Genomic DNA, 55,322 nt, shown 5'->3' with positions numbered 1-55,322 from the left:
CGGTCGGGATCGAACGCGAGGGCCACGTCCATGACGGCGGCGATCGGCGGGGGGACGGCGGGCAGGACGCTGCCCACGGGCGGCGCCGGCTGGGTCATGGCGGCGAGCAGGAGCAGCGGGAATGTCTCGGCCTCGTGCACGTACCGCCCCGAGAGGAGCTGGAACATCGTGCTCCCGACGGCCCAGAGATCGGTGCGCGCGTCGACCTTGTCCCACTGTCCCCGTGCCTGCTCGGGCGGCATGAACTGCGGCGTCCCCATCAGGGTGCCGGCGCGCGTTGTCGCGTTGTTCGCCGGGGACGAGAGCTCGCGCAGCCGTGCGATGCCGAAATCGAGCACCTTCAGCTGTCCCTGGCGCGTGAGGAACAGGTTCTCCGGCTTGAGGTCGCGGTGCACGATCCCGCGCTCGTGCGCGACGGCGAGCACGTCGAGCAGGTCGTCGGCGATGCCGAGCACCTCGTTCACGCCGAGCATGCCGGTCGGCTCGCGCGCGCGGCGCGCCTCGACCGTCTCGCCCTCGAGCAGCTCCATGACCAGGAACACCGAGCCGTCGTCGGTCACGTCGTCGTCGAGCACCCGGACGATGCCCGGGTGGTCCACGCGGTTGGCGACGTAGCCCTCGCGCAGGAACCGCGAGCGCGCTTCCTGGTCCTCGGACAGCTCGCGGCGGAGGATCTTCACCGCGCCGCGCATCCCGTTGCGGTGCGTGCCGGCGTAGACCATGGCCATGCCGCCGAAGCCGAGCAGGTGCTCCAGGCGCCACTTGCCGCGCAGGACCTGGCCTACCAGCGCCTCCGGCCGGAAGCCCTCGGGTTCGACTCGGGTCATCGGCGAAGACCACCCCCGGTCGTGGCCACGGGGATCATCGCGGCGCCGGCCAGGCCGGCGACGCCCGCGCGGCGAGAGCGGCAGGGATGGCTGACGGGCGCGCGGGGCATGACGGGCGCATGTTACCCCGGTCTGGCGCGGCGGGGCGCGAAACCGTCAAGGTACGCCCGCGCCCGCGCGGTTCGGCGGCGCAGCGGAGCGGCGCGGGGCGCCCCTTGACGTCGCCCGCGAACGGGGACACTTCGCCGGCCTCACGGGGGCTCGTGCGAGCATGCGCAAGGCGGTGATCCACGCGGCGTTGATCCTCCTCGCCGCCGTTTCTTCGATTCATTGCGGCGGTGCGACCACCGACGGCGGCGCCCGCCACCCCGCGGGCCACGCGCGGGCGTCGCACCGGCCCGCGGGCGATGCTCACGGGCACCGGCCCGCGCCGGGCCGGCCGGCCATGCAGGCGCCGGACGAGGAGCTCCGCGCGGTCGCCGCGATCCACGGCGCGGCGGGGCCGTGGAGGCCGGCGTCGCGACCACGTATCGCCGCAGGTCGACCGGGCAGGCCGTGACCCTGCGCCCGTCGGCGGCCTTCCGCGCGCGCTTCCGCGACGTGCCGAGAGAGGCGCTGGAGGCGACCGGGACAGAGGTCCTCTCCTTGCCCGACGCGCCGGCCCGCCTCGGGCATCGCGCGTGACGCCGGGGAGCTCTGACGCTAGGCTGAGATCGCCGATAACGGAGCAGGAGGAAGCACCGTGCAAGCCGCCAAGATCCCCATCGTCATCCCCGCAGACCGTCGGGTAGAGCTGCAGGTGCCCGCAGACCTTCCAGAAGGTCCAGCGGAGGTGATCGTCCTCATCACCTCCCCGCAGAAGGCTGCGCCACTCGACAAGCGGGCAGCGCTTGGCATGGATCGGGGTACGGTCCAGATCGCCGATGACTTCGACGCGCCGCTGCCGGAGGACCTACAGCGAGCGTTCGATGGCGAGACATGAGGTTGCTGCTCGACACACACTGCTGGCTCTGGCTCGTCGCCGACCCCGAGAGGATCAGGCGCGACGTCGTGGAGATGCTCGTCGCAGAAGGTACTGACGTCTACATCTCGGCAGCGACAGCATGGGAAATTGTCATCAAGCACGCGCTCGGAAAGCTCTCCCTTCCCATCCCGCCCGCCGAATACATTCCTTCTCGCATGGCCGCCCTCGGTCACCTTTCTCTGCCCATCGAGCAACGGCACACCCTCCAGGTCGCCGGACTTCCCCCGCATCACAAGGATCCATTTGACCGGATCCTGGTCGCGCAGGCCCAGGTCGAGGACATCCAGCTCGTCACCGCCGATCGGCTCATGACGCCCTACGATGTCCGTGTGATCTGGGCAGATGCATGATCGTGCCCTGGTCGTCCCAGCTGATGGCGCCGTTGCCCGGCGCCTGGTCGTTCGCGATGTTGCTGAACCCGTGCTGGAGGTTGGCCGAGCCATGCTCCGGGGTTGACCCCGCAGGCTTCGACGATGGCCGTTGCAGCATGGAATGATGGCCGACCCATCATTCCATGCCGACGAAGCCACCCTCGACCTTGACCCCGCCAGGGGGAGTTCATGGTTCCCCGAACGACGGAGGCTTTCGGCTGGATGTGCACGGGCGCAGCGCCCCGGCGGCGGGGCCGCTGCGCCCCGCGAGGGCCGTGTGCTGCGCCGTCGCGGCGCCTCGTGGTATCTTGCGGCTCATGGAACGAGCCATCCAGGGCTCGCCGCCCGGCCTCGACGCTCGGCCAGCCGCTGGTGAGCACGTGGCCGTTCGCTATCAACAGGTGCATTCGTGTCGAAGGTTGATCTCAAGAGGGAACTAAAATATCTCTACCAGGCATCCGCGAAGGAGGTGGTTCAGGTCGAAGTGCCAACATTTCAGTTCCTCATGATCGACGGCGAGGGCGACCCCAACACATCACAGGGGTATGCCGAGGCAGTGGAAGCGCTGTTCTCCGTCTCCTACACGACGAAGTTCATGGTGAAGAAGGGGGCGCAAGGAATTGACTATGCGGTGATGCCTCTCGAAGGCCTCTGGTGGTCGGACGACATGTCCGTCTTCACCTCCGACGATAGGTCAAGGTGGAAATGGACGATGATGATCATGCAGCCTCATTTTGTGGAGGAGGCGGTGATTCAGGGGGCCATGGTGGAGGTGAGGCGAAAGAAGGCGCTCCCCGCGATGGACGCGCTCAGGCTGGAGAGCTTCACCGAAGGATCATGTGCTCAGATACTTCACATTGGCCCCTTCACTGAAGAAGGGCCGACCATCCAGCGAGTTCATGATTTTATTGGTACGCGCTCGGCGCTTGCAGGAAAGCACCACGAGGTATATCTGAGCGACATACGTCGCGCCGAACCGGCCAAGTGGAAGACCATCATCCGCCAGCCTATGGAGTGATAGCTGACCGATCGTTCAAGCCGACGCCGCTTCGCGGCACGGCTGAACGACGACGTTGGGCCGCCGTGCCCTGGCGTGGCGCGAGGTGGCTGCCCCCGTCCGCCATGGCGCCGCCACCCCTGATCTGGAGCTCTGCTCGCATTTTCCCGGCGTTTCGTGTCGGCATGGGGGGTGCTGAAGGCCGAGCGCCATGCCGACGCTCGAGCACAACGCCCTCGTCGAGATGTTCCGCGAGCACCCGGAGCTCGCGCCCCGCTTGCTCGCGACGCTCTTCCACGTCGAGGTGCCGCCGCACGCCTCGGTTGCGGTTGTCGAGTCGTCGCTCGACCAGCTCATCCCGGTGGAGTTCCGCGCCGATCTGGTGCTGGAGCTTCGAGACGAGAGCGACGCGCTCGTGCTGGCGATCGTCATCGAGGTGCAGCGCGACGTGGACCCGGACAAGAAGTACTCGTGGCCGGCGTACGTCGCGGTCGTGCGCGCCAGGAAGCGCTGCGGCACGATCGTCCTGGTGGTCGCGCCGGACGCCGGCGTGGCTGCCTGGGCGGCGGAGAACATCGACCTCGGCCTGGGCCGCGGCAACGTCGAGCCGCTGGTGCTCGGTCCGGCGGTCGTCCCCGAGATCACCGACCCGGCCGACGCGGAGAACGAGACGGAGCTCGCCGTGCTGTCGGCGGTGGCGCACGGCAACGGGCCGAGCGGGCTGACCGTGGTCCAGGCGGCGCTCGCCGGCCTCGGCCGGCTCGACCAGGCGCACGCGATGGTCTATTTTCAGCTCATCTGGAACGGGTTGCGGGAGCCGATGAGGCAGGCGCTGGAGGTACTGGTCATGGAACGGCAGATCGAAGGCGAGGCGACGTTTCCTCCGTTCGTGCAGAAGCTCGTCGATCGCGGCAAGCTCGAGGGCATCCGTGAGGGCGAGCTCAAGGGTATGCGTGAGGGCGAGCTCAAGGGCAAGAGGGACACGCTGCTGCGGCTGCTTGCGCGTGCAGGGATCGTGCTCACCGAGAACGAGAGCGCGCGCATCCAGGCATGCACGGATATCGCGACCCTCGACCGCTGGATCGATAACGTCCTCGGGGCGAAGACTGCCACCGAAGTGCTCTCCTGACGATGGCCGGACGCGGCTCAACAAGGCGATGGATCCGACGGGCCTTGCCGGCTGATTCATCGCGGGGCGTTGCGCGGGCGCGGGCGAGCTCGAATCCCGCTATTCAGACGACCTGGATCCGTGGAGTCTGCGAAACGAACGGCATCGACATCCACTACCTCCGAACTGGAGGCGCCAAGTATCCCGTCGTTCTGCTCCATGGATTGATGGGGAGCGGCGCGTGCTGGACTCCCCTGGCGCGGGCGCTCGAAGGTGAATTCGACGTCGTCATGCCCGACGCCAGAGGGCACGGCGGTTCGAGCGCGCCGCACCACGGATACCGGTACGACGATCACGCGAGCGACGTCGTGGGCCTCATCCGCGGCCTGGAGCTCTCTCGTCCGGTTCTGCTTGGCCACTCGATGGGCGGCATGACCGCCGCGGTGGTGGCGAGTCGAGGGGCGGGGGTCATCCGCGGCCTCATCCTTGTCGACCCGACGTTCTTGAGCCCCGAGCGCCAGCGCGAGGTGCGCGACAGCGACGTCGCCGATCAACACCGCCAGGCCCTCGGCTTGCAGAAGTCTGACCTCGTCGCGCAGGCCCGAGCTCGACACCCGCGTCGCTCGCCCGAGATCGTCGAGCTGCAAGCCGAGGCGAGACTGAAGACCCGCATGGGCGCGTTCGACGTCCTCACGCCGCCCAACCCCGAGTACTGCGACGTGGTGAGCGCGATCGACGTCCCGAGCCTGCTCGTCATGGGGGACAGCAGCCCCGTCGTCACGCTCGAGATGGCAACGGAGCTGCGGAGGCTCAACCCACGCGTACGAATCGAGCAGGTACAGGACGCCGGCCACGGCCTTCCATTTCAACAACCCGAGCGCCTGGGAGAGGTGGTCCTGTCGTTCTTGCGTCAGCTGGCTTAGCTGCTGCGGTCACTCGTCCGCTGTGCCGAATCGGGTGTTGCAGCACGCGCAGCACGCGCCCGCTGCTGGCGCAGCAAGGGGGCGACGTCGCGCTGTCCGTGGATGAGGTCGCCTACCTTGAGGGTCAGGTCATACCCCGAGGGCAAGGTCGTCCTGGGGGCAGCCTCTGCGCGGGCCGGGGGCGGCCCGTCGTGGTACAGCCCGTCTCCGACGTGAACGGCGCGAGCGATCGCCCGTCTGCGTCAGACGACGCACCTGGACCGCCGGCCTCCGCGCTCGATCGCGGGCGGCTCGGCTCGAAGGAGTGACGAATGAAGATCGGAATCATCGGTGCCGGCTTGATCGGCGGGTCGCTGGCGAAGCTGTTGGGGAAGCTCGGTCACCAGGTGGTGATCGCGAACTCGCGCGGGCCGGAAACGCTCCGCGAGCTCGCCGCCGAGACCGGGGCCACCCCCGTCACGGCCGCGGAGGCCGCGCGCGGCGGCGAGATCGTGGTCGTCACGATCCCCCAGCGCGCGGTCGTGGACCTGCCGAAGGATCTCTTCGCCGGCGTGCCCGCCGACGTGGTCGTGATCGACACAAACAACTACTACCCGGTCCGCGACGGCAGCATCCCGGCCATCGAGGCGGGGCAGGTCGAGAGCGCGTGGGTCGCCGAGCAGATCGGGCGGCCGGTGGTCAAGGCGTTCAACAACATCTACTTCGAGAGCCTGCTCGCGAAGGGCAATCCGAAGGGCACGCCGGGGCGCGTCGCCCTCCCGATTGCGGGGGATCCGCCGGAAGCGCGGGCGAAGGTCATGCGCCTCGTCGACGAGCTCGGCTTCGATCCGGTCGACGCGGGCGGCCTCGAGGACTCGTGGCGCCAGCAGCCGGGCACCCCCTGCTACATCCACGACCTCGACGCGCCTCGGCTGAAGGAGGCGCTCGCCGCGGCCGAGCGGAGCCGCGTCCCCGAGTACCGCAAGGCCTCGGACGACTGGCTGCGATCGCTCATCGCGTCGCAGAGCCCGAGCTGAGCCTCCGGGGAGAATTGAATTTCAACCCCGAGGGTGTCGAGAGCCGCCGGGGAGACCTTGCTGATCGCGGCGCTCGACGCATGGCGTGGTGCTCGCGGCTGCCCTTCGCCGATCACGATCCGGGCGGACGGAGCTGCTTGCTCCGCGGCGTTCACCACGCCGTGGTCGTCGCGCTCAGGTAGTGGCCGAGAGCGGTGTTCAGGTAGATGCGGTCGTCGGCCAGGGCCACGGCCCGAGGCGCCGCGTTGACCCCGAGCAGGCGGCTCTCCCAGGTGTCGCCGTCGTCGCGCGACATGGCGATGCCTTGTCCGAAGGCGAAGACGTTGCCCTTCGAGTCGACAAGCACATTCCAGGCGTCGGCGGTGACCTCGGTGAAGGAGACGCCCCTGTCGATCGAGCGGAAGATGCCCTTGGAGGAGCCGAGGAACAGGTGGCCGTTCGGGGCGGCCGCGAGCTTGACGTAGGTCTCGTCGTTGTCGAGGGGCACGCCGTCGAGGGGCTCGAACGTCCTGCCGCCGTCGAGCGAGCGAACCAGAGACCGTGAGCCATGAGCGTAGAGATCGCCGTTGTCGGTGAAGACGACCCCCGTGATGTCTCGTGATTCATCCGATACCCGTTCCCAGGACGCGCCGCCGTCGCTCGAGAACCCTTGCTTGATGCTGTAGAGGCGGCCGTCTGGATGGAGGGCGATCGCGCCCACGTCGAGGGTCGCGTCAGTCACGCTCCACGAGCTGCCGCGGTCCGACGAGCGATACAGCTCGGCGCCCGAGGTGGCGAGCATCGTTCCATCTCCCATCTGGATCAGGGTGCTGATGAACGGCAGCGGCTCGCCGTCGAGCTCGACGGGAGCCCACGAGGCGCCGGCGTCCGTCGACCGGTACCTTGCCTCCTGATTGTCGAAGAACAGCGTGCCATCCGGCGTCGCTGCCACCCATTGAAGGTTCGTGAGGTTCACCTCGGCGAGGCGCCGCCACGTAGGACACGCCGGGCAGCTTCCGCCGCAGTCGGCGCCCTGCTCACCCGGGCCCTGGGCTCCGTCGGTGCACGACGCCGGGAGGGGCTCGCCACGGCGCTCGTGCTTGCCCCAGAACGTGGTCGGCCGGCTCACGAACACCGGGTCGTTGTTGTCGAGGACCACGAGGCGATCGTCCGGGAGCATCACCATCGACCGGAAGCCGAACAGGTCGCCGTCGCCCCGCTCGGTCCAGGTGAGCCCGCCGTCCTCGGACATGTCCACGCCGGTCCCGCCCGCGAAGAGCAGATCCGTGGAGTTGGCCGCGAGCACCGACGCCGTGACGTCGCCCGCTTCGGGCTGCTGCCAGGAGTCGCCGCGATCGACGGACGATACGGGGGGACGCGCCCCTTGCCCGACGAGCACGACTCCATCGGAGAGCTCGACAAGCCAGGCGCTCGTATCGCCCTCCGTAGAGGCCACCTCGAACCAGGTGGCGCCGCGATCCAGCGACCGCATCACCAGCTTGTGGGACAGCAGGAACCAGATCCCGTCGGAGTTGACCTCCAGGCGGACCAGCTCGCCACCTCCGAAGCCGCCGGCGACGAGCTCCCAGCTCACCCCGGCGTCCGTCGACCGGTAGAGATCGTCGCCGAGCCCGGCGTAGAGCGAGTCATCCATCACCTTCAAGAACCTGGGGCTGAACTCGGGGTGGATGACTTGCCATGTCAGCCCATCGTCGTCGGAGCGCACGAGGCCGTCGCCCGCGCCATAGATCTCGCCGCTGCTCCCGTTCGCCAGCGGCTTCACCGTGACGTTTTCACCGTCCGCCAGCACCCGCTGCCACGCGCCGTCCAGCCGCTCGAGCCGGCTGAGCCAGTCAACCTCATTGCTCCCCAGCAGGGTCCCCTGCCGGGTGAGGAACAGATGGACCGCGCCGGAGGGCGCGACGCGCTGCCAGAACACGCAGGGCTCGCACGGGCCGCCGCAGTCCACGTCGTCTTCACGCTGGTTGCGCTCGCCGTCCGAGCAGGTCCCGGGGTCGTCGAACGGGTGACCGGCGCCGGCCCCACCCTCCCCGGAGCCGCTCCCCGTGCTGCCGCCCCCACCGGCGTGCGCGCCGCTCGTGCTCGTCGTCGCGTCGGCGGAGCTCCCGTCCGAGCAGCTCGTCAAGAGCGCCCAGGCCAGCATCGAGATGGCCGCCGACAAAAGGCCGAGATTCCCGCTGCGCCACTGCCGTTCGATCGTCATCCACCACTCCGCCGAACAACCTGCGTCCGCCAGGCCGCCGTGGCCTCGCCAGCAAATTGAACAAGTGGGTCAGGAAGCCAGAGGGCGATACGGGCGTCAAGCCTTGGGGCGACCGCCTGACCACCTCATCTGGCCATCTGGCCATCTGGCCATCTGGCCATCTGGCCATCTGGCCATCTGGCCGCTGAGCCCATGCTGAGAGCTGGCCGGGCCTTGCTCCGGCGTTGACCTCGCAGGCCTCGGCGGATGGCCGTTCCAGGATGGAACGATGGCCAGTCCATCATTCCATGGTGGCGAAGCCATCATCGACGTTGAAGAAGCCAGGAGAACTCCATGGCTTCGGGCGGGGGCGGTGCGCTGGAGGCTTTCGGCTGGATGCGCAGGGGCGCGGCGCGCCTGCGGCGGGGCGCTGCGCCCCGCGAGGGCCTACTCGTCAGGGGCGCCCGAGGTACACTGCAACCGATCTTCCTCCACGAGCGGGTTCTGGCGGCGAGCGGTGGCGCCGCGATTTGCGCCTTCCGGCTCACGCGGATTCGAGCTGCGTGACGAAACCACGCAGCGCGGACGCGAGCGCGAGGGGCGCCTCGAGGGGCGACAGGTGCCCTGTGCCGGGCAGGACGCGCAGGCCTGCGCCGGGGATGCGCGGCACCACCTCGCGCCGCAGGACGTCGAGGCGCTCGACCTTGTCGAGCTCACCGGCGATCAGCAGCGCCGGCGCGTCGATCGACGCAACGTCTGCGGAGATGTCCTCCTGCGACGCGACGTGCGGCCAGGCGGCCTTGGCGGCGGGCGCGCCGCGCAAGCTGTCCTCGATCACCTGCTGGCGCAGCGCGGAGCTCAGCGGACGCGCGGTCAGCACATGATCGAGCACAAAGCCGATCGACTCCGGCGAGTCATAGGCGTGGGCCAGGGTCGCGCGTTGCTCGTCGCTGAGCGGCATCGGCGTGGGCGGCGCAGGGGCGACGAGGACGAGCCCCCGCAGTCCGGCAGGCCGACGGGACGCCAGCAGCTGCGCGACCTTGCCGCCCATCGAGTGGCCCACCAGCACGTGGCGCTCGAGGCCGAGCGCCTGGATTACGGCCTCCGCGTCATCGGCCAGATCGCCGATGCGATAGCCCTCTTCCGGTGCGTCGGAGTCGCCCCAGCCGCGGTGGTCGATCGCGACCGTGCGGCACCTCGGGGAGAGGGCCTCGGCCACCGCCGCCCACGTGCGCGATGAGCCGCCCCAGTAATGGAGGAAGACGAGGGCGATGTCCCCCGCGCCTCGCTCCCGGACATGGATCTGGATCCGGTTCGCCGTGATCTTCATGAGCGCTCCGTGCAGCTCAGCTGTCGAAGGGGGCCCTCCAGGAGGGCGCTGGCGTCGAAGGGCTGAAAACCCGGCACGTAGGGGCGGCCGTGGTTATGGGCAAGGCGCGTGTCAGGGGCGTGGATTCCGGCGATCTGCGGGGTCATGGCGGGGGCTCCTGTCTGCCGGCGAAGGCCAAGCTCCAGGAGGGTGCGCGCTCGCTGGCCGGGCGCCCCGCCGAACTGCCGTCATTTCCTGCCACGCGCGCGGGCGTTCCCGGAGAAGCGCTCCCGGTACTCGATCGGTCCCACGCCGAGCCGGCCTCGGCGGCCTGCCAGTCCGCCTTCCATCTCGTGGAGGGCGCGCGCTACGGCGAAGCGACGGCGTGCCCGCGCCATCGCAGGAGCGCCGCAGCGTGCGCCTTGCGGAGCATGAACAGGTCGCTCTCGTGGCGAAGACGCTCGAGTTCGATGCGCTCCGCCGGCGTGAGGAGCCCCTGGGTGTTCCGGTCGAGCAGCTCGTCGTAGCGCACGAGCTCTGCTTCGGACCTGTGGCTCTTCGCGATTTGCCAGAGCGCCTGGTCGTCCATCTTGTCGAGGCAGGCGAGGTCGACCTGGAACTCCGGGGGCGCGTCGTCCCAGGCGGGAGGGCTGCCGAGGCTCAGCGCCCGCAGCATCACGGCTTCGAGCGGCTGTCGGGTCGCGAGCGCAGTCCCCCTCAGCCGCTGGTAGAGCGCCTCGGGGAGAGCGAGGGTGACGGTGGCGGTCGACATCGCGCCGGGGTGGACGCGGGAGGCAAGCCTGCTTCGCCGTCGAGCCTAGCACGAGGAGCACCCCGGCTCCTCCCCGCCGACCGCGATGACGAGGCGGCCTGGGCTCGGCCGGACGGCGCGGCAGTGCGTGGTCCGCCGTCGGTGCCGCTCGTTCTCGACCGCGAGGGCCGTGTGCTGCGCCGTCCCGGTGCCTCGTGGTATCTTGCGGCTCATGGAACGAGCCATCCAGGGCCCGCCGCCCGGCTTCGACGATCTCACCGTGCACGAGCAGATCGAGTACGTCCAGGCGCTCTGGGAGCGGATCGCGGCGAGGGAGGACGAGGTGCCGGTACCCGAGTGGCACAAGGCCGAGCTCGATCGCCGGCTCGCCGAGTACGAGGCCGCACCGGATGCTGGCCGGTCCTGGGAACAGGTCGAGGCCGACCTCCGTGCGCGCCTCGCAATGCGTCGATGAGTCGGCTCCTCGTTCGCCCGTCTGCCGAGCTGGACATCCGGGAGGCGGCGGACTGGTACGAGGGTGAGGAGGACGGGCTGGGCGGACAGTTCGTCGACGAGCTACGGCACATCGTCCACCGGATCAGCGACCTTCCGTCGCAGTTCCCCGATGTCGGGCGGGGTGTCCGGCGCGCTGCTCAAGCGATTCCCCTACACGGTCTACTTCCTGCTCCGTGTTGAAGGAAGCGAGCGGGCCGCGGTCCTCCTTGCCGTACTCCATCAGCGGCGCAGCCCGTCTGTCTGGAAGAAACGCGTTCGAGACGAAGGTAGAACGGGCTGACCTGGCCCTGGTGCCTGCGGGCGCGTCAGGAGGCGGAGCTGGTGGAGGCGCGGAGCGGCTCGGCGGGGAGCTCGCGCTCCCTGGCGGCGGGGACGTGCTTGGGGGCGGTCTTGAGGTGGGTGACGTACAGGGTGAGGCCCGTGAAGGTGATGCCGCCGAGCATGTTGCCGACGACGGTCGGGATCTCGTTCCACACGATGTAGTCCATGACCGAGAAGTTGCCGCCCAGGAGCATGGCCGACGGGAACAGGAACATGTTCACCACGGAGTGCTCGAACGTCATCGCGAAGAACAGCATGATGGGCATCCACATCGCCGTCACCTTGCCGCCGACGGTGTTGGAGATCATCGCGCCGACCACGCCGGTCGAGACCATCCAGTTGCAGAGCACGCCGCGCACGAAGAGCGTCAGCATGCCGGCGGCGCCATACTCCTTGTAGCCGAGCGTGCGCGCCTCGCCGATGCCGGAGATGGCCTTGCCGACGGCGCTCGGCTCCGTGGAGAAGCCGAAGGTGAAGACGACCGCCATCATCACGGCGACGGTGACGGCGCCGGCGAAGTTGCCCATGAAGACCAGGCCCCAGTTGCGCAGGACGCCGCCCAGGGTGACGCCCTTGCGGCGATCGATCAGCGCCAGCGGCGCCAGCACGAACACCCCCGTGAGCAGATCGAAGCCCAGCAGGTACAGCATGCAGAAGCCGACCGGGAACAGCATCGCGCCGATGATCGGGTATCCCGTCTGCTGGGTGACCATCACCGCGAAGACGGCGGCGAGCGCGAGCAGCGCGCCGGCCATGTAGGCTCGGATCAACGTGTCCCGGGTCGACATGAAGACCTTGGACTCGCCCGCGTCGACCATCTTGGTGACAAATTCTGCCGGCGCCAAATAGGACATAAGCTTGGCTTTCCTCCGTGAAGACGTGACTTGCGAGAGGACTCGAGCCTGGCGCGCCCGCCCCTGGCTGGCCGTGCCGCGCTGGCCGGCGCGGCCTGGGCGGCAGCGCGAACGGATCGCCCCGGCGTGTGCCGGAGCGATCGAGCTCCCTCGACGTACCGCGGAGTGTAGACGCGGCTTCATTTCGTCAATGTTTCCGTGGACGATCGAACTGCGATTTATCGAGAGGCGAGGCTTGGGGCCGGTGCAGGGATCCCCTTTCACGCCGCCCCAGGTGGACCCGCCGAGGCGGGTCTGCCCTGTCTTGTCCTGCGAGTCGGAATCCTGGATGAAGAGTCCCAACGGTGGGACTTGACGTCTCCGAAACGTCTGGACTCCAGAGCTCCTCGTGCACCCGGGAGGCGAGCCTCGGGCCGAAGGTGCGCGCCACGCGGGCGGCGTCGGTGAGGAGCGCGCCCCGGCGCGCGCGGGCGGCGTGGGTGCGGCAGCGGAACCCGACCAGGTCGCGGTAGCCGGCATGCGGTAGCCGGCTTGCGGTAGCCGGCGTCGCTTCGTTCTCGCAGGTCGACGTCGGTCGGTATCAGGGGGATCGGCGCGCACGGATCGCAGCGATCTCACCGAGATCGAGCAGATCTTTGGCACGACCGGCCGCGCGCTTGGCGCGTTCCAGGGCGTCCAGCCCCAGGATTCGAACCGCGGAGCCGTAGAGCTGGATATCCTCCGACCCCTTCACAACGTCGTCGAAGCTACCCACTCCGGGCACATCGCCCAGCAGGTCTATGGCGCCAATCGACATGCTCACCGCTGAGCGCTTCAACGACGCGCCGAAAGTCGGTGACCATGGGCTGCCTTCGCTTCCTCGATGAACTCCAGTGCTTTCCGCATGCGCTCGACTCTCTCGGTGGGAGTCAAGCGCAGGTTCTCGTCGATGAGCGACGTATCAACGCCGGAGGGGACTCTTTCAAGGTTCCGCTGATCCCAGCTCTTACGTGCAGCTCCGCGGAGAGGTGGCGCAGCTCCAGGGCTATCGCTTCGTCCTCGCGGGTCGGGGTCGGGTCGCCGCTGGGGTGGTTATGGGCCAGGACGAAGCTGTGGGCGGCCATGTCCAGCGCCGTGCGCAGGACGGTGGAGCGGCCGACGTAGAGGGCGTCGTCGGAACCGCGGGCGAGCAGGCGCGGAGCCGGACTATTGGCGCCCGCGCCAGTAGAAGGGCCGCCGCTTCTGATGTGCAATCGCGAGAATACGAAGGTGATCGTCGCGTACCCGGTACAGCACGCTGTAGGGAAATCGCCGCACGAGCCACCAGCGAACATCGTTCTCCACAGCACTCCCCGTGAGCGGTGACGCAGCCAGGCATCGACTGCGCCTTGGACCTCGGCGACGAAGGCGTCGCCAAGGCCAGGACGTGCCCGAGCGTAGTAGGCGGCGGCCTCGTTCAGCTCGACCTCAGCCAGGTCGTGAAAGATGACCGGGAGCGTCACCGGAGCCGCGCGCGGGCGTCACGAAAGACGTCCTCGGCCGGTCGCCCCCGGGACGGATCTGCGTCAAGCTCTGCGTCCCGGCGCGTCGCTTCCTCGGTCCAGAGGCGCCTGTGCTCCTCCTCGGAGAGCTCATCCAGGCTTTCCAGAAGCGTCTCTGCGAGGCGTGCGCGCTCCGCGACGGGCAGCTTCAGGGCTTCGGTTTCCAGCTCGGGAAGGTTCACGGAGGGATTGTACCGCGCGGCTCGGAGGCTGCCCAGGCGCGCTTCCCCATCGGCGAGGAGATGCCGCGACGACGGCGACGAGCTGTCCTGCTCAACGACCATGCTCTCGTGCAAGGTAGGAGAGGCCGGCCGTTGCCCCGGTGCTCCTGGCCTGGTATGGCTAGGGTGGCTTTCATGAGCTGGACCAAGGATGACCAGAGCAAGCTCGACCATCTCCGTGGCAAGGAGCTCTCCGGCACGTTGACGGAGCCCGAGCAGGCGGAGCTAGCGGCGCTCATGGCGCGGATCGAGGCGGAGGAGGCGGCGCTGCTTGCCCCGGAAATGGCTCGGCTGCGTGCCGAGGCCGGAGACGTGGCGGCCGAGCTGGCTCGGGTCGAGAGCGAGAACGAACAGCTGGCCCAGCTCATGGCCCAGCAACAGGCCCTCGTGGCCGACACGCGCAGGTTCCTCGAGGAGTTCGACCGGCGCCGCGCCTCCATCCTCGACGGATTTGCCCGCATCGCCGGCGGCCCGCTGCACGCTGCGTGAATGGCCGTCTCGACGGAAACGCGCGCCATCGTCCGGGTCGCCTTCGGTGGCCGGTGTGGTTACTGCGGCGTTTCCGAAACGTCCGTGGGGGGCGAGCTGGAGATTGATCACTTCCACCCGCTGGCAGCGGGTGGGTCCGATGACATCGAGAACCTCGTCTACGCTTGCACCGCGTGCAACCGGTTCAAGGGCGACTATGCGCCCGCACACGATGCACCTGAGAGCTTGCGGCTCCTTCGCCCTCAGCGTGACGATTTCGGCGCGCACGTCGAGGAGACGGTCCACGGCCGGCTCATCGGGCTCACGCCTCGTGGCTGGTTTCACATCCAGCGACTGCACCTCAACCGCCCGCAGCTCATCGAGAGGCGCCATCTGCTCCACGTCCTTCAGGCGCAGAGATCCGATCTCTCGCGTTCACGGGAGGCGGAGGCGCGTCTGCGGCGCGAAAACGAGGCGCTCCAAGGAGAGATCACGCGTCTTCGGGCAGCCGTGGCCGCTTTGCTTGGTGGAAGCGAGCGCTGAAACGTCCGGCCCTTCGCGGTGCCGCCACATCCGTGCTGGAGGTTGACCGGGCCTTGCTCCGGGTGTGATCCCGCAGGGGCGGGGCGCCCCTCCGCAGGGGCGCTGCGCCGCGCGAGGAGACCTACTCGTGGACGGCGGCGTAGCGGCCGCTGGGCGTGACGATGACGTGGGCGGTGAGCGGGACGTGCAGCTCCGCGGAGAGGTGGCGCAGCTCCAGGGTCATCGCTTCGTCCTCGCGGGTCGGCGTCGGGTCGCCGCTGGGGTGGTTATGGGCCAGGACGAAGCTGTGGGCGGCCATGTCCAGCGCCGTGCGCAGGACGGTGGAGCGGCCGACGTAGAGGGCGTCGTCGGAGCCGCGGGCGAGCAGGCGCGTTTCGCGGACGCGGCCGTGGGCGTCGAGCGCCGCGATCCAGAGCTCCTCGTGGACCAGGGAAGCGAGCCTCGGGCCGAAGTACCGCGCCACGCGGGCGGCGTCGGTGAGGAGCGCGCCCCGGCGCGCGCGGGCGGCGTGGTAGCGGCGGCCGAGCTCGAAGGCGGCGGCGAGCCGGGTCGCGTCAAAGAGGGCGATCTGGGTGCGCTCGGCGAGCGCCGCGGGCGAGAGGCGACCGAGCGAGGGGAGAGCGGCCGTGCCGAGGAGGCGCGGCCCGACGCCGGGCAGGCCGAGCACCATCTCGAGGAGGGTGGCCTCGGTCGCGGTCGGCAGCTCGGCCGCCGTCTCGGCGGGGGCGTCGATGGGGGCGCGGCTCATCGGGCTCATCGGGGCCACCTCCGAGAGCGGGTGAGGGCGCGGGCGAAGAGGCGGCGCGCGAGGCGGAGGCGGGTGGCGACCGTGGGGCGCGGGAGCGAGAGGGAGGCGGCGATCTCGAGCGAGGAAAGGCCGGTGGCGGCGAGCGACAGGATCTCGCGTAGCTCGGGGCGGAGACGGTGGAAGGCGCGGAGGAGGCCGCGGGCGACGAGACGGGCCTCGGGAGAGGGGGCCGTGAAGGCGGCGAGGCGGTCAGGGTCGACCGCGGGGAGCTCGTGGCGGCGGTGGGCCTTGTCGCGGTAGTGCGAGGCCTGCCGCGAGGCGATGCCGGCAAGCCAGGGGCGGATGGCGTCGGCGGGAGGGAGAGCGGGGGACGGGCGGAAGCGGCCGGCGCGCAGGCTGCGCCAGGCGCCGAGGACGGTGTCCTGGGTGAGGTCGTCGAGATCGGCGGAGAGAACGCCGCGGGCGCGGAGAGTGCGGCGGATGAGCGGGCGCTGTTCGAGGAGCGCGGTGGGGTCGAGATAGACGGCGGGGTGAGATGGCTGGTGGTGGGTCTTGGGCGGGCGGGCGAGCCGGCTGCCAGCAGCGGGGCGGGGGCGGCGACGGGAGGGCGGATCGATCTCTTGGCCCTGTTCAGGGCGTAGACGTACTGTTTCCATGTCGGACCTCGTGGAAGCGGGGTTCGGCCACGCCGCCCGGGGTGTTACCAGCACCCGCGGGCGGCACTTTATGTGGTCTCGCCACGCTAGGAACTGACAGCTGGTAGGTCAAGGAAATCCGATCTGCTGGATCATTATTCTGAACCCGGCGCGGGGGTACGCGAAGGCGTGCGAACGCTCACGCTCGATACCCTCCTGCTCTACATTGCGGCGAACCTGCGGCGTCTACGCCAGCAGCGCGGCAACACGCAGGAGCAGCTCGCGGAAGCCGCCGGGATCGAGCTGCGGACGATGCAGGCGATCGAGGTCGGGCGGCAGAGCATGAGCCTCGGCACGCTCGTCAGGCTCGCGAACGCGCTCGATGTGTCGCCCGGGGTTCTTCTTCGCAGCGCCGCGATGCCGGAGATCAAGCGCGGCCGGCCGCGCAAGCGTCCCGCCGGCGCCTGACAGTCAGACCCCGATGTCCGCACCTCGACAGCCCTCGGCCATCCGCGCGCTTCTCCACTTGGCTCATCGTCGGCGCGTGCTTTGCTCCGGCTTCGGACGCCGTCCCGCGTGGTGGAGAACTCGGCAGGCCGCTGCAACCTGAGTAGCCCCGCCGCTGATCGGCCGGGCCGTTGCAGGGCCACTTCTTCGCTTCGGAGGGGTAGGGCATCGAGGGTCCGCTCGCGCCTTGGTCCGGTGTAGAGCCCGCACGATCCTGCGCTGGTCTCCTTGACAATGTGGGGTAGCCGTCGGATACGCTAGCTTTCCACGATGTGTGGGGGCGGCACGAGGGGGTGGCCTCGGAGTTCAAGGCGCTCCACGCGGAAGCGGCGGTCAGCGGTCGAGAGGACTGATCACGCCGAGAGGGCCGCGGTCGACGATGTGGGTGAAGACCATCGTGGCCCGCACATCCTTGTGGCCGAGCAGTCGTTAATCAGACCGAGGGAGCCTCATGCCATGACACTCTACGATGATCACTACTGCCGTTGGTCGTACGAGCAGCTGCTTCTTCAGCAGCCGCAGATCCAGTTCGCCGGTCTCTGGCGGCAGGGATACCAGCACTACATTGTTTGCCCGACTCTAAGCACTGCGAAGACTGCAGGAGGCGAGGATCTTCGCCTGTGGTTTGACAAGCAGTGCAGGGTGGTAACTGCACCGGTAAAGATTGTCGAACAGTGCCCGGCGGGCGCCGAGCGCGTGCCTGAACGGACCTGTGAGGAGCGGGCGCGGCTAGCTGGTGCACCCAGGACCCGCCGTGATGTCCTCGTAGACCTCGGGTTGGCCCTCCCACCTGAGTTTCCTCCGTTCACCATCGACGATCCCGGGATTGACGTCGTCTTCGTCACAACCCGGGAACTCTCAGACACCGAAAAGAGTCAAGTCTCGTCCGCTTACGCGGAGATGGGCTACGTCGTCCAGATCCTTTTCGCAGTCGATCCTTCGCGGGACCCGCAGAATGAAAAGTTTCGATTTGAATTCGGGCAAGGCGACATCGATCTGCTGCCGAGTCGACGCCTGCCGACGAAGTATTCCAGAGATCTTCGTTTCCTCATGGAGGACGACGAGGAGGCATGGGCGACCAGTCGAGAGCGGCTGTTCGCCTCAAGCGATTCGTGCGCCACCGAGCTTCTCCCCGTCGCCTGGCGACACTCCCGCGGTCTCTCCTGTCTCGTCGACGCGACCGTGTTCGCCCCCGACGATATTCGATCTCAACTCTGTCTTTATGACACGGTGCTTCTCGCGCTGCCGCTCGAGGATTCATTCGAAGAGAATTGCACTGCTCTAGGCGTATCCAGCAAAGAATTGTCAAAACTGGTCGAGCTGGGTCGGGTTCGGATCCTTCTCCCCCAAGCGATCGACCGCTACCCGCTCAACTGGCTGGCTGCCCTCGCGGAGCGCGCGCCCAAGAGCATTCTTCTTTCCCGACGATTGGCCGCTGCCACCGTCGCTGATGCGCGCAACCGCGTGCCGCTGCTCTACCCTCCCTTGAGCCCGAGCGAGCGGCACGCAATGCTTCACATGCTCACGGACCAAGCGTCAAACCTCGTCGGCCCTGCGCGTGCCGCTGACTTTGTTCAATTCATGAACGAGCTCGGCGCGACATGGGCGGGTGCTGAGTGGTCCGTGGGTAGCCGCGGCGCGATGGGGACATCACATTTGGGCATTGGGGCTATCAGTAGCGCGGTCTACCAGCAAGTGACGGGAAGAGACCTGCGGCTTGAACTCTGGTCCGCTGCTCAGAAGGTGGAGTGGTCCGCTGCGCTCGGCGCCCACGTGTTCCCGTCCTCCGCTGGCGAGTACGACGAAAGCGCCGCTTGCGACTTGGTAGCGGGCATCTATGGCGGGGGCTTCGTCGGGTCAACTCGATCCCGTTCCACACTTTCGGCCGTATCAGATCTGCTCGCGCTCAGCAGTAAGGTAGATGTGGTCGATTTGGCGAAAGAGTTCTCCTCGGCAGACATCAGGCGCCTACGGGATCTTGTCGACCGAATTGCGCGTGAGAATGTCGATCCCAATTTTCTAAAGGACGCGATCGATAGGTTCAATGCCGAGGTTCGCCACTACGAGAAGCGGCCTGATTTGCTCAAGAGTGTTAACGTCGTGGGACTCATGTCGGCAGGGTTTTCTGCCGCGGGAATCGTAGACCCGTCGATTGCCCATGTGGTGCCCCTGGCGGGGATTCTGCTCGGCTTTGTGCTGAACCGGGTCATTGACGAGCTGCCTCGTCACTCAGCGCCGGGAGGCCGAGTGATCGACTTCTGCAACTCCTTGCTTACGGCCAGGGCCAATCCGGATGCAGTTCTTGTGGCCCGCGCGCGCAAGGATGTGGGTCGACTTAAGCGACCGTGAATCGGGCGCGGACATCTCCGCTCCGTCGCACATTAGTCGCCCGAGGCTCTCAGTTGCAGGAGCGCTTCTTGCGTCGCGCTATGCCGTCGCCGTCCGAAGTCCATCAACGATGGTTGCGTAGTTATGCAACGATGGCCTATCTCCGGAGATGCGCAGGCAGCCTGTGGAAGGCCGTGGACTTTTCGGGGGAGTGCGGACATATTGCCACAGGGCGCCGCGGCTCATCCACGAGAATACGAGAATACGGGGATAGGACGCCACGGTTCGCAGCCTACATGCAACAATGCGAATATGTGTCATGTGGCACGCTCAATTGCAGAATTGATCGATATTCCATCCAGAATTCCCCCGACGGATTCGAGTTCAGGGAGCAGATACTATGGATCGATGCATCTTTTGTGATAAGTCTCTCACGCCCGGCAGCCTGGAACACGTTTTTCTCGCTGCACTCGGCGGCCGTGTCGCTACGCGTCGAGCCACATGCGGAATATGTAACAACGGTTTCGCTGCCGATGATAAAATAGATGATTCGCTTGCCGAATCGTTTATTATTGCGCGCTGCGGACTGTTGATTTGGACCGGGCGAGGTGGGCCACCACCCACGATTCGTGGTGCCGGCATTCTTGAAAATGGTCCCAAGTACGATCTTGCACCTGGATTTGTTCCGGTAGTTCGAGCTGCGCAGATTCCGCCGACGGGAACCGTGACAGGCCCCACTACGATCCCAGTCAAGGATGAGGAAGATGCCAAACGGGTGATCGACATTCTTCGCTCGCGAGGAGAGCCTGTTAAGGTTGTCGGTGCTCAGCGAGTGCAGCAAAAGGCGCCATGGACAAATCTAAACATGTCGATTAGTGGCCCAGTCGCGTTCCGCAGTGTCGCAAAGACGGCGCTGACCGCCGCGTGCGTGCTTTACGGGAACTCTGTGGTGCGAGAACGAGCAGATGCAACGCTTCGGATGGCGACAAGGTGGGGCACTCCAAATATCGGCTCATTCGCGGGATGGGACTATGTGAACGAATGGCCGCGAAATGTGACTCTGCTCGGCCACAGGGCCGGCGTAGCCACTGCAGTATCAGGGTTCGAGCACAGCGTGCTCATCTGTGACGTTGGCAACGACTGGGTCGCGTATATCGAATTCTTCGGGCACTTTCGTCTCTCTGTCTGGCTTGGGTCGGCGAGTGGATTGCCTGCAAAGGGGATGGCCATCAATCCGAGAGTAGGCGCCGAGAGTCGCATGATTGCGAACTCCGAACCACCAAGCGCCTACTTCCGTAGGCAGCTTTCGTCGTTCAACGAGGAACACGCTAAGATCTTGGCCGGGGTCAAGGAAGGCATGACAGAAGTCATGCGCACGGCGACCACGGAAGCGCAGGAGGCATGGTTCGCATCGTTGGCTGACGATCTAACGCGTCGAGTTGCTGAAGCGACGAGTGAATCGGTGGCGGACGCAGCGTTGCGAGAGTGGTCTGAAAGGCTCACAGCAATTCATCTCGGCGGACGCTGGGAAGAGGCTCTTGATACCAAGATCATCGACGAGGAAGTTGGTGCCAACTCCACCCAGCAAGGAATTGCACCCGACGGCGCTGCGCGCCGCGGGTGAGTGGTGCGTTGCGCGCGCGGAGCGGCGCAGGAGGCCGGCGGCGACCCCCTTGACGTCGTCAGGGCTCGGAGACACTTCGCCTGCCGCACAGGATTCGAGCATGCGGAAGATGGTGAACTGCGCGGCGTTGTTGCTCATCGCCGTCGTTTCGTCGGTCCATTGCGGCGGCACGGCCGGTCGTCCACCACAACCCGCGGAGCTTGCAGTTCTTCTGCATCGCGGACGGCGCCGCCGCGCCCACGGGCGCGAGCCTCGGGAAGCTCAACGCGCCCCGCTGACGGGGCGGCCCCGGCTGGTGGGGGGAGCCTGCGGCGCTCGACCGATCACTCCCATGGCCGCCGCTGCACCCGGGCCTGCCGACGCGCCGGCTTCCACCGACGCGGTTCGCTTGGCGAGCTCCAATCCAGCTATTCAGCAAACCGGAGCGTCTCCACAGCGCCCCCGTCCTCGCCCGAGATCATCTTGCCCTGGTCGTCCCAGCTGATGCCGCCCTTGCCCGGCGGCCCCAGCGTGAAGGTGACGCCCTCGACCGTGAGCCGGTCCTCGTCGAGGGTTGCGATGCCGATCGAGTCGCCGCCGCGCCCCGGGCCGCCATAACCGCCCTCACCGCCGACGCCCCCGGGGCCCCCGTTGCAGGAATAGGCCGAGCCGTCCTCCAGCACGCCGCCCGGTGCGCCCCGGCCGCCTCGGCCGCCTCGCTGGGGCTCGCCGCCGTCGCCGCCCTGGCCGCCGGCGAGCGCCACGATCTCGGTGTCGCGCACGGTCACCCTGGCGTGCAGCGCGACGATGCCGATGCTCGGGTCGCCGTTCTCGCCCCCTTGCCGCCTCGGCCAGCGCAGCCGCCGGCTCCGCCCGAGCCTCCCCCGGCGCCCCCCTTGGATACCGCGCCGCACACGCCGAGCCCGCCCCTGCGGCCGCCGCCTCCGCCGCCGCCCTGGCCCGGCGTGCCCCAGCCGCCGTCGCCGGCCCAGCCCGCTTCCCAGCCAGCCTCGCTGATGCGCCCGATGCCCTGGCCGGGTGCGCCGACGGCGCCGCGCGCCTTCGTCCGGTGTAGAGCCCGCTCGGTCCTGCGCTGGTCTCCTTGACAAGGTGGGGCAGCCGTCGGATACGCTAACTTCCCACGATGCGTGGGGGCGGCACGAGGGGGTGGGATCGGGTTTCATGGCGCTCCACCCGGGAGCGGCGGTCAGCGGTCGAGAAAGCTGATCACGCCGACAGGGCCGCGGTCGACGATGTGGGTGTAGATCATCGTGGTTTGCACATCCTTGTGGCCGAGCCATGTCTGAATCGTCCGGATGTCGGTGCCCTGCTCGAGCAGGTGGGTCGCGAAGCTGTGGCTCGCCCGAGGCAATCAATCACAAGCACGTATCTTGCTTCGCGGTACGCCGTCGCTGTCCGAAGCCCATTAACGGGGATACATAGTTACACGGCGGCGGCCTATCTCCGGAGATGCGCAGATAGCCTGCGGAAGATCACGACTTATCCGCGGGAATAACGAGATATGCTGCGGAGCGCCGCGACTCACCCGTGCGAATACGATGATCGGGCACCACGGTTCGCAGCCTACATGCGAAAACGCGAAGATATGTCGCGCAACACAGCTGATTGCGACGTTCGGCGGGCTTGCCGCGTGGCCACCCCGGCTGGATAGGGCCTTCGGGACAACCGACACGGGGTACGAGGCGCAGACATGCAATTCCTCTTGCCTTCGGTCGCTCCCCCTGTTGTGCTTCGCCGCACCATGTCCACCGCGAAAAAACTTGCAGCGAAGCTACGTGAGTTCCGGACCGAGCAGGGTGCCGAGCACTTTTCCGAACTTGCTCAGCGGGCGCAGCAGCTTGAGACGGCGCTGCTGTCCCGGCAGGAGATCCTCGACAACCCCGACCCACGGATCGCGTTCGTCGCCCACAAGGGCGTCGGGAAGTCCACGCTGATCAACGCCCTAGCGGGCCTCTGGCTCGATGAAACGCCTCCACCAGCGGACGCAACATCACGACAGCTCAACCAGCGTGCGATACTGCCGCTCGGGAACGGCGGAACCACGCCTTGCGAGATACGAGTCGAGGCGGGGCACTGGGAGGTTTGTGTCGAGCGGGAGGAGGTCGATCAAACCCGTGCTCGACTGCGGCAATTTGCGGAATGGGCATGGCACAAGGCGAACGATCCCAAGCGACAGCCTGCTGAGCCCCACCCACCTTCCGACCAGGGGAATGAAGAACCTCCGGCGGGTGGTCGCCCACCGCGCCTGCAGCCGGACATCGAGCGTGTCGTCCGCGGAATTGCCGGGTTCCCCGAGCATTCGGTCTCGTCGCCGACCATTGGCGCGAGCGGGAAGAAGGCGGTACCTCCGAAGCACGACAGGGCCGAGGAACTCGCCAAGGGCTTTCCCGAGAAGAGCGCGTTTGTGGCCGAAGTCGAGAAGCTCGCCCGCCTCCCCGAGCGACAACGCCTCCAGTGGCTCCCTACCGGCGACGTTCGGCGCTGGCTGCGGGAGACGCTTCTCAACCTGATCGAAGGAAAATTCGAGGACCAGCCGTTTCCCGCGAGCATAACGATTCGAGTTCCATCGACCGGGGTTCGTTGGAACGACCGCGACCTCCCCCTCATTGACACGCTCGGGCTCCCCGCGGTGGGTTCCGGGGACAGCGGGGCACGGCCCCTTCATCCACTCGCGGAGCGCGAGGATCTTCGTCTTTTGCTCAAATCGCCTTGGACCGTCATCGTTGTAGGTGCTCAGTTCAACGAGCCGCCAGCTCCGTCCGTCGAACTGCTTCAGCAGATGATGGACGAAGCTATCTTCTTCGGCGAGACGCTTGAGGATCGAACGGTCCTTGCCATTGTCGATCCCGGAAAGGCGGGCGCGGGCAACTTCGCAGATGCCGAGACCGAGCGCAACCAGAAGGAAGACCGCTGCGCGGAGAACCTTGCAAGTCTTGGTTGTCCGCGAGGACTCGGTCATGTCAACCGCTGGAGCGTCGACGATGCAAGAAGCCGCGTACGTTGCGTCAACATTCTCGAGGGCGGCTGCGAGCCCCTGCAAGAGCTCCTTCAGAAGGCCGTGGAGCGCATGGCTTCCGCCCACGAGGCAAGGCTTTCTCTTGCGGTCAAGGATGCGGAGGACTTTTTTCGAAACCTTGGCGATGCCAAACGACAGGCCAAGCGACGAGCCGTGGTTTCCGCTTTTAAGCAGCATCTCTCTCCGGTAGTCCAGAAGCAGCTTGGCAAGGCTCGGGTATTCCGTTCCAATCTTCTCAAGCCCTTCGCCGACGAGTGCCGTGCGCTTCATCCTTCAACGTTGCGCTCGGTGATCGTCAACCGGGGCCAGGGTCGGTCGCAGAATGCTTGGGCCATGCTGGAGTCGGCAACTACGCGGGAGCTCAACCGCATCCTCGCACCATTTACGGATCAGGTAGACAACACGTCAAAGGCACTGCTTTCGAATCCATGGTATCAGGACGACGACGGTCGTAGCGTGATCGCTGAAGAAGCCGATCGACGGCAACGAACGGTCGAGGCGTTCTTGAGGATTCACGTCGCTGCAATTGTTGAGAGCGCCAGGGATCACCTGCTCAAGGACGGCAACATCTGGTCCGCCTGCGAGAATGAATGGGGGCGGGGAATCAAGGATCCCGGTTACAAGGAGAGAGTCGCGAAACACTTCGAGCAGTGGGCCGTAGATCAGTCTCCGGCGCTGCTTCCGGAGCTGAACGCTGCCGAGGACGAGGCCAAAGCGGACGACTCGGGCATGCTTCGCAGCCTGATCGAAGGGTGACTGGGAACGGGCCGCCGAATAAGGGCTTGCAGGCGATGGCGCTTAGCGCCGCGCCTAAAGCCCAGGTCGTCGCGCGGGCGCGGGCGAGCTCCAGTCGAGCTGTTCGGTAAACCGGAGCGTCTCCACGGCTACGCCGTCCTTGCCCGAGATCCTCTTGCCCTGTTCGTCCCAGCTGATGCCGCCCTTGCCCGGCGGCTCCAGCGTGAAGGTGACGCCCAGGGCCGTGAGCCGGTCCTCGTCGAGGTAGGCGATGCGCGATGCCGATCGAGTCGCCGCCGCGCCCCGGGCCGCCGTAGCCGCCCTCGGCGCCGTCGCCCCCGGGGCCGCCGTTGCAGAAATAGGCCGAGCGGTCCTCCAGCACGCCGCCCGGTGCGTCCCGGCCGCCTCGTCCGCCTCGCTGGGGCTCGCCGCCGTCGCCGCCTCTGGACGCCTCGATCTCGCTGTCGCGCACGGTCACCCTGGCGTGCAGCGCGACGAGGCCGATGTTCGGGTAGCCGTTTCCGCCCCCTGGCCGCCTCGTCCGCCGCAGCCGCCGGCCCCGCCCGTGCCTGCTGAACCCGAGCCGAAATTCTGGCAAAGTTCACGTCATGAACCACCGCGATCGAATCGTGCGAGACCCTCTCGTCTGCGGGGGCGAGCCGGTCATCAAGGGGACGCGGGTCACGCTCCGCACGCTGCTCGCCAGCCTGTCGGACGGCGACTCGATCGAGGACATCCTCAGCGACTACCCGACCCTGACCGCGGACGACGTGCGCGCAGTGATCGCGTTCGCCGCGGATTCCGTCCGGGAAGATCTACCGGCGACCAAGGTCGTCGGGTTCTGATGCGCATCAAACTGGACGAGATCTGCCGACTTCCCTGGTCGAGGCGCTTGTGCAGCTCGGCCACGACGCGGACTCGGTGCAGCAAGAGGGGCTTCAGGGGTCGCCAAACGCCGGCGTATGGGCGGCGGCTCAGGCGGACAAGCGTTTTCTGGTCACGCAGGATCTCGACTTCTCGGATCTGCGGCAGTTCGCCCCTGGAACACACCACGGGCTCCTGCTCGTCCGCCTCGCTGATCCAGGCCGGCGGGTACTCAAGGCCTAGTTCGAGTGTCTCTTCCGGACAGAGGACGTCGAGCGCTGGACCGGGGGCTTCGTGGTTGCAGCGGACATGAAGATTCGCGTTCGTCGGACTGAACCGAACCATTGATCTGACGGCTCTTGGTATGAGAGGCCAATGCTGCTGACGTGCGCCCTTCCTCGCTCCGGGTGGGCGTCCGCAGCAGATTGGCAAATCGTCAGGCACAGACAAGGCTTGGCGAGGTTTCTTCGCCTGCCGCACAGCGGGTCGCTTCCCAGCCGGCGTCCCTGGCCGCCTGCGTCCGCCATGGCGCCGCCACCCCCTGATCTGGAGCTCTGCTCGCATTTCCCCGGCGTTTCGTGCCGGCATGGGGGGTGCTGAAGGCCGAGCGTCATGCCGACGCTCGAGCACAACGCCCTCGTCGAGATGTTCCGCGAGCACCCGGAGTTCGCGCCCCGCTTGCTCGCGACGCTCTTCCACGTCGAGGTGCCGCCGCACGCCTCGGTCGCGGTTGTCGAGTCGTCGCTCGACCAGCTCATCCCGGTGGAGTTCCGCGCCGATCTGGTGCTGGAGCTTCGGGACGAGAGCGACGCGCTCGTGCTGGCGATCGTCATCGAGGTGCAGCGCGACGTGGACCCGGACAAGAAGTACTCGTGGCCGGCGTACGTCGCGGTCGTGCGCGCCAGGAAGCGCTGCGGCACGATCGTCCTGGTGGTCGCGCCGGACGCCGGCGTGGCTGCGTGGGCCGCGGAGAACATCGACCTCGGCCTGGGCCGCGGCAACGTCGAGCCGCTGGTGCTCGGTCCGTCGGTGGTCCCCGAGATCACCGACCCGGCCGACGCGGAGAACGAGACGGAGCTCGCCGTGCTGTCGGCGGTGGCGCACGGCAACGGGCCGAGCGGGCTGATCGTGGTCCAGGCGGCGCTCGCCGGCCTCGGCCGGCTCGACCAGGCGCACGCGATGGTCTATTTTCAGCTCATCTGGAACGGGTTGCGTGAGCCCATGAGGCAGGCGCTGGAGGTACTGGTCATGGAACGGCAGATCGAAGGCGAGGCGACGTTTCCTCCGTTCGTGCAGAAGCTCATCGATCGTGGCAAGCTCGAGGGCATCCGTGAGGGCGAGCTCAAGGGCAAGAGGGACACGCTGCTGCGGCTGCTTGCCCGTGCAGGGATCGTGCTCACCGAGGACGACAGCGCGCGCATCCAGGCATGCACGGACGTCGCGACCCTCGACCGCTGGATCGAGAACGTCCTCGGGGCGAAGACGGCGACCGAAGTGCTCTCCTGACGGTGGATGGTGCGGCCCGACAAGGCGATGAATCCGACGGTCTTTGCCGGCTGACGATCGGCGGGACGTTGCGCGGGCGCGGGCGAGCTCCACTCCAGCGATTCAGGAAACCGGCGATCTCCACGGCGACGCCGTCCTCGCCCGAGATCATCTTGCTCTGGTCGTCCCGGCGGATGCCGCCCTTGCCCGGCGGCCCCAGCGTGAAGGTGACGCCCAGGGCCGTGAGCCGGTCCTCGTCGAGGTAGGCCTCTCCGCGGCGCACGGCACGCGCTACCTGCTCACCTGGAACTGCGCGCACATCGCCAACGCCACGATGCGCTCCAAGATCGAGGAAATCTGCCGAGCTGGTGGCTTCGAGCCTCCGATTCTCTGCACGCCTCTGGAGCTCGGGCAGAAGCCCAGGTCGACGCCGGAGCACCGGGCCGCCGCGGCGCGTTCATGACCCGGGCGCGCGACAGGCTCGGGAACGAGACCGCTCAGGAGCTCGCCCTGAGCGCGGCGAACTCGCCTGGATCGTGGATGGTGGGGGGATTGATCTCGCCACCGATGAAGTCTTCCGTCCGGTCGTACATGCCGAAGTGGGTCACCGGCTCCGAACCGCCCCGTGCCGGAAAACCATCCACGCCTGCCTTGACCCCGAGGGCGTTCATCAAGCTGCAGAAGTACTTGTTGATCGGCGCGTTGGCGAGCGACGGATCGGTCCCCGTTTCTTGGGACATCCCGTCGACCTCGTTCGGAGTGCCTTCGGCACACGTGATCTCGCTGTTGCCGGTCGTGAGATCGGGCGAGCCGTCATCGACGTTCACGGCCCAGCCGGTCTTGAAATAGCCGCCGGCGCTGCCGGCCTGGACGATCGGCAGGTTGTTGAGGTTGCGCGCGCAGCCGTCCGACACGTCCTGGAGCCAGACGGCCGCGCAGTTGTCGAGGAGCGTCCCGTCGCCCTCGTCGATACCGTTCAGCTGCCCGACGAGGTGGGCGAACTTCCTCGCATAGTAGTCGTCGATCGTGAGGAGCTTGTCGATCGCACCGGGGACGCAGGTGCCGACCATGCCCGCGCTCCCCAAGCGACCCGAGAGACCCGCGCTCTCCTGCGTCAGGCCGAGCCCCTTGAAGGTGTAGTTCCCGGGGTACTTCAGGAAGATGACGGGGTTCGCGTTGCACGCCGCCGCGAGCACGGCGAGGTTCGAACAGAGGTCCGCTCCGTCCAGACCGTCCGAGATTCGCCGCGTCAGCCTGTCGTCGACGCCCGGGGCCGTGCTCGTCAGGTCGATGTTTTCTTGCGTCACACCGAGCGCCGTGGCGAGGGACGTGTCGCACTGCGCAGAAGCCACAACGTCTCCTGTCGAGTGGAGGAGCTCCTTCCAGGCTGCGAGCTTCTGCTTGTCGGCCCGGCTCATGTCGAACCGCTCGAGCGTCTGCAGATCATCCTTCACGATGTCGAGGATGCTCTTGCCGCGCATCGCCGCATAGGTGTCCGGAGACGGCGGCTTCCCCGCCTCGAAGATGCCCGTGAGGCTGCTGAAGGCCTGCGACGCGTTCAGGCCCTTGAAGAGGGTCACGGCGGCGGAGTAGGAGATCGCTGACTGAGCGTTCTCCGTCTGACCCGTCGTGTTCAAGAGCAACGGAGTGCCTTGCGGGCTGAGCTGTCGTGCGATGACGTGGTCCAGCGAGGGACCGGTCGGCATGGCGTTGAATTTCGTCTCCAGGGCGAAGCTGAACGGGTCGTCGCTGTTGGGAGTGACCGGGTGGCAAGTGAAGTACGACCCGTTCACCTGCGTGTGGCGATCGTTCCCTTGCCCCCGCGCCAGCGTCGCCGTCCACTCGTTCATCGCGCGGATGCCTCGGGGCATGAGGAGCTTGTCGACGTAAGGCGCCAGGTGCTTGAGCGTCGTCGACTGGAGGTCCGCGGCGGTGAGCGGGCCGTGCGACTTCGTCGGGAACCACCGCGTCGTGATGCAGCCATAGTGCGTGTACATCACGATCAACCGCTTCGGTGGCGTGGCCGGCTGAGCCATCACGGTGCGGTCGAAGATCGAGCCGAGGAACGGCGCCGCGACGCAAGCTCCGCCCAGCCCCCGGAGGAAAATTCTTCGGTTCATGCGTTTTGTCATGGTCGCAATTCCCCTGCCTCAATGGACGCAAACGTCCGGCTGCCACTCGGAACGCCCTCGGATGCCCGGGTTTGCCACCGCTCCATCACCCCTGGAATGCCCGCGGGCCCGTGAACGTATTTGTATTTCGCTCGGCCGGGCGTTCGTCGAGCGGAAAGGTGCCCCGCCGAGCACGGCTCGACGCGACATCGGTCTGAGCCGCGCAGCGCCCTCGATCCCGTGCCGCGTGCCGAGCTGCTCGACGCCGGCGAGCGCTCCGCCACGAACCCGCTCCCGTTCCCAGCGCTTCGCCGACCCCAGGCACGCAGATCTCGCTGCGCTGTCAGACGCCTTCTCAGCCCGAGCTGGGCCTTCCCCGCGTGCCCGGCGGCCGGGCCTTCGCCGCCACGGGCCGTGTTTCGCGTGCCTGGGTCGCGTAGGCACCCAGCTGCGCGACGAGGTGCTCGAAGACGAGGCGGACGCGGCGCACGGCGCGCAGATCCTCGTGCATGACGACCCAGGCGTCCAGGTGGAAGGCGAGCGCGGGCAGCACGCGCACGAGCGGCACCGGCCGCCGGCTGAGCGGGAGCTGGCACACCCCGATGCCGAGGCCGGCGCGCACCGCGGCGAGCTTCGCGATGTCGCTGTCGCTGCGGAACGCATAATCGCGCGGCGTGGTGACGAGCCCGGCGGCGGCGAGCGCGTCGATGATGGCGCGGGAGCCGTCGGCGCCGATGAGGGCGTGGCCCGGCACGAGCCCCGCGAGCGACGTCGGGGCAGCGTGCGCGGCGAGGTACGCCTTGGTGGCGAAGAGGCCGATCTCGACGCGCCCGGCGCAGCGCCTCACCAGGCCGGCCTGCGTCGGCTCCGCCATGCGCACGGCGACATCGGCGTCGCGGCGCAGGAGATCCTCGGTGCGATTCGTGGCGACGAGCTCGATCTGAAGGCGCGGATGAGCCACGAGGAGCGCGGCGAGCATCGGGGGAAGCACCTCGGCGCCGACGACCTCGCTGCACGTGACGCGCACGGTGCCGCGGTCGGCACCGGTGGGGCTCGACACGGCGCGCACGAGGGCGCGCGCGCTCGCGGCGATGGACTCGGCGTAGGGCAGCGTGGCAAGCGCGAGCTCGGTCGGCACCAGGCCGTTTGGCGCGCGGGTGAAGAGCACGACGCCGAGCTGCGACTCGAGCTGCTCGATCTGGCGGCGCACGGTGGGCTGCGCGACGTCGAGGGCACGCGCGGCGGCGGAGAGGCTGCCGGTGCGCATGACGGCAAGGAAGGCGCCGTAGAGGTCCCACGAGGGCTCGGCTGGGCTCATCAAAAGATGATGAGCGGATGGACGCATTTGTACAATGTTCATGAGCACCCGCAGCGACCATGCTCTCCACGTCGCCGGCACCCGCGCCGGTACGCACGACGAGGAGAACGACCATGACCACCGCCGCGATGCTCCCTGCGCTCGACCTTGCTCCCTCTACCCGCCGCCCCGTGCCGCAGCCCGCCTGCGAGGTCTCGGCGGGCGGGGCCAAGGGCATGCCGCGCGCGCTCCTGCGCCTCGAGGGCGCGCTCGTGCTCGGAGCAGCGCTGTTCGCCTACGCGCACCTGGGCGGGAGCTGGGGATGGTTCGCGGCGCTGTTCCTCCTGCCCGACCTGTCGCTGCTCGGCTACCTTGCGGGCCCGCGCGTGGGCGCGGTGGCCTACAACGCGGGGCACAGCCATCTGGCTCCGGCGCTGCTCGCGGTCGCGTCGGCCGCGCTTGGCTCGCCGGCGCTGCTGCTCGGCGCGGCGATCTGGGTCGGGCACATCGGCTTCGATCGGATGCTGGGCTATGGGCTCAAGTACGGGACGGCGTTCGGCGACACGCACCTCGGCCGCGTGGGCTCGAAGCGCTCTTTCAAGCAACGATGATCACAACGGTCGCCGACCTGAAGACGGCTGCTGAAGTAACAGAGTGGACGGCAGCCCGGCTCGACAACCTCACCGAGGACCTCGAAATTCTGTGAGAGCTTCGGATCGAGCCGCATCACCTGATCGAGAGGGTCCGCGCCGCAGACGGCGCTCGTGTCTATCTCTTGCACCCTCTTGCACCCTCTTGCACCCGCAGTGCCCGGTGGGTGAGCTCGAACAGTGGATCAGAAATCTGTGAGAGCACTCGGACAGTGAAGAATGGCCGCGCGCTCGTCGCGCAACGAGGCTCGAAGGGGCAAGCGCCCCGGACTGGAGCGGCCCGCGGCAGCAGGGCCCTCGGTAACAGCCAGCCGAGCGTCAGCGCACCGGCTCGTACTCGAACGTGGCTGTCGAACCAGCGTTCACATCATACGAATCCCCCAGAACCCGGAGCCGGTAGAGCGCAGCATGCTCGGCATCCCACACAAGCAACCCGAACCCGATGACTTCCGACTCGTCGCTCTCATGGGTGAATCTCCAGGTCAGGTTGACGGTCGAAAACCACTCGGAGCAAGCGGCCACGTCGGTCGGGATGTCCGCCAGCTCGGCGAAGGACCTTCCCACCTCGCAGATCGACCCGCCCACAGGAGACCGAAGAGAGATGAACCTCGTCAATTCGACACCGAGGTCTCCAGCGTCGGACACGGCCCCATCCGAAAGGCGCACGTGCTCGCCGACCTCACCGAAGTTCTGCACCGCCAACGTGACCGTCTTTGGCCACACGCCGGTATCAGAGAGTGGTGTCGTCCCGGGGTCGTCCTCTACGACGGGCGTCCCGGGGTCGTCCTCTACGACAGGCGTCCCGGGGTCGTCCTCTCCGACGGGCGTCCCGGGATCGTCCTCTACGACAGGCGTCCCGGGATCGTCCTCTACGATCACGGACCCTCCGCACCCCACGGCCGCCGCCAGCAACGCGAGGCATGCTCCAGCGCGCAGCCGCCCGGCGCATGTCCTCAACCCAGGTTTCATCATCGGCATCTCCAGTTCTCTTCAGGTCCGCTCGGTCCATCCAGGTTTGTCGGTCGCGACGGACCCAACACGGCGTTCGCATGAGCCCCGGGTCCGGGGGCACGCGAGGGGAGCGCTACGTCGAGCTCCGCGCCCACCGCGTCGATCCGCTTCCACGCATCCCATCATGGATCATGGTAGCGTAATCGACGGCCACCCCGCGCTGTCGAGGAGGCCAGCACGATCGCGTACGGCCTGCACGCCGAGCGGGCACGGGCGGGCCCTCGGTGCCCTGTCTGGACTTACGGGGCCGGCCGCGGGCTGAGGTCGGCGAGCACGAGCGGGCAACGCGGCGCGTTGACCCGCCTGGTCCAGCAGCGCGCTGGCCTTCCACGCCTGAAACGCCTGCGATTATCGCGACGTAGCACCGAGCGGAACGCATCCTACCCTATCGCTGTACCCTACTGGTGGACTCTCCGGGTGCGGGAGAAAAGGATCTCGCGTTCTGGTCATTTGCGGGGAGTTCGGGGATACTCGGTCGGTATGTTGCGAGAGCTCACACGCCGCTGCTGGCTCGTTCCCCTCCTCATCGCCCTGATCCTTTCAGTTGCCTGTGAAAATGGCTCGGCAGAGTCCGAGGCGGGCGAGAGCGGAGGCCGAGCAGCGGCCGGAGCAACGAGCTCTGGCGGGAGCGGTGGCCAGGGCGGGACCGGCTCGACGACGAACGGCAGCGGCGGCATGGGATCCACTCCAAGGCCCGCGGAGAATGAACTCTTCCGACTGAGCACGACGCACATCGAATTCGACTCACGGAGCGACGAGTACACAGCGATCGTTGAGGTCGAGGCGCTCAAAGGGGTCGTCACGGTCTCCGCCATCCCGGTCTCCCACGAAGAGCTCGGAGAGCCCCACGTCGTCGTGAGCGGGCTGGAGGTGACGGACTCGAACGGTATCGCCCGCGTCCGTGTCACCAAGGCCGCCCCTCTTTCGCTTCCTCCCGGGGTATTTCGGGGTCAGATTCTGGTGAGAGGCTGCTCGGAGGGCTCGTGCCAGGAGCTCGTGGTCGATATCACCTACACGGTCGTTCATGTGGAGCTCGTCGGGCATCAGGGATTTGAGCGGGCTGATATCGTTTTTCGCCGGCGTATCGACGGGGGACCTCCCGAAGCTCTCACGATTCCGATGGTGGCGAGCGACGGGAGCGCCTTCAACTGGTCGGTCAAACTCACCGAGAGCGGCCAGAACGAGGTCACCGGTTGGCTCGATTTTACTGCCGCAGGCAAGAGCACAGAGCCGCTCGTGCTTTCTCCAAATCAGCTCTTCGACCGTCCGATCAGGCTCTCCGCCCAGCTCGCCATCACCACCGAGATCGAAGTCGCACCAGCTCTCGTGATTTATGACACGCTCTTGCCGATCGAAGTTTCGACGAACGAGGTCCACCTCACCGCGAATGTCGGCGAGCAGGCTGAACCAGTCGAGTTTGAGATCTACGACGCCTACGGAGGCAGCTATCCTTGGGCGGTGAGCGACGCGGGGTTCGTGTTCGGGTGTCCGATCCGATCGTCCTTCATCGTTGAGCTCGTCGAGGGCAGCTACGACGCGTTGCCCGCAGTGGTGAGCGTCACTGCTCCGATCGCAGACCAACCGACGGCGACGCCCACTGAATGCTACGGGGACCTCGAGATCAAACACGAAAGGACGACGCAGATCGTGCATCAGAAGGTGCGGGTCTCGCTCGACGTGACGGAAGAGTGAGCTCGTGGCAAGCGAGATGGTCGGCAAGCAGGAGCGTCGCCTGGTTGGCACGGATCCGGCCAAGGAACATGTAAGGAACATGCAAGGAACATGTAACGAGGTGCCGCCGAACAGGCCGTGGGTGCCGACAGTGCGCGCAGCCTCGTGCCTCGGCAGCGCGCCCGGACGGGCTCGCCGTGGTCCAGGCGGCGCCCGCCGGCCTCGGCCGGCTCGACCAAGAACACGCGGCTGTATACTTTCAAGAGCGAATGCATGGCTGGGTGGTCATGCCGCGAGACATCGAGCCCACGCGCTAGTTGCTGTCAGATCAATGGCCATGGCAGCGCTGTTCGTTGGAACCATTCCGGCCGCTTGATTTCATGGGCATCTTCCGGGGGGTGCAGGCTGTTCGTGATGCGTCGCCACGGCCCCCGCGCGCGGCCTGGCTGGTGGCGCAGGCGCTCTGGGAGGAGCTGCGTCGCCGCGGCTGCGACGCCGGGCTGCTGACCTGACACGCCGGGCCTTGCGGTGGCCACCCCGCGGGGAGGACAATCGGGTACGATGGTGACCTCTTCCTCGTCGGTGAAGGTCGAGCTGCTGGAGCGGACGGACGGTTACGTGGTGGCGACCTGGCGGCGGCTCATGCTGCTCGTCTGGCGCGGGCAGGCCAGCGTCGCCGGCATCGAGCGTTCCCGGGCGCTCTTCCGGCCCTGGGCGGAGCGCCAGCCGGGAGGGGCAGCGTTCCTGATCGTGGTGACCCGCGAGCGCACCATGCCGCCCGACGAGGAGACCCGGGCGGCGATGCAGCGGGTGGCGAGCGCTCCCGGGGGGTGCATGAAGGGCATGGCCACGCTCGTCGAGGCCGAGGGGTTCATCGCCGCCTCGGTCCGCGCCGTCATGATGCGGCTGCAGGCTCGCGGGACGCAGGGGCCGGCGCCGAACATCTTTGGGACGCCGGCCGATGTCGCGGCCTGGGCGGCGGTGGTGCTGCAGGACCGGGAGGTCACGCCAGAGGCGCTGGCGGAGGCGATCCGCGTGGCGCGCGAGGGCTGAGCGCGCGCCCGCCGCCCGATCGCCCTCGGGGCGGCCCGGTGTGCCCGGACCGCCCCGAGGGGCACCCGACAGAGCAGGCGTTCTCCGCGGGCGGCCGGGAAGTTCGCCCGCGCGCGCCGCGGTCGTGGTCGTCCCCGCCCCGCCGTGGTGCACCATCGCGGCGCTTTCGGGAACAGCGCCTGCTGGTTGACGTCACCGTTCGCGATGCCGTCGGCGGCGTCGTCGACCCGACCGAGCTCGGCCCACCCCTGAGGCAGCGCGACACGGCGCCTCGCTGCCCGCACGGCCTCGATGACCATGCGGCCGGTCTGCAGGTCCACAGGCATGCTGCCGAAGCTGACGTAGACGGGCGGCTCGCCGGCCGCGAGGAACGCTTCCAGCTCGGGTGCGAGCGGCGTCTGGTCGGGAAGAAGCCAGGCTCCGTTCTGCGTGACCTGCAGGCCGGGCATCGCCCGCAGCGGCCCAGCAACCGCGGCCGCCGCGAGCCATGGACCCTCGCCCAGGACCCGCATCGAGGCGGGTCCCGCTCGTGACCCGGCCGAACCTGCGGTAAGCTCCCTGTATCATGAGCGACGTCGAGAATGTCCTGGTCATAGCGCTGCGTCTGTCGGCGGAGGACCGAGCGGCCGTGGCGGCCGCGCTGATCCAGAGCCTCGACGAGCCCGAGCAGACCACCGAGGAGGTCGAGGCTGCGTGGGCCGAGGAGATCCAGCAACGTCTCGCTGACGTCGACGCCGGGGTCGTCACGCCGGTCCCCTGGCCGGAAGCCCGGCGCCGCATCCTGGCGGCTGCAAACGGCCGTCGTGAAGCTCGTTGAGGTACTGCCAGCCGCGCTCGCGGAAGCCGAGGAGGCTGCGGCGTGGTACGCGGAACGGGATCCACGCGTAGCGGTACGGTTCGCCGAAGGGATCGAGGCAGCATTGACCCGAATTGCGGAGGCGCCGGACCGCTGGCCCTCTACCCGTGACGGGACGCGTCGGGTGCGTTTGACACGGTTTCCCTATCTCGTCGTGTACCGAGACGAGCCAACGCGCATTCTTGTCGTGGCCATCGCACACGCAAAGCAGAGGCCGGGCTACTGGAGAAAGAGGTGATGTGAGCGCCGCATGCGGTCCCACCGAGCTCTGATGGTTGGACGTCCAGTGACGAGCCAACCGCGGCTCTGCACCCGCGGTTGTAGCGGCGGGCCGCTGCCCCCGGGCCTGTGGACGTGCCGTCTTCTACCGCCGCGGTTCGCTGGGCGAGCTCCAATCCAGCGATTCAGCAAACCGGCGCATCTCCACGGCGCTCCTGGCGGAGCTCCTGGCGTGCCTGCGGGGGGAGCCGCTCGGGCGGGTGGTGGGTGAGCCGCAGGCCCGCTGCAGCCGCCCTGCGGGTCCGTCGAGCCGGCGGGCGGGAAAGGACGCTCAGGAGCCGGGAGGACGCAGCTCCGCATCGAGGAGCGCGGCGAACTCGGTGATGCGCCGGTCGATCTCCTCCTCCGGCGTCGCCAGCAGCCATCCCTCGAAGTCGTCGAACGATCCCTTGAACCGCGTGATGAGCTCGCCGAGGGCCTTCCCCTCCAGCCCCGGCACGAGCCGCATCACCCGCTTCCCGCTGAACTTCGTGTCGATCTGCGCCCGCCGCGCCTCGGCCGCGCGCTCGCGCTCGATCTGCCCGCCGAGATCGGCCTCCGGGAACGCGGCGAGGATCATGGGCAGGTACGACCGCCGGTCCCCGAGGGTGGGCCGCTTGTCGATCCCCCGGGCGCTCAGGTACTCGATGAACCGCGCCACGGTCGACCGCACGCCGGCGCGCTCCCGCAGCGGGCTCTCGCCATCATCGAGGTAGGGCGCCACCGAGAAATAAGGGCTCGCGATCACCCAGTCGAACACCGCCGGCAGCGACGCGAACCCCGCCTGCCATGCCCCGTGATCGAACCCGAGGAAGCCGCAGATCCGCTCGAAATCCCGCGTCACTTCCAGGTCTGCCCGGTAATTGCCCCCCTCGCGCCGGTACACGTAGGCGAGCCCGCGCTCCCCGTACTTCAGGTCGAAGCGCCGGCAGATCCGCCCGATGAAGTTCCCCACGTCGTTGAAGCACATGAAGCTGTACGCGCTCTCGAGGTAGCGCTCCGGCACCGGGAAGAAATCGGTCTGAAGCCCGCGGTACACCGTCGAGAACACGTGCCCCACGGCCCTGGTCTGCGTGACCCCGAGGTCGCGCGCGATCTCGGCGCGCACCTCGCCCCAGTCCGGCCGCGACGCGACGATCACATCCATGTCCCCGAAGTCCGGCTTGTCGCCGTAGTAGCGCGGGATGCGGTGCTGCCCCGGCAGCTTGACGTCGAGGTAGCGCCGCACCTCGGCCTCGATCGCCAGGTACTCGCCTCGGGGCATCCTCGGTAGGTTGAACAGCTTGCCGCCCATCGCCCAGCTCCGGCCTCGCAGTCTACACCGATCCCCGATCGGGTCGTCCGCCCGCCGCCGCCCGGGCTCGAGCGCCCTCCTGTTTCTCCGTCCCATCCCTGCCCCTGGCGCCTCCGGGGGTGTCGACGGAAGCGGGGCAGGACCCCCCTCGGCGCGAACGATGTGTAGGATGCGCCCCTTGGACCGGCCGACGCTCCCCCGCCAGGATCTGCTCGACGTGCTCGAGGCGCGGTTCGGGTTCCGCGATCTCCGCCCAGGCCAGCGCGCGGTCATGGAGGCCCTGCTCTCGGGCCACAGCGCGCTCGCGGTCTTCCCGACAGGCGGCGGCAAATCGCTCTGCTACCAGCTCCCCGCGCTGCTCCTCGACGGGGTCACGATCGTCATCTCTCCGCTGATCGCGCTGATGAAGGATCAGATCGATTTCCTCACGGCGCGCGGCATCGCCGCGGTCCGGCTCGACTCGTCGCTGTCGACCGACGACGCGGCGGAGGCGCACAGGGACCTGCGCTCGGGCAAGACGAAGCTGCTCTATGTCGCCCCCGAGCGGTTCGTGAGCGAGCGCTTCATGGCGCTGCTGAAAGAGCTCAAGATCGCCCTGTTCGCGGTGGACGAGGCCCACTGCATCTCGGAATGGGGGCACAACTTCCGCCCCGATTACTTGAGGCTCGCGGACACCGCCCGGGCGCTCGGCGTGCCGCGCGTGCTCGCGCTGACGGCCACCGCGACGCCCGGGGTCGTGCGCGACGTCTGCGCCACGTTCGGCATCCGCGAGGAGCACGCGGTCGTCACCGGCTTCTACCGGCCGAACCTCGAGATCCGCGCGACGGCGGTGAGCGCGCCCGCGCGCGACCGGATCCTGATCGAGCGCCTGAGATCCCGGCCGCCCGGCTCCACCATCGTGTACGTCACGCTCCAGAAGACCGCCGAGCACGTGGCCGAGCAGATCGCCTCGGCGGGGCTGCCGGCGCGCGCCTACCACGCCGGAATGGACGCGGTGGAGCGCGCGCGCGTGCAGGACGACTGGATGCAGAGCGACCGCGGCGTCGTGGTCGCCACCATTGCGTTCGGGATGGGGATCGACAAGGCCGACGTGCGTTATGTCGACCATTACAATCTCCCGAAGAGCCTCGAGAGTTATAGCCAGGAGATCGGCCGCGCGGGCAGGGATCAGGCGCCCTCGGCGGTCGAGCTCTTCGTGTGCGGCGACGATCTGGCGGTCCTCGAGAACTTCGCCTATGGCGATACGCCGACCGCGGAGGCGCTCCACGGGGTGGTCGGCGTCGTGCTCGGCGCGCCCCAGGTGGAGCTCGGCCTGCACGCGCTGTCGGCGCGCCACGACGTCCGGCCGCTCGTGCTCCGCACCGCGCTGACCTACCTCGAGCTGATGGGCGCGGTCCGGCAGCTCACGCCGTTCTACGCCGGCTACGAGGTGCGGCTCCACCGCAAGCTCGAGGAGGTCGTCGCGACGGTGAAGGGCGAGCCGGCGCGGTTCCTCGAAGCGCTCTTCGGCCATGCGAAGAGGGGGCGAGTCCTGTACGCGATCGATCCGGCCGCCGCCGCCGCCGCGCTGGACCAGCCGCGCGAGCGGGTGGTGCGCGCGCTCGAGTACCTCGAGCGGCAGGGGCTCGCGGAGCTCAAGGCGTCGGACCTGCGGCACCGCTTCGTGCGCGTCGCGCCGCCGGACGACGCGCCCGCCCTCGTCGGCGAGCTCCTGGCGCGGTTCGCGAGGCGCGAGGACGCGGAGATCGCGCGCGTGCGGCAGGTGCTCGAGCTGTTCACCGCGGAGCGCTGTCACGCCGCCGCGCTCGCCGAGTACTTCGGCGAGCGCCTCGACGCCGCGTGCGGGCGTTGCACCTTCTGCCGCACCCGGGTCGCCCTGAGGCTGCCGGAGCCGCCGCGCGCGCCGCCGATGCCGGCGGGGCTCGACGTCGCCGCGTTCACGGCGCTGCGCGCGGCGCACGGGGGCGCCCTGGGTCACCCTCGCCAGGCGGCGCGCTTCCTCTGCGGCCTCTCGAGCCCGGCGACCACCCAGGCCAAGCTCGCGCGCGTTCCGCTCTTCGGCGTCCTGGTCGCTCGCCGGTTCTCCGAGGTGCTCGACTGGTGCGCCGGGCTCCCCGTCCTCGCCGGCGCTGCCCGCGGCGTCACGCCTGCTTGATCAGCTGCACATCGAGGTGGATCGCGACTAGCTACCTTGGAGAGCGGGATGCTTCCTGAGAGGCAGTCCCGTCGTTCATGTCCCTTGTGGTGATCAGAGCCGGCCCTCCGCGAGCAGCTCGCGGGTGCGCTTCAGCGTCGACAGCAAGGCGCTCTTGTAGCCCTTGTCGCCGTTCATCCACTCCTGCTCGGCCTGCTCCTCGGGGCCGTTCGGCTCTTTGCCGCGCAGGCCGAGGTAGCAGTAGAAGCGGAGCTGGAGCGTGCCGTCGGTGTCCTCGAACAGCTCGTTGATGATCGCGCCCTCGCGGGGACCGGTGGCCTGGAAGAAAGTGACCTTGCTCTGCGGCTCGAACGTGATGATCTCGCGCAGGTCGTCGCCTGCGATCGTGGCTTCACGCACGATGTGAGAACCGCTCTCCTCGACGACGTCGCAACGGGTGCAGAGGCCGGGCGGGAGGAACAGGCGGGCGTCGCGGGCCTTGAGGACCAGGCCCTCCCATGCCTGCGCGCGGGTCAGCTCGGTCTCGCCTTCCGGGTTCACCGGGACGGTGGCGGTCGAATAGATCATGAGGATGTTCCTTGTCGTGAGTGTTGAGTGTCGCTCGGCCGCTGGACCGAGGTCGCGATCTCGGCGGCGAAGTCGCGGTAGGAGCGCAGGGGGCGTCCCAGGAGCGTGGTGAGACGTACCACATCGCCGGCCTCGGGGAGCATGCCTTCGGTGAGGAAGCGCTCGCTCATCAGGCGCATGTCGAAGGCCATCCAGCTCGGCATGAACTGCCGGAGGTCCTGCTTCCACTACGATCCACGGCAGCGCCTTGCGCTACGACGGGCCTTTCAACTCGTGCTTTTCAAGCCGCTTCAGCCACCGCCGCGTGATCGCCGGCGTTCACCGTTCACCGCGGGCGAGGGCGGCGCCTGAACGCAATCTCATGATCGCTGTCCTCGCGGCGACGCGGATCGCCTGCTCGCTCGTCGGTTGGGGTGGCCGAACGAGCGTTGGATAGCTCCGCCCAACAAGGGCCTGCTGACCGACGCGCGGGTGCGCGCAGCGCATCCACACGCGGCAGAAGCCCAGATCGGTGCTGCGCGGGCGCGGGCGAGCTCCGGTCCAGCTATTGTCGCCGGCCCGGTCTGCTTCCCAGCCGGCGTCGCTGGCCGCCTGCGTCCGCCATGGCGCCGCCACCCCCTGATCTGGAGCTCTGCTCGCATTTTCCCGGTGTTTCGTGCCGGCATGGGGGGTGCTGAAGGCCGAGCGTCATGCCGACGCTCGAGCACAACGCCCTCGTCGAGATGTTCCGCGAGCACCCGGAGCTCGCGCCGCGCTTGCTCGCGACGCTCTTCCACGTCGAGGTGCCGCCGCACGCCTCGGTTGCGGTTGTCGAGTCGTCGCTCGACCAGCTCATCCCGGTGGAGTTCCGCGCCGATCTGGTGCTGGAGCTTCGGGACGAGAGCGACGCGCTCGTGCTGGCGATCGTCATCGAGGTGCAGCGCGACGTGGACCCGGACAAGAAGTACTCGTGGCCGGCGTACGTCGCGGTCGTGCGCGCCAGGAAGCGCTGCGGCACGATCGTCCTGGTGGTCGCGCCGGACGCCGGCGTGGCTGCCTGGGCCGCGGAGAACATCGACCTCGGCCTGGGCCGCGGCAACGTCGAGCCGCTGGTGCTCGGTCCGGGGGTCGTCCCCGAGATCACCGACCCGGCCGACGCGGAGAACGAGACGGAGCTCGCCGTGCTGTCGGCGGTGGCGCACGGCAACGGGCCGAGCGGGCTGACCGTGGTCCAGGCGGCGCTCGCCGGCCTCGGCCGGCTCGACCAGGCGCACGCGATGGTCTATTTTCAGCTCATCTGGAACGGGTTGCGTGAGCCGATGAGGCAGGCGCTGGAGGTACTGGTCATGGAACGGCAGATCGAAGGCGAGGCGACGTTTCCTCCGTTCGTGCAAAAGCTCATCGATCGCGGCAAGCTCGAGGGCATCCGTGAGGGCGAGCTCAAGGGCATGCGAGAGGGCATGCGAGAGGGCGAGCTCAAGGGCATGCGAGAGGGCAAGAGGGACACGCTGCTGCGGCTGCTCGCGCGTGCAGGGATCGTGCTCACCGAGAACGAGAGCGCGCGCATCCAGGCATGCACGGACATCGCGACCCTCGACCGCTGGATCGATAACGTCCTCGGGGCGAAGACTGCCACCGAAGTGCTCTCCTGACGATCGACGGACGCGGCCCCCTCATGGACGCGCCCGCCGCGGCCAGGGGCGATTACCCCTCGTCGTCGCCCTCGCCTGGCGCGCCGTCTTCCGGTGCGCCCTCCTCTGACGCGTCGCCTTCCGGCGCGCCGTCCTCCGCGAAGGCTTCGCCTTCCTTCTCCTCTCCGGTGGACGCGGCGCCGCGGGAGACGGGGAAGGGCGCATAGTCCTTCATCTTGTCGGTGCCGGCGTACAAGTACTCCGTGGCGGTGCGCAGCCTCCGCTCGGCGTGCACGACGAGGGTGTACGCGGCGTCGCGGAGCTTGCGCGCGCGCTGCGCCTCGGGAGAGAGCCTCTTGTCGGCGAGCATGCGCGCGAGCCGCGGCGAGAGCTCGCGGAGGCGGGCCGCGGCGGAGGCCTCGCCGCAAGGCGCCTTGTGAAGGGCCTCGGCGTGCTCGGAGCAGAGCAAGAGGAGGTCGGAGACGTCCTGGACCAGATCCGCGTCGCCGCGGCCTGCGCGGATCGCCATGAGCCGCTTTTGACCTTCAGGGCTCTTCTTGAAGCGGAGATCGAAGAAGCGGAGGAGCGTCTGCCGGTGCGAGGCGGCTTCGGTGGCCGGCCCCTTGAACATCGCGATGGCCCGCTCTTGACGCTGCTGCGCGGCTTGCCAGCGCGATTGCGTGACGCGCAGGAGCTCGATCTTGTCGCGGAGCGCATGGATCTCCTCGCGTGTGAGCGCGGGCTCGTCCTCGGGGAACGGGGTGCGGACGAGGTCGGCTGCGTCGCGCTCGGCGGCGAGCTGGATGCGGCTCGCCCAGATGACGCGTCGAGCGAGCTTGCCTGGAAACACCAGGGTGTTGTCCCCGAGCGACGCGGCCTCTCCGAGGAGCTCGGCCTCGCGGGCGGCGCTCAGCGTGTACGCTGCTGCTCTCGTCGAGGACCGGGGCGCGCCCTGTGCCTCGCGCGGAGCGCGCTTCCTCGCGACCTTGTTGGTCCTGGGCGACGTGGTGGTGGATGCCTTTGCCATGGTAAAGATACGCCTCCTTGTCGGGGCCAGCGCCCCTCGGAGTGGGGGGCCGCAGGATCGGCGAGGGTAGCGGCGAACAAGGCATTGGCCAGCGGAGAGCACGAGTCGGTCACGTCGCGAGGGAGGGAGGCGCTGGGGCCCAGGGTTGGGAGAGGCCGCGTGCCGCGGCATCGGGGGGAGCGGCGTGCCCGGCGCAGCGGGCAGCGGGCCATGGAGCTGGCGAAGAGGGCGCACGAGGGAGAAAATGTTGCGCAGCAACCACGAAAGGGGTGCGAGACGACGCCGGGGCTGCGCAGGAGATCCGCCGGGGCCGCGCAGGAGCCGGGCGATGGTGACGAAGGACACCAACAGGGGTGCGCAGGAGGGGCGCGGGGGCCGCGCAGGACGGGGGCGAGTGTAGCGTAGGACACCAATGGTGGTGCGAAGGAGGGGCCGGGGCTTGCGCAGGAGGGGGCCGGGGCTTGCGCAGGAGGGCCGACGGGCCCGCGCAGGAGGGTGCCGGGGCTTGCGCAGGAGGACCGGCGGGCTGCGCAGGAGGGTCGACGGGGCCGCGCAGGAGGGCGCCGGGGTCTGCACAGGAGGGTCGACGGGCTGCGCAGGAGGGCCGACGGGGCCGCGCAGGAGGGCGCCGGGGCATGCGCAGGAGGATCGACGGCCTGCGCAGGAGGACTGACAGGGCCGCGCAGGAGGATCGGCGGGCTGCGCCGGAGGGCGGACGGGCCCGCGCAGGAGGGGGCCGGGGCTTGTATAGGAGGGCCGACGCTTCATTCTCTCGCATGGCCGCCGCCATCCACGCGACCTCGGCCCCGCCCTCGCCGAGGCGTTCCTCACGCATCTGGCGACCGACCAGCACGTCAGCGCCTCGACGCAGAACCAGGCCCCCGCCGCCATCCTCGTCCTCTACACACATGTCCTCGCGCTCTCCCTCGCGCAGCACGTCGATTTCACCCGAGCGAAGCGCCCCGCGCGCCTCCCCGCGGTGCTCACTCCGACCGAGGTGAGCGCTCTCCTGGATCGCATGACCGGCGTCCCGCGACGCATGGCCTCCCTCCTCCACGGCGCCGGCCTCCGTCTGCTTGAATGCGCCGAGCTCCGCGTGAAGGACCTCGACCTTAGGCGCCGCGAGATCCTCGTTCGTGACGGCAAGGGCAGGAACGATCGAATCACGATGCTGCCGCTCCGCCTGGTCCCCCCGCTCCGTGATCACCTCACCGCCGTGCGCGCCGAGCACGCCGCCGATGTCGCGGCCGGCGCCGGCTGGGTGGCCCTCCCCGACGCCCTGGGACCGCAAGTATCCGAACGCCGGCCGGGAATGGCCTTGGCAATGAGCCTTCCCCGCGATGCGCCCCGATCGCGACAGGGAGACAGGTCAGCTCTGGTTTCGAGAACCCGAGAATATCATCCAGTTCACAAAGCTCTACGGAATAGACCAACGCAGGCTTGAGACTCGGCAGTTCATTCAGTGCTACGCTCTCATATACGGCAGGGAAAACGAGGCCCGCGCAAATTCGGAGTTCGCGAAGAGCCGCGCACTGCTTGCGCATTCGGACGAGATTCTAATGACGTATGACCGCCTCCGTCCGAGTGAGAGGATGGATTCCCCCCTAACCCTGCGGGTCGATCGTTCAAAGCCCGGTGGAAAGTTCAGCGTGCTACATGTGCCGCCCACGTTTCTCATCGGCCCGTACAACGCCGACGGGCTGGTGGACCTTGCAGGGCTTCGTGAAGCGATTTTCGCGAATGCGTTGATGAGTACTGAACGCAGGGAGTTCTTGGCGACGCGGCTAGAGTACTGGATGCAATGGGCGCAACAGACGCCCGTCATCAAGGATGGTGTGCCGGAGCACGAAGAATACTACTGCGAGTAGGACCAGCGAAACGCGGGAGCTGTCGCTGCCGAACTCGGACGTTAAAGCTGACGTGGCCCTCGCTGCGCTCGGGACCACACAGCTTAACGCCAGTCGTTCGGCAGACGGGCTCAGTGCTCAGTGCTCAGTGAGCTCTGCCCGATGACGCTGATAGGCGTAAGCACCGGCTCCGCGAGGCCAGGCCTCCGCACCGCCGGCGCACGGGGTGGATCCTGCTACCGGTCGTGCGCTCCCCCTCGGGCGTGGAGCTGCTTCGCCCGCCCGAGGCGGGCGGAGCTTGAGGCGACGGCGGAGGGATGGCATGCTCTCCGTGCCGACGTCGGACGGAGGACCTCATGGAAAGGCGAACCCTCGAACAGCTTGAGGCGGCGCTCGATGCCGTCAGCAGAGACCTGGCCCCACGCGTCGAGGAGCTCGCGCAGAAGAGCGCCGAAGGCGCGCTCACCCCGGAGGAGCGAAGGGAGTACGCCGAGATCGTCCGCTTGAACGACCGGTTCAGCCTCCTCAAGCTTGAGGCCGAGGATTTCTGGACGATGCGCGCGGCTTCGTGAAGCTCTCGAACGATGTGCGGGAGACGGTACAGCGGCGCGCTCAGGGCGCGTGTGAGTACTGCCAGCTTCCTCAAGAAACTTCAATCCTCCCCCATCAAGTCGACCACATCACCGGGAGGCAGCGCCGAATACGACAAAATTGATGCGACGAGCGTATGAGGGCACCGCGATGATCGAGCCTGTTGTGGATAAGGAGAGTCACGGTCGGGCGCTCCGCAGAATCGAAGAGCTCTGGGACGCCGAGCCAGGCTCGCCCGAGGCGCAAGAACTCGATGCGCTCGCGACGCTGGTCGACGCGTACGAGCGCAAGCAGCTCCCCATTGCGCCGCCAGACCCGATCGCAGCGATCGAGGCGCGCTGCGAGCAACTCGGGTGGACTCGCAAGTAGCTTGAGCGGCTGATCGGTTCCAGGGCACGCGTCTCGGAGGTCTTGGGCCGCAAACGGGCGCTCACGCTCCCGATGATCCGAGTGCTCAGCGAGCTCTGCCCGATGACGCTGACAGGCGTAAGCACCGGCTCCGCGAGGCCAGACCTCCGCACCGCCGGCGCACGGGGTGGATCCTGCTAAGGGTCGTGCGCTCCCCCTCGGGCGTGGAGCTGCTTCGCCCGCCCGAGCCGGGCGGAGCTTGAGGCGACGGCGGAGGGATGGCATGCTCTCCGTGCCGACGTCGGACGGAGGACCTCATGGAAGGGCGAACCCTCGAACCGCTTGAGGCGGCGCTCGATGCCGTCAGCAGAGACCTGGGAAGGCATCGAAGGAGCCAGGTGCGATGAGAGAACCGGAGCTGGTGAGGTTTGAGATCGAAGGCGCCGAAATGGCGGTCCGCCTGGCGGGCGATCGCGAGAAGCCGGCGCTTCTCCTGATCCACGGTTTTCCAAGCTCCTCGGAGTCGTTCCGGAACGTGATCGACACCCTCGCGCGGGACTGCTTCGTGATCACCCCGGACCTTCCGGGGTTCGGAGGCTCCGAGCCGGTTGAGCGGCCCTCCTTCTCGCGCTTCGCGGACATGATCGACGGACTGCTCGCGCGGCTCGGAGCCGGGGCCTTCCACCTCTACCTTCACGATTATGGAGCGGCGGTAGGGCTTCATCTCGCCACGCGCGCGCCGCGCAGGATACGCAGCCTCATCGTCCAGAATGCCAATGCCCATCAGATCGGGATGGGGCCGCAATGGTCGGCGACCAGAGCCTATTGGGACGATCCCACGCCGGAGCGGGAGACCGAGGCGACCGCACACCTGACCTTCGAGGGGACGCGCGACCAATATGTGGGCGGCGTTCCCCGCGACATCGCCGATCGCATCGATCCCCGGTGGGAGGAGGACTGGCGGATCATGTCGCTCCCCGGCCGGCTCGAGACGCAGCGCGCGCTGGTGCTCGACTATCGCAGCCATCTCGCGCGGTTCGCGGAGATCGCCGATTATCTCGATCGCTGGCAGCCCCCGGCGCTGATGCTGTGGGGGCGGCACGATATCTTCTTCGACCTCGAGGAGACCCTCTCCTGGATGAAGGCGCTCCCGCGCATGGAGGCGCACATCCTCGACGGCCCGCATTTCCTGCTCGAGACCCATCCGGCCGAATGCGCCGCGTTGATGAGCGCCTTCGTCAAGCGCGCGGAGGGGCCGCGTCAGGACGACGAAATGAAGAGAACATGAAGCCACGAATCACAGTCATCACACTCGGCGTCGACGATCTCGAAGCGTCGCTGCGTTTCTACAGGGAGGGCCTCGGCTTCCAGACCGAAGGCATCGTTGGCGAAGAATTTGAATACGGCGCTGTTGTGTTCATCCAGCTTCAGCCTGGCTTGCGTCTGGCTTTGTGGCCTCGCGCGAGCATCGCGCAGGACACGGGCCTCTCCGTAGGTCGTGCTGGCCCGACCGAGATGACGCTGGGCCATAACGTCACATCGAAGGCGGAGGTTGACTCTGTCATGGCAACGGCGAGGGCAGCGGGAGCCGCCATCATCAAGGCCGCGCACGACACGTTCTGGGGCGGCTACTCCGGTTACTTCCAAGACCCAGATGGTCATCTCTGGGAGGTTGTCTGGAATCCGCAATGGTCCGAGTGAGCCCGACAAATTGCTGCACGCGACGTGCGAAGACGCACGCGAGTGAGCCATAGCGTTGGGCCGCGGGGCCCGTGGGCCGCATGTCGATGATCGCGGGGCATAGGGACTCCTTGATGGCGATCCGGAGCCTGGAACCCCCGCCGGCGGCATCCGTACGCCCATCACCCGGGGCGCCATCCAGCGGGCGCACGCAAGGCGGGTCAAGGGCTCGCAGCGGCGACCGGCGGGGGAGCGGGCCCTGGGCGCGCTCCCACATCCGCAGGAACGACTCGGCCGAGGACCTCAGGGCCGACGTGTCCACGCCGAGCCCATCGAGATCGGCCAGGCGGCGCTCTCCCGCCTGGACCTCCGCGGCACCGTCTCGCACGACGATGAGCTCGTGCCGGCCTTCCGGCACGCCCTGGCGCTGGCGCTCGATGCGGGCGACCCCAGCCTGGTGCGCGTCGGCGAGAGCTTCGCGAGCAGCGCGCGGACGCCGCAGCGGCGCCTGGCCGCGGTGGGCGTCCGCCACCGGGAGCTCCTGCGGAGCTCACCGGGAGCCCCTGCAGGAGCTGCGGCTGGAGCGCGCGCGGCCGGCGGGCGCGCCACGTTCGTCGTGACCGGGCTGGCCCGGGCGCGCTTCCGCCGGAATTCACCGGAAGCGCAGGCGCCCACGTGCTATCCCCCGCGCCGCTGAGATGATCACGCTCGAAAAGCTCACCAAGCGGTACGGTCCCAAAATTCTCTTCGAGAACGTGTCGATGCGCTTCGACCCCGGCAAGCGCTACGTGCTCGTCGGCGCGAACGGAGCGGGGAAATCGACGCTCCTCAAGGTCATCTCCGGCGAGGAGGAGTCGGATCAGGGCGCCGTCGAGATCCCGAAGCAGCTCCGGGTCGGGGTGCTCAAGCAGGACCATTTCGCCTACGAGTCCCACCGCATCATCGACACGGTCCTGATGGGGAACCGGGCCCTCTGGGAGGCGATGCACGAGCGCGACCGGCTGTACGAGGGCGAGATGACCGACGAGGTCGGCATGCGGCTGGCCGAGCTCGAGGGGACGATCGGCGAGGAGGACGGCTACACCGCCGAGGCGCGCGCCGCCGAGATCCTCGAGGGGCTCGGGATCGCGACCGCCCGGCACACCAGCACGGTGAGCACGCTCGCGGGCGGGTACAAGCTCCGCGTCCTCATCGCCCAGACGCTCTTCGCGGGCGCCGACGTCCTGCTCCTCGACGAGCCGACGAACCACCTCGACCTCGACTCGATCCGCTGGCTCGAGGCGTACCTCAACGACACCTTCCGCGGCACGCTGCTCGTCGTCAGCCACGACCGGCACTTCATGAACGCGATCGCGACGCACGTCGCCGACGTCGACTACCAGACGGTCACGCTCTACACGGGCGACTACGACGACTTCATCGAGCAGAAGACGACGGGCAAGCGCCAGTCGGACGCCGACGCCGCGCAGAAGAAGAAGAAGATCGCCGAGCTCAAGGACTTCGTGGCCCGCTTCGGCGCGAGCGCGAGCCGGTCGAGCCAGGCGCAGTCGCGCGTGAAGGAGATCGAGAAGCTCGAGGCGGGCATCCACGTGCGGCGCACGAGCGTCGTCCGGCCGTACATCAAGTTCGAGATCGAGAAGCCCTCCGGCCGCGACGTGCTGCGCGTCGAGGGCCTCGCCAAGAGCTTCGGCGACCTGCACGTCATCCAGAAGCTCGATTTCAACCTGAACCGCGGCGACAAGCTCGCCGTGATCGGGCCGAGCGGCATCGGCAAGTCGACGCTGCTCAAGCTCCTCGTCGGCGAGCTCTCGCCCGACGCCGGGAAGGTCACGTGGGGCCACGACACGAACGTGGGCTACTTCGCGCAGGATCACCACGAGGCGATCGAGCCGGGGTTCACGGCCTACGAGTGGCTGTACCGCTTCGACCCGAGCGCGCCCAAGGAGCACGTCCGCTCGGTGCTCGGCAAGCTGCTGTTCAGCGGCGAGGCCGGGCTGAAGAAGACGGAGAACCTCTCCGGCGGCGAGGCGGCGCGCCTGTTCCTCGCGAAGCTCATCCTGGTGAAGAACAACATCGTGGTGCTCGACGAGCCGACGAACCACCTCGACGTCGAGAGCATCGACGCGCTCCTCCAGGCGCTCATCGACTACAAGGGGACGGTCATCGTCACGAGCCACGACCGGCACTTCGTGGGCAAGCTCGGCACCCGCGTGCTCGAGCTGTCGCCCCGGGGGCCGCAGCTGTACAACGGGACGTACGACGAGTACCTCGAGGGGCCCGGGAACCCGAGCGCCCAGGGCGTCAAGGCGTCGTAGCGTCACGCCAGGAGGCGGGGGCGCGGCGCTTCAGGGCTGCCGGCCCCTCTTCAGCGTGGCGCGGGCGCGAGGCGATCGAGCTGCTGGAGGTCGTCGGCGGTCAGCCGCCAGCTCACGGCCGCGGCGTTGGCGCGCACCTGCTCCGGCGACGTCGCGCCGGCGATCACGGAGGCGACGGTCGGCCGGCCGGCGAGCCACGAGAAGGCGAGCTCGAGCAGCGTGTGGCCCCGGGACGACGCGAAAGCGGCGAGGGCCGCGGCGGCGCTGCGGTTCTGCTCGGTCAGGAAGCGGGCGGTCAGCCCGCCGTCGGGCGCCGAGAGCCGGGCGCCCGCGGGGGCGGGGCGGTCGGGGAGGTACTTCCCGGAGAGCAGCCCGCTCGCGAGCGGGAAGTACGGCAGGAAGGCGAGCCCGAGGCGCTCGCTCTCCGCCAGCACCTCCCGCTCGGGCTCGCGCTGGAGCAGGCTGTACTCGTTCTGGACGCTCACGAAGCGCGCCGCTCCCGGGCGGGTGGCCTCCTCGGCGCCGCGCAGCTGGGAGGCCGAGAAGTTCGAGTTGCCGATCTCGCGCACCTTGCCGGCGCGGACCAGCGCGTCGAGCGCCTCCAGGGTGTCGCCGATCGGCGTCTCGGGGTCCGGGCGGTGGATCTGGTAGAGGTCGATCCAGTCGGTGCCGAGCCGCCGCAGGCTGTCCTCCACGGCGCGCTGGATGTACGCCGGCTTCGCGCCGCCCTTGCGCTCGTCGTCGAGCGGGAGGCCGAACTTTGTCGCGATGATCACCTGGCTGCGCCGGCCGCCGAGCGCCCGGCCGAGCAGCTCCTCGCTGCGCGTACCGCCGTAGATGTCGGCCGTGTCGAAGAAGTTGATGCCCGCGTCGAGCGCCGCGTCCACCACCGCCGCCGTCCGCTGCTCGTCGATGCGACCGCCGAAGTTGTTGCACCCGAGGCCCACGACCGACACGTCGAGCGATCCGATCCGTCGCTTCTCCATCTGAATCATCCCTTCTACACGAGAGATCTCGCAGGTCCTGCGCCGGCGGGCATGCGTCGCCCGCCGGGGGCTCCGGGCGCGCGGATGCGCAGGCGGCTCGAGCTCACGTGGAGTGCACGCCCTGTGCCGCTGCCCGCCGGCTCCGGGATGGCCCGGCCGCGGCTGGGAGCGCGCTGTCCGAGCTGCTCGGCGCCCAGCAGCCGAGCAGCAGCGCTGCTGATCCACGAGCAGCGGCGATCGCGGGCCGCGGCTCGCTCGCGGGGGGGGCGCCGGCGCGGCTCGCTGCGCCCGCGGCTGGCCACGCCGCACCGGGCGCCGGCACGCCCCCTGCTCAGGCGGCCCGCATGACCACGATCAGCCTTTCTCTCGATACCCCGGAGCTCGCCCAGGCCTACGAGCGCGGCAGCGACCGGCAGTTCAACCACGGCAAGCTCCTCATCGAAGCGCTGGGCGTGCGGCGCGGCCAGCGCGTGCTCGATGTGGGGGCGGGCACCGGCCGACTCGCCGCGCACGTGGCCGAGAGCGTCGGCACCGAGGGCAGCGTGGTGGCCATCGATCCCCTCCCGCTCCGCGTCGACATCGCCCGGCAGAAGACCCGCGCGAACCTCACGCCCGCGGTCGGGCGCGCCGAGGATCTCTCCGCCTTCGCCACGAGCAGCTTCGACGTCGTGTACCTGAACAGCGTCCTTCACTGGCTGAACGAGGTCCAGAAGCAGCGCGCCATCTCCGAGGCGGCGCGCGTGCTGAAGCCCGGCGGCAAGCTCGGGTTCAGCACCGGATCGCGGGAGAAGCCGCACCAGCTCGAGCCGATCCAGCGCAAGGTGCTCGCCGAGCTCGGGAAAGAGGCGCAGGGCACTCTCCCGTACAAGCTGACGGTCGACGAGGCCCGGGCGCTGCTCCAGCGCGCCGGGTTCATCGTGGACACGCTGGAGATCCGCACCTTCGTCGACCACGCCGCCGACATCGATGAGATCTTGCGGCACAGCGGCTCGAGCTCGTTCGGCAATCACCTCTCGCACCTGAGCGCCGAGGAGAAGCGCGAGGTGCGCGAGCGGCTGGCGAGGGAGCTCGAGGCGTGGCGCACGCCGCAGGGGATCCGGCTCGAGCGGAACCTCATCTTCGCGATCGCCCACACGGCTGGCAACTAGCCTCGACGCCAGCCTCTCTCGCCATTCCTGGCACGCCCAGATTGGCGGGATGCGCTTGCGGATCGCGACGGATGCGCCTCTACTCGTTCACCATGACGCTGACGCCTCACCGGCCCATCGATGACGATCGGATGCTGCAGCTGCTCCCGGAGAGGCTCGCCGACGTGATCGCGGGCATCGACCGGCGTATCGCGGAGCAGGTGGACTTGATTCTCCACCACCCGCTCTTTCAGCGGCTCGAGCGGGCCTGGCGTGGGCTCTGGTTCGTCGTCGAGAGAACGCAATTCGACGAGAACATCCGGATCGAGCTGCTCAACTGTTCCAAGGAGGACCTGCGGGTTGATTTCGAGGCCGCAGGCCCGGCCGACAAGGGCGGGCTGCACGCGATCGTCTACGCGCGCGCGATCGGGAGCGGGCACGAGCCCTACGGAGCGATCCTCGCGAATCTCGAGTTCGGCCCGGAGCCGGAGGAAATGGCTCTGCTCCAGCGATGCGCGACGGTGGCGCTGCTGGCGCAGGCGCCCTTCGTGGCGGCAGCCTCGCCGCGTCTCCTCGGGATAGCGAGTTATCACGCGCTCGGCGCCGCAGACGGTGGCCAGGTGCCCGACGTGTTGCAGCGGCTGCGCGAAGAAGAGGGCGCACGCGCGCTCGGGCTGGCTCTGCCCCGCTTCCTGCTGCGCGCGCCGTTCGGGCGCGGCGAGCGCACCGAGACGAGCTTCGCGTACGAGGAGAGCACCGAAGGCCACGAGAGCTACTGCTGGGGCGCCGCGAGCTTCGCCTTCGCCACGCGGCTCACCGCCAGCTTCGCGCGTTACCGGTGGTGTCCGAACATCATCGGTCCCGGCGGCGGCGGACTGATCGAGGGGCTGCCGCAGCCTGAGGGCGAGGGCGCGATCGAGGCCCCCACCGAGGTGGGGCTGTCCTTCCCTCAGGAGGCCGCGATCGCGGAGCGCGGGCTGATCCCGCTCGTGGCGCTCGGTCCCGGGCAAGCGTGCTTCTTCTCGGCGAGCTCCCTGCGTGCGCCCCGTTCCTTCGGCGACTCGGAGGAGGGCAGGGTCGCCGAGATGAACCACATGCTCGGGACCCGCCTCCCTTATTTCTTCATCGTCGCCCGCATCGTTCATTACCTCAAGGTCATCTATCGCTCCTACCAGCATGCCTTCGAGACGCCGGAGGAAGCCGAGAAGGAGCTGAACGACTGGCTGGCTCAGTACGTCGCGAATCGGGACGTGGTGACCGCGGCGTCGCGCGCGCGGAAACCCCTGCGCAAGGTGAAGGTGCGCATCCTGAACACCGAGCACGAGAGCGACTGGTACAGGCTCGAGATGCAGCTCCGACCCCACTTCAAGCACATGGGCGCATTCTTCACGCTGGGCGCGAACAATCGGATCGAGAAGAGATGATCGAGCTCGCCACGGACGATCCGATACTCGCCCGCTTCGCGCGCGATCTCGACGCACAGGCCTCGATTGGCGTCGAGGACGGACCCGGTGCGAGGCCCGATCTCGATCGCTTCACCGCGGAGGACATCGAGCACGCTCAGCTCGCTTGGAGCCACCGTGTCGTGGGCGAGTACCGCGGGGTGGTGATCTACACCGAGCTCCTCTCGGCCCTCGTCGAGGCGGCGGCGCCGTACCCAGCGCTCGCCGCCGTCCACCGGATCATCGGAGACGAGCTCCGCCACACCCGCCTGTGCGCAGAGGTCGTCGGTTGGCTCGGAGGATGGGAGTCGCTCCACATCGATCTCGGGGGGCAGCGGATGCCCCGCACCGACGAACCTGCCGCGGCCAGGGCGCTCGAGATCGCCGCCCGCGAGCTCGTGCTCGTCGAAGAGGCGTCGGTGATGACGCTGCGCGCCTACGTGCGCGCCGCCGGGGAGCCATCGATCCGGCGGACCTTCGAGTCGCTGCTGCGCGACGAGGTGCGCCACGCTGCCGCCGGGCGGTCGCTCGTGGCGCTGATCGAGCGCTCGTACCCGGAGAGCGAGCTCGCGACGGTCAAGGCGCGCCTCCGCGCCCGCCTGCCGGAGGAGCGGCGGCACTTGCACGAGCAGGCGCTTGCGCGGGCCGTGGGCGGCCCGGGGCGACAGCTCGGCGCGAGGCTCGGTACGGGCGATCTCGAGGAGTGGCCGGGCGTCGGGTGACGCCGCGCACAGGACCGGCTTCGACGATTTCGCGGTATCCGCTCGGCGACCTCCGTTCGGAAGGAGCAGCCCGACAAGCGCACCACCGGCATCAACGACGGTGCTCGGCGTCGATCACGCCGATCACCAGGGGATCGGCGTTGGCGCTCCGGGTCGGCAGCCGAGCAGGGAGGGCTGCGCGCGTCCGGCGGCTGGCTCGACGAGCTGCTCGGCTCAGCGCGTCGTCGTGTAATAGGCTCGATAGTAGGCGATGAGCTGCTGCCAGCGCGCCTCGAGGGCGGAGTCGCCGCGCATCCGGACCTGCCACTCGGCGTCGGCGGCCTGCCACGCGGCCGCATCTCGGAGGCCGTAGCGCGGGTAGATGGCCGCGGCGCCCCGCGGATCCAGCGAGAGCTCCGCGCACAGCGCGGCGTAATGCTCCAGCGCAAGGGCGGGCGCCGTGCGAGCCGCGATGGGCTCGGTCGGCGGTGTTGCTGGTGCGGGACGCTTCGCCGGGGCCGGGATGAAGGGCAGGGAGGCGACGAGCGCGGGCATGTCGTGGAGCGGGGCGGTGCCGCCGGGAGGCGCCGGGGGCGGCACCGGCGCGGCCGGCACCGGCCTGGGCGGCGCGCGCGGCACGAAGGGCAGGGCGGCGATGCATGCGGACATGTCAGGGAGCGGCGCCGTGCCGGTGAGCCCGGTCGGTTCCGAGCACCGCGGCGCTGGCGCGGCTCGCGGCGGCGTGATCGGCATCGGACCAGGCCGTGTGCCCGCCGGCGGCGAGGCTGCGACGATGTCCCGCTGGTGCTCGAGGAATGCCTGTGTGTAGCGGTTGGTCAGCTCGAAGCAGCCGTGATCGAGCTCCTCTCCCATTCGCTCGAGCCAATCGCGCTGCGCGGCCGTCCAATCCTCCGCCGTGAGCCCGGCGCGCGCGAGCACCTCATCGCGGAGCCTGCCGGCCTCCATCTGCGCGCGCAGCTCTGCAACCCGCTCCAGCGTCAGCCCCGTACCCATCGCACCCATCCTAACCTGCAGCTTCGCTCCCGCGGGGCTCCGCGTCGATCGGCGCGCGACGTCGGGCCCTTCCGCCGGCGGCGAGCGCTCGCCTGCAAGCGATCCCTGCCGGCGCGCCTCGCTCGCGTGCTCGGCGCTTCGGACCGTGGTCATGCGGGCGGGCGGCGTTGCAACGCGCCGCGCGGGGACGATATGTTCGCGCCGTGCTTCGCCGCGATCACTCGTCCGAAACACCCACCCGGAGAGCACGCTGAGCCATGTCGACCGCGCCCGCGCCCGATGCCGCTGCTCCCCCGGGGATGTGTCCGGGGGTCGCCGTGCTGGGAGGCGGTGGTGGAGCCGGTGACAGCGCCGGTGGCGGCAGCGGCGGTGGAGACGGCGGAGGCGGCGGCGGGAGCGGGAGCGGCCAGGGCGGGGGCGGCGATCAGAAGCACGCTCCCTCCGGGCAGGGGAAGCAGAGGTCCGAGGGAGAGCCGGTCGATGTCGTCACCGGACGGGTCTACACCGTGCCGCGGGTCGATCTCTCGCTGCCCGGCCCGCTCCCGTTCTCCTTCGTCCGCCGTTACTCCTCGGCCATGGCCGAGCGCGACGTCGGCCTCGGCTATGGCTGGGCGCACAGCCTCGGCTGGCGGGTCACCCTCACCCGGCGCGCGATCCGTGTCTGGACCGACGAGGGCATCTCGATCGACTTCCCCCTGCTGGCCGGAGGCAGCGAGGCGATCGGGCCCTGGGGCTGGCTGCTGCGGCGCGAGAGCGGCGGCTACCGCCTCGACAGGGGCGACGGCGTGCTCCTGGTCTTTGCGCTGCCGCTCGGCGGT

The 55,322-nt window shown here is 68.5% G+C and carries 56 protein-coding genes and 4 pseudogenes (2 of these 60 only partly in view); 37 read left to right on the top strand and 23 right to left on the bottom strand.

Annotated features, from left to right (window positions below):
- Positions 1-827, bottom strand: partial view of a protein kinase domain-containing protein gene (locus WME75_RS29890; protein WP_437478160.1) — the 5' portion only. The gene continues 829 nt to the left of window position 1, outside the view; the window shows 827 of its 1,656 coding nt (coding positions 1-827); the start codon lies at positions 825-827; the stop codon falls past the left edge of the window.
- Positions 828-1,098: 271 nt separating this feature from the next.
- Between WME75_RS29890 and WME75_RS29885 the strand changes: the two genes are divergently transcribed.
- The 8 genes from WME75_RS29885 to WME75_RS29850 all read left to right on the top strand — a co-directional run bounded on the left by WME75_RS29885 (position 1,099) and on the right by WME75_RS29850 (position 6,266).
- Positions 1,099-1,386, top strand: a complete 288-nt coding sequence (locus tag WME75_RS29885) for a hypothetical protein (RefSeq protein WP_437478158.1) — start codon at positions 1,099-1,101, stop codon at positions 1,384-1,386.
- Entirely contained in the window at positions 1,383-1,511 is a 129-nt protein-coding gene (locus tag WME75_RS29880) for a hypothetical protein (protein WP_437478155.1), read from the top strand. Before WME75_RS29885 ends, WME75_RS29880 begins: the two co-directional genes overlap by 4 nt.
- Positions 1,512-1,569: 58 nt before the next feature.
- Positions 1,570-1,809 (top strand): hypothetical protein, encoded by a 240-nt coding sequence (locus WME75_RS29875; RefSeq protein ID WP_437478152.1) that lies wholly within the window; start codon positions 1,570-1,572, stop codon positions 1,807-1,809.
- A complete protein-coding gene (locus tag WME75_RS29870) occupies positions 1,806-2,201 on the top strand; it encodes a type II toxin-antitoxin system VapC family toxin (RefSeq protein ID WP_437478149.1) in 396 nt (131 codons plus the stop codon). The genes WME75_RS29875 and WME75_RS29870 overlap by 4 nt, the downstream gene beginning before the upstream one ends.
- 430 nt (positions 2,202-2,631) lie before the next feature.
- Positions 2,632-3,240 carry a GyrI-like domain-containing protein gene (locus WME75_RS29865; RefSeq protein ID WP_437478146.1) on the top strand — a complete coding sequence of 203 codons (609 nt, stop codon included), beginning with the start codon at positions 2,632-2,634 and terminating at the stop codon, positions 3,238-3,240.
- Positions 3,241-3,430: 190 nt separating this feature from the next.
- On the top strand, positions 3,431-4,348 hold the full coding sequence (locus tag WME75_RS29860) for a hypothetical protein (RefSeq protein WP_437478145.1): 918 nt from the start codon (positions 3,431-3,433) through the stop codon (positions 4,346-4,348).
- Between the two features lie 2 nt (positions 4,349-4,350).
- A complete protein-coding gene (locus tag WME75_RS29855) occupies positions 4,351-5,250 on the top strand; it encodes an alpha/beta fold hydrolase (RefSeq protein WP_437478142.1) in 900 nt (299 codons plus the stop codon).
- Positions 5,251-5,561: 311 nt separating this feature from the next.
- Positions 5,562-6,266, top strand: a complete 705-nt coding sequence (locus WME75_RS29850; protein ID WP_437478139.1) for an NADPH-dependent F420 reductase — start codon at positions 5,562-5,564, stop codon at positions 6,264-6,266.
- Positions 6,267-6,417: 151 nt separating this feature from the next.
- On the opposite strand, the gene WME75_RS29845 is transcribed toward WME75_RS29850, so the two are convergent.
- The 4 genes from WME75_RS29845 to WME75_RS29830 form a co-directional block, all read right to left on the bottom strand.
- Positions 6,418-8,469, bottom strand: a complete 2,052-nt coding sequence (locus tag WME75_RS29845) for a WD40/YVTN/BNR-like repeat-containing protein (protein WP_437478136.1) — start codon at positions 8,467-8,469, stop codon at positions 6,418-6,420.
- Between the two features lie 523 nt (positions 8,470-8,992).
- Positions 8,993-9,778 carry an alpha/beta fold hydrolase gene (locus tag WME75_RS29840; RefSeq protein WP_437478135.1) on the bottom strand — a complete coding sequence of 262 codons (786 nt, stop codon included), beginning with the start codon at positions 9,776-9,778 and terminating at the stop codon, positions 8,993-8,995.
- A 346-nt stretch (positions 9,779-10,124) separates the two neighbouring features.
- Complete coding sequence (locus tag WME75_RS29835; RefSeq protein WP_104976950.1) at positions 10,125-10,529, bottom strand: hypothetical protein; 405 nt, start codon at positions 10,527-10,529, stop codon at positions 10,125-10,127.
- Between the two features lie 45 nt (positions 10,530-10,574).
- Positions 10,575-10,742: a hypothetical protein gene (locus WME75_RS29830; protein WP_437478133.1), complete on the bottom strand. Its 168-nt coding sequence runs from the start codon at positions 10,740-10,742 to the stop codon at positions 10,575-10,577.
- Between WME75_RS29830 and WME75_RS29825 the strand changes: the two genes are divergently transcribed.
- Positions 10,741-10,983 carry an addiction module protein gene (locus WME75_RS29825; RefSeq protein WP_437478131.1) on the top strand — a complete coding sequence of 81 codons (243 nt, stop codon included), beginning with the start codon at positions 10,741-10,743 and terminating at the stop codon, positions 10,981-10,983. The two genes, WME75_RS29830 and WME75_RS29825, sit on opposite strands and share 2 nt — an antisense overlap.
- A gap of 346 nt (positions 10,984-11,329) precedes the next feature.
- Here the strand turns inward: WME75_RS29825 and WME75_RS29820 are convergent, their stop codons facing one another.
- The 5 genes and pseudogenes from WME75_RS29820 to WME75_RS29800 all read right to left on the bottom strand — a co-directional run bounded on the left by WME75_RS29820 (position 11,330) and on the right by WME75_RS29800 (position 14,003).
- The gene (locus WME75_RS29820) at positions 11,330-12,199 is read right to left on the bottom strand and encodes a formate/nitrite transporter family protein (protein WP_437478128.1); all 870 of its coding nucleotides are present in this window, start codon (positions 12,197-12,199) and stop codon (positions 11,330-11,332) included.
- Positions 12,200-12,575: 376 nt separating this feature from the next.
- Positions 12,576-12,683 (bottom strand): annotated as a pseudogene (locus WME75_RS29815) (JAB domain-containing protein); the annotation flags it as partial.
- Between the two features lie 96 nt (positions 12,684-12,779).
- Complete coding sequence (locus WME75_RS29810) at positions 12,780-13,001, bottom strand: hypothetical protein (RefSeq protein WP_437478125.1); 222 nt, start codon at positions 12,999-13,001, stop codon at positions 12,780-12,782.
- 106 nt (positions 13,002-13,107) lie between these two features.
- Positions 13,108-13,680, bottom strand: a complete 573-nt coding sequence (locus tag WME75_RS29805; RefSeq protein WP_437478122.1) for a JAB domain-containing protein — start codon at positions 13,678-13,680, stop codon at positions 13,108-13,110.
- Complete coding sequence (locus tag WME75_RS29800; RefSeq protein WP_437478119.1) at positions 13,677-14,003, bottom strand: addiction module protein; 327 nt, start codon at positions 14,001-14,003, stop codon at positions 13,677-13,679. Before WME75_RS29800 ends, WME75_RS29805 begins: the two co-directional genes overlap by 4 nt.
- A gap of 72 nt (positions 14,004-14,075) precedes the next feature.
- On the opposite strand from WME75_RS29800, the gene WME75_RS29795 reads away from it, so the two are divergent.
- Both WME75_RS29795 and WME75_RS29790 read left to right on the top strand, forming a co-directional pair.
- Positions 14,076-14,429: a hypothetical protein gene (locus tag WME75_RS29795; protein WP_437478116.1), complete on the top strand. Its 354-nt coding sequence runs from the start codon at positions 14,076-14,078 to the stop codon at positions 14,427-14,429.
- Complete coding sequence (locus WME75_RS29790; RefSeq protein ID WP_437478113.1) at positions 14,430-14,951, top strand: HNH endonuclease; 522 nt, start codon at positions 14,430-14,432, stop codon at positions 14,949-14,951. It abuts the gene before it with no gap.
- Between the two features lie 121 nt (positions 14,952-15,072).
- On the opposite strand, the gene WME75_RS29785 is transcribed toward WME75_RS29790, so the two are convergent.
- Together WME75_RS29785 and WME75_RS29780 are read right to left on the bottom strand one after the other, a co-directional pair.
- Positions 15,073-15,699: a JAB domain-containing protein gene (locus tag WME75_RS29785; RefSeq protein ID WP_437494954.1), complete on the bottom strand. Its 627-nt coding sequence runs from the start codon at positions 15,697-15,699 to the stop codon at positions 15,073-15,075.
- A gap of 5 nt (positions 15,700-15,704) precedes the next feature.
- Positions 15,705-16,355, bottom strand: coding sequence for an RNA polymerase sigma factor (locus WME75_RS29780; protein ID WP_437478110.1), 651 nt, complete (start codon positions 16,353-16,355; stop codon positions 15,705-15,707).
- Between the two features lie 168 nt (positions 16,356-16,523).
- Here WME75_RS29780 and WME75_RS29775 point away from each other — a divergent pair, with 168 nt between their 5' ends.
- From WME75_RS29775 to WME75_RS29765, 3 genes are all read left to right on the top strand, one after another.
- The gene (locus WME75_RS29775; RefSeq protein WP_437478107.1) at positions 16,524-16,802 is read left to right on the top strand and encodes a helix-turn-helix domain-containing protein; all 279 of its coding nucleotides are present in this window, start codon (positions 16,524-16,526) and stop codon (positions 16,800-16,802) included.
- Between the two features lie 495 nt (positions 16,803-17,297).
- Positions 17,298-19,190, top strand: a complete 1,893-nt coding sequence (locus WME75_RS29770; RefSeq protein ID WP_437478104.1) for a hypothetical protein — start codon at positions 17,298-17,300, stop codon at positions 19,188-19,190.
- Positions 19,191-19,569: 379 nt separating this feature from the next.
- Positions 19,570-20,793, top strand: coding sequence for an HNH endonuclease (locus tag WME75_RS29765; RefSeq protein ID WP_437478101.1), 1,224 nt, complete (start codon positions 19,570-19,572; stop codon positions 20,791-20,793).
- 407 nt (positions 20,794-21,200) lie between these two features.
- Here WME75_RS29765 and WME75_RS29760 read toward each other — a convergent pair.
- Positions 21,201-21,826: pseudogene (locus WME75_RS29760) on the bottom strand (hypothetical protein); the annotation flags it as partial.
- A 153-nt stretch (positions 21,827-21,979) separates the two neighbouring features.
- A pseudogene (locus WME75_RS29755) lies at positions 21,980-22,129 on the bottom strand (tyrosine-type recombinase/integrase); the annotation flags it as partial.
- A gap of 354 nt (positions 22,130-22,483) precedes the next feature.
- Between WME75_RS29755 and WME75_RS29750 the strand changes: the two are divergent.
- From WME75_RS29750 to WME75_RS29735, 4 genes are all read left to right on the top strand, one after another.
- Positions 22,484-24,565 carry a hypothetical protein gene (locus tag WME75_RS29750; protein WP_437478098.1) on the top strand — a complete coding sequence of 694 codons (2,082 nt, stop codon included), beginning with the start codon at positions 22,484-22,486 and terminating at the stop codon, positions 24,563-24,565.
- 608 nt (positions 24,566-25,173) lie between these two features.
- The gene (locus WME75_RS29745; protein ID WP_437478095.1) at positions 25,174-25,389 is read left to right on the top strand and encodes a DUF433 domain-containing protein; all 216 of its coding nucleotides are present in this window, start codon (positions 25,174-25,176) and stop codon (positions 25,387-25,389) included.
- Complete coding sequence (locus WME75_RS29740) at positions 25,343-25,651, top strand: DUF5615 family PIN-like protein (protein WP_437494952.1); 309 nt, start codon at positions 25,343-25,345, stop codon at positions 25,649-25,651. Before WME75_RS29745 ends, WME75_RS29740 begins: the two co-directional genes overlap by 47 nt.
- A 369-nt stretch (positions 25,652-26,020) precedes the next feature.
- The gene (locus tag WME75_RS29735; protein ID WP_437478092.1) at positions 26,021-26,914 is read left to right on the top strand and encodes a hypothetical protein; all 894 of its coding nucleotides are present in this window, start codon (positions 26,021-26,023) and stop codon (positions 26,912-26,914) included.
- Positions 26,915-27,390: 476 nt separating this feature from the next.
- On the opposite strand, the gene WME75_RS29730 is transcribed toward WME75_RS29735, so the two are convergent.
- Together WME75_RS29730 and WME75_RS29725 are read right to left on the bottom strand one after the other, a co-directional pair.
- Entirely contained in the window at positions 27,391-29,013 is a 1,623-nt protein-coding gene (locus WME75_RS29730; protein ID WP_437478089.1) for a DUF1552 domain-containing protein, read from the bottom strand.
- A gap of 346 nt (positions 29,014-29,359) precedes the next feature.
- Positions 29,360-30,322: a LysR family transcriptional regulator gene (locus WME75_RS29725; protein WP_437478086.1), complete on the bottom strand. Its 963-nt coding sequence runs from the start codon at positions 30,320-30,322 to the stop codon at positions 29,360-29,362.
- A gap of 113 nt (positions 30,323-30,435) precedes the next feature.
- Between WME75_RS29725 and WME75_RS29720 the strand changes: the two genes are divergently transcribed.
- Complete coding sequence (locus WME75_RS29720; RefSeq protein WP_437478084.1) at positions 30,436-30,912, top strand: DUF4260 domain-containing protein; 477 nt, start codon at positions 30,436-30,438, stop codon at positions 30,910-30,912.
- A 357-nt stretch (positions 30,913-31,269) separates the two neighbouring features.
- On the opposite strand, the gene WME75_RS29715 is transcribed toward WME75_RS29720, so the two are convergent.
- On the bottom strand, positions 31,270-31,830 hold the full coding sequence (locus WME75_RS29715; RefSeq protein WP_437478081.1) for a hypothetical protein: 561 nt from the start codon (positions 31,828-31,830) through the stop codon (positions 31,270-31,272).
- Between the two features lie 612 nt (positions 31,831-32,442).
- Here WME75_RS29715 and WME75_RS29710 point away from each other — a divergent pair.
- From WME75_RS29710 to WME75_RS29695, 4 genes are all read left to right on the top strand, one after another.
- The gene (locus tag WME75_RS29710; protein WP_437478078.1) at positions 32,443-33,654 is read left to right on the top strand and encodes a hypothetical protein; all 1,212 of its coding nucleotides are present in this window, start codon (positions 32,443-32,445) and stop codon (positions 33,652-33,654) included.
- Positions 33,655-34,194: 540 nt separating this feature from the next.
- Positions 34,195-34,686 carry a hypothetical protein gene (locus WME75_RS29705; protein WP_437478076.1) on the top strand — a complete coding sequence of 164 codons (492 nt, stop codon included), beginning with the start codon at positions 34,195-34,197 and terminating at the stop codon, positions 34,684-34,686.
- A gap of 565 nt (positions 34,687-35,251) precedes the next feature.
- Entirely contained in the window at positions 35,252-35,503 is a 252-nt protein-coding gene (locus WME75_RS29700) for an addiction module protein (RefSeq protein ID WP_437478074.1), read from the top strand.
- Positions 35,490-35,780, top strand: coding sequence for a type II toxin-antitoxin system RelE/ParE family toxin (locus WME75_RS29695; protein ID WP_437478071.1), 291 nt, complete (start codon positions 35,490-35,492; stop codon positions 35,778-35,780). Before WME75_RS29700 ends, WME75_RS29695 begins: the two co-directional genes overlap by 14 nt.
- Positions 35,781-36,092: 312 nt before the next feature.
- On the opposite strand, the gene WME75_RS29690 is transcribed toward WME75_RS29695, so the two are convergent.
- The gene (locus WME75_RS29690) at positions 36,093-37,094 is read right to left on the bottom strand and encodes a hypothetical protein (RefSeq protein WP_437478068.1); all 1,002 of its coding nucleotides are present in this window, start codon (positions 37,092-37,094) and stop codon (positions 36,093-36,095) included.
- 169 nt (positions 37,095-37,263) lie between these two features.
- Here WME75_RS29690 and WME75_RS29685 point away from each other — a divergent pair, with 169 nt between their 5' ends.
- A complete protein-coding gene (locus tag WME75_RS29685; protein WP_437478066.1) occupies positions 37,264-39,249 on the top strand; it encodes a RecQ family ATP-dependent DNA helicase in 1,986 nt (661 codons plus the stop codon).
- Positions 39,250-39,342: 93 nt separating this feature from the next.
- Here WME75_RS29685 and WME75_RS29680 read toward each other — a convergent pair whose 3' ends face one another.
- Together WME75_RS29680 and WME75_RS29675 are read right to left on the bottom strand one after the other, a co-directional pair.
- On the bottom strand, positions 39,343-39,816 hold the full coding sequence (locus tag WME75_RS29680) for an SRPBCC family protein (RefSeq protein WP_437478063.1): 474 nt from the start codon (positions 39,814-39,816) through the stop codon (positions 39,343-39,345).
- Positions 39,813-40,043, bottom strand: a pseudogene (locus tag WME75_RS29675) (hypothetical protein); the annotation flags it as partial. The pseudogene WME75_RS29675 and the gene WME75_RS29680, both read right to left, overlap by 4 nt.
- A gap of 462 nt (positions 40,044-40,505) precedes the next feature.
- On the opposite strand from WME75_RS29675, the gene WME75_RS29670 reads away from it, so the two are divergent.
- Positions 40,506-41,447 (top strand): hypothetical protein, encoded by a 942-nt coding sequence (locus WME75_RS29670; RefSeq protein WP_437478060.1) that lies wholly within the window; start codon positions 40,506-40,508, stop codon positions 41,445-41,447.
- Between the two features lie 52 nt (positions 41,448-41,499).
- Here the strand turns inward: WME75_RS29670 and WME75_RS29665 are convergent, their stop codons facing one another.
- Positions 41,500-42,453, bottom strand: a complete 954-nt coding sequence (locus tag WME75_RS29665; RefSeq protein ID WP_437478057.1) for an ATPase — start codon at positions 42,451-42,453, stop codon at positions 41,500-41,502.
- 766 nt (positions 42,454-43,219) lie between these two features.
- Here WME75_RS29665 and WME75_RS29660 point away from each other — a divergent pair.
- The 8 genes from WME75_RS29660 to WME75_RS29625 all read left to right on the top strand — a co-directional run bounded on the left by WME75_RS29660 (position 43,220) and on the right by WME75_RS29625 (position 49,234).
- A complete protein-coding gene (locus tag WME75_RS29660; RefSeq protein ID WP_437494950.1) occupies positions 43,220-43,897 on the top strand; it encodes a phage integrase N-terminal SAM-like domain-containing protein in 678 nt (225 codons plus the stop codon).
- Positions 43,794-44,321, top strand: a complete 528-nt coding sequence (locus tag WME75_RS29655; RefSeq protein ID WP_437478054.1) for a hypothetical protein — start codon at positions 43,794-43,796, stop codon at positions 44,319-44,321. Before WME75_RS29660 ends, WME75_RS29655 begins: the two co-directional genes overlap by 104 nt.
- A 335-nt stretch (positions 44,322-44,656) precedes the next feature.
- A complete protein-coding gene (locus WME75_RS29650; protein WP_437478051.1) occupies positions 44,657-44,872 on the top strand; it encodes a hypothetical protein in 216 nt (71 codons plus the stop codon).
- 169 nt (positions 44,873-45,041) lie between these two features.
- Positions 45,042-45,260 carry a hypothetical protein gene (locus tag WME75_RS29645; protein WP_437478048.1) on the top strand — a complete coding sequence of 73 codons (219 nt, stop codon included), beginning with the start codon at positions 45,042-45,044 and terminating at the stop codon, positions 45,258-45,260.
- A 382-nt stretch (positions 45,261-45,642) separates the two neighbouring features.
- On the top strand, positions 45,643-46,527 hold the full coding sequence (locus WME75_RS29640) for an alpha/beta fold hydrolase (RefSeq protein ID WP_437478045.1): 885 nt from the start codon (positions 45,643-45,645) through the stop codon (positions 46,525-46,527).
- Positions 46,524-46,940: a VOC family protein gene (locus WME75_RS29635; RefSeq protein ID WP_437478043.1), complete on the top strand. Its 417-nt coding sequence runs from the start codon at positions 46,524-46,526 to the stop codon at positions 46,938-46,940. The genes WME75_RS29640 and WME75_RS29635 overlap by 4 nt, the downstream gene beginning before the upstream one ends.
- A 379-nt stretch (positions 46,941-47,319) precedes the next feature.
- Entirely contained in the window at positions 47,320-47,616 is a 297-nt protein-coding gene (locus tag WME75_RS29630; protein WP_437478040.1) for a hypothetical protein, read from the top strand.
- A 1-nt stretch (position 47,617) separates the two neighbouring features.
- The gene (locus tag WME75_RS29625; RefSeq protein ID WP_437478037.1) at positions 47,618-49,234 is read left to right on the top strand and encodes an ABC-F family ATP-binding cassette domain-containing protein; all 1,617 of its coding nucleotides are present in this window, start codon (positions 47,618-47,620) and stop codon (positions 49,232-49,234) included.
- Between the two features lie 50 nt (positions 49,235-49,284).
- On the opposite strand, the gene WME75_RS29620 is transcribed toward WME75_RS29625, so the two are convergent.
- Positions 49,285-50,229 (bottom strand): aldo/keto reductase, encoded by a 945-nt coding sequence (locus tag WME75_RS29620; protein ID WP_437478035.1) that lies wholly within the window; start codon positions 50,227-50,229, stop codon positions 49,285-49,287.
- Between the two features lie 335 nt (positions 50,230-50,564).
- On the opposite strand from WME75_RS29620, the gene WME75_RS29615 reads away from it, so the two are divergent.
- From WME75_RS29615 to WME75_RS29605, 3 genes are read left to right on the top strand one after another with little or no spacing between them, the layout of a single operon-like run.
- Positions 50,565-51,368 carry a class I SAM-dependent methyltransferase gene (locus tag WME75_RS29615; RefSeq protein WP_437478032.1) on the top strand — a complete coding sequence of 268 codons (804 nt, stop codon included), beginning with the start codon at positions 50,565-50,567 and terminating at the stop codon, positions 51,366-51,368.
- Positions 51,296-52,771, top strand: coding sequence for a type VI secretion system contractile sheath large subunit (gene tssC / locus WME75_RS29610; RefSeq protein WP_437478029.1), 1,476 nt, complete (start codon positions 51,296-51,298; stop codon positions 52,769-52,771). Before WME75_RS29615 ends, tssC begins: the two co-directional genes overlap by 73 nt.
- Positions 52,768-53,511, top strand: coding sequence for a ferritin-like domain-containing protein (locus WME75_RS29605; RefSeq protein WP_437478026.1), 744 nt, complete (start codon positions 52,768-52,770; stop codon positions 53,509-53,511). Before tssC ends, WME75_RS29605 begins: the two co-directional genes overlap by 4 nt.
- Positions 53,512-53,724: 213 nt before the next feature.
- Here the strand turns inward: WME75_RS29605 and WME75_RS29600 are convergent, their stop codons facing one another.
- On the bottom strand, positions 53,725-54,504 hold the full coding sequence (locus WME75_RS29600) for a hypothetical protein (protein WP_437478024.1): 780 nt from the start codon (positions 54,502-54,504) through the stop codon (positions 53,725-53,727).
- Positions 54,505-54,761: 257 nt separating this feature from the next.
- Here WME75_RS29600 and WME75_RS29595 point away from each other — a divergent pair, with 257 nt between their 5' ends.
- A protein-coding gene (locus tag WME75_RS29595; RefSeq protein ID WP_437478021.1) for an RHS repeat-associated core domain-containing protein crosses the window boundary here: on the top strand, positions 54,762-55,322 show its beginning. 3,240 nt of this gene lie beyond the right edge of the window; the window shows 561 of its 3,801 coding nt (coding positions 1-561); its start codon is at positions 54,762-54,764; its stop codon lies off the right edge, out of view.

This window comes from Sorangium sp. So ce1014 (assembly GCF_051521505.1).
Taxonomy (GTDB): domain Bacteria; phylum Myxococcota_A; class Polyangia; order Polyangiales; family Polyangiaceae; genus Sorangium.
Note: the sequence above shows the minus strand (reverse complement) of the source record. Positions and strands in the feature narration are given on the sequence as shown.

Coding starts and splice junctions, on each gene's coding strand:
- WME75_RS29780 (WP_437478110.1), bottom strand. CDS start 16,355: ATGGAAACAGTACGTCTACGCCCTGAACAGGGCCAAGAGATCGATCCG.
- WME75_RS29710 (WP_437478078.1), top strand. CDS start 32,443: ATGTTGCGAGAGCTCACACGCCGCTGCTGGCTCGTTCCCCTCCTCATC.
- WME75_RS29795 (WP_437478116.1), top strand. CDS start 14,076: ATGAGCTGGACCAAGGATGACCAGAGCAAGCTCGACCATCTCCGTGGC.
- WME75_RS29765 (WP_437478101.1), top strand. CDS start 19,570: ATGGATCGATGCATCTTTTGTGATAAGTCTCTCACGCCCGGCAGCCTG.
- WME75_RS29870 (WP_437478149.1), top strand. CDS start 1,806: ATGAGGTTGCTGCTCGACACACACTGCTGGCTCTGGCTCGTCGCCGAC.
- WME75_RS29855 (WP_437478142.1), top strand. CDS start 4,351: ATGGCCGGACGCGGCTCAACAAGGCGATGGATCCGACGGGCCTTGCCG.
- WME75_RS29820 (WP_437478128.1), bottom strand. CDS start 12,199: ATGTCCTATTTGGCGCCGGCAGAATTTGTCACCAAGATGGTCGACGCG.
- WME75_RS29605 (WP_437478026.1), top strand. CDS start 52,768: ATGATCGAGCTCGCCACGGACGATCCGATACTCGCCCGCTTCGCGCGC.
- WME75_RS29655 (WP_437478054.1), top strand. CDS start 43,794: ATGCGCCCCGATCGCGACAGGGAGACAGGTCAGCTCTGGTTTCGAGAA.
- WME75_RS29885 (WP_437478158.1), top strand. CDS start 1,099: ATGCGCAAGGCGGTGATCCACGCGGCGTTGATCCTCCTCGCCGCCGTT.
- WME75_RS29665 (WP_437478057.1), bottom strand. CDS start 42,453: ATGGCAAAGGCATCCACCACCACGTCGCCCAGGACCAACAAGGTCGCG.
- WME75_RS29645 (WP_437478048.1), top strand. CDS start 45,042: ATGATCGAGCCTGTTGTGGATAAGGAGAGTCACGGTCGGGCGCTCCGC.
- WME75_RS29785 (WP_437494954.1), bottom strand. CDS start 15,699: ATGAGCCGCGCCCCCATCGACGCCCCCGCCGAGACGGCGGCCGAGCTG.
- WME75_RS29680 (WP_437478063.1), bottom strand. CDS start 39,816: ATGATCTATTCGACCGCCACCGTCCCGGTGAACCCGGAAGGCGAGACC.
- WME75_RS29635 (WP_437478043.1), top strand. CDS start 46,524: ATGAAGCCACGAATCACAGTCATCACACTCGGCGTCGACGATCTCGAA.
- WME75_RS29650 (WP_437478051.1), top strand. CDS start 44,657: ATGGAAAGGCGAACCCTCGAACAGCTTGAGGCGGCGCTCGATGCCGTC.
- WME75_RS29690 (WP_437478068.1), bottom strand. CDS start 37,094: ATGGGCGGCAAGCTGTTCAACCTACCGAGGATGCCCCGAGGCGAGTAC.
- WME75_RS29830 (WP_437478133.1), bottom strand. CDS start 10,742: ATGAGCCGCAAGATACCACGAGGCACCGGGACGGCGCAGCACACGGCC.
- WME75_RS29850 (WP_437478139.1), top strand. CDS start 5,562: ATGAAGATCGGAATCATCGGTGCCGGCTTGATCGGCGGGTCGCTGGCG.
- WME75_RS29600 (WP_437478024.1), bottom strand. CDS start 54,504: ATGGGTACGGGGCTGACGCTGGAGCGGGTTGCAGAGCTGCGCGCGCAG.
- WME75_RS29735 (WP_437478092.1), top strand. CDS start 26,021: ATGCCGACGCTCGAGCACAACGCCCTCGTCGAGATGTTCCGCGAGCAC.
- WME75_RS29640 (WP_437478045.1), top strand. CDS start 45,643: ATGAGAGAACCGGAGCTGGTGAGGTTTGAGATCGAAGGCGCCGAAATG.
- WME75_RS29845 (WP_437478136.1), bottom strand. CDS start 8,469: ATGACGATCGAACGGCAGTGGCGCAGCGGGAATCTCGGCCTTTTGTCG.
- WME75_RS29625 (WP_437478037.1), top strand. CDS start 47,618: ATGATCACGCTCGAAAAGCTCACCAAGCGGTACGGTCCCAAAATTCTC.
- WME75_RS29615 (WP_437478032.1), top strand. CDS start 50,565: ATGACCACGATCAGCCTTTCTCTCGATACCCCGGAGCTCGCCCAGGCC.
- WME75_RS29770 (WP_437478104.1), top strand. CDS start 17,298: ATGACACTCTACGATGATCACTACTGCCGTTGGTCGTACGAGCAGCTG.
- WME75_RS29700 (WP_437478074.1), top strand. CDS start 35,252: ATGAGCGACGTCGAGAATGTCCTGGTCATAGCGCTGCGTCTGTCGGCG.
- WME75_RS29730 (WP_437478089.1), bottom strand. CDS start 29,013: ATGAACCGAAGAATTTTCCTCCGGGGGCTGGGCGGAGCTTGCGTCGCG.
- WME75_RS29790 (WP_437478113.1), top strand. CDS start 14,430: ATGGCCGTCTCGACGGAAACGCGCGCCATCGTCCGGGTCGCCTTCGGT.
- WME75_RS29685 (WP_437478066.1), top strand. CDS start 37,264: ATGCGCCCCTTGGACCGGCCGACGCTCCCCCGCCAGGATCTGCTCGAC.
- WME75_RS29620 (WP_437478035.1), bottom strand. CDS start 50,229: ATGATTCAGATGGAGAAGCGACGGATCGGATCGCTCGACGTGTCGGTC.
- WME75_RS29825 (WP_437478131.1), top strand. CDS start 10,741: ATGGAACGAGCCATCCAGGGCCCGCCGCCCGGCTTCGACGATCTCACC.
- WME75_RS29670 (WP_437478060.1), top strand. CDS start 40,506: ATGCCGACGCTCGAGCACAACGCCCTCGTCGAGATGTTCCGCGAGCAC.
- WME75_RS29835 (WP_104976950.1), bottom strand. CDS start 10,529: ATGTCGACCGCCACCGTCACCCTCGCTCTCCCCGAGGCGCTCTACCAG.
- WME75_RS29860 (WP_437478145.1), top strand. CDS start 3,431: ATGCCGACGCTCGAGCACAACGCCCTCGTCGAGATGTTCCGCGAGCAC.
- WME75_RS29725 (WP_437478086.1), bottom strand. CDS start 30,322: ATGAGCCCAGCCGAGCCCTCGTGGGACCTCTACGGCGCCTTCCTTGCC.
- WME75_RS29840 (WP_437478135.1), bottom strand. CDS start 9,778: ATGAAGATCACGGCGAACCGGATCCAGATCCATGTCCGGGAGCGAGGC.
- WME75_RS29705 (WP_437478076.1), top strand. CDS start 34,195: ATGGTGACCTCTTCCTCGTCGGTGAAGGTCGAGCTGCTGGAGCGGACG.
- WME75_RS29750 (WP_437478098.1), top strand. CDS start 22,484: ATGCAATTCCTCTTGCCTTCGGTCGCTCCCCCTGTTGTGCTTCGCCGC.
- WME75_RS29800 (WP_437478119.1), bottom strand. CDS start 14,003: ATGGTCGTTGAGCAGGACAGCTCGTCGCCGTCGTCGCGGCATCTCCTC.
- WME75_RS29720 (WP_437478084.1), top strand. CDS start 30,436: ATGACCACCGCCGCGATGCTCCCTGCGCTCGACCTTGCTCCCTCTACC.